Origin of the sequence: Haloferula sargassicola, assembly GCF_040362925.1 — a bacterium.
Taxonomy (GTDB): domain Bacteria; phylum Verrucomicrobiota; class Verrucomicrobiia; order Verrucomicrobiales; family Akkermansiaceae; genus Haloferula; species Haloferula sargassicola.
Window position 1 is genome coordinate 1 of record NZ_BAABRI010000028.1, and the last position, 57,671, is coordinate 57,671.

General features: G+C 62.9%; 42 protein-coding genes (1 of these 42 running past the window's edge). 29 read left to right on the forward strand and 13 right to left on the reverse strand.

The features are described from left to right. The first annotated feature begins 192 nt into the window (after positions 1-192). The 21 genes from ABXH26_RS18745 to ABXH26_RS18850 all read left to right on the forward strand — a co-directional run bounded on the left by ABXH26_RS18745 (position 193) and on the right by ABXH26_RS18850 (position 24,588). A complete protein-coding gene (locus ABXH26_RS18745; RefSeq protein WP_353568638.1) occupies positions 193-5,460 on the forward strand; it encodes an RHS repeat domain-containing protein in 5,268 nt (1,755 codons plus the stop codon). Between the two features lie 67 nt (positions 5,461-5,527). Further along, complete coding sequence (locus tag ABXH26_RS18750) at positions 5,528-8,047, forward strand: RHS repeat domain-containing protein (RefSeq protein ID WP_353568639.1); 2,520 nt, start codon at positions 5,528-5,530, stop codon at positions 8,045-8,047. Between the two features lie 28 nt (positions 8,048-8,075). Beyond that, entirely contained in the window at positions 8,076-8,540 is a 465-nt protein-coding gene (locus tag ABXH26_RS18755; protein WP_353568640.1) for a hypothetical protein, read from the forward strand. A gap of 234 nt (positions 8,541-8,774) precedes the next feature. After that, positions 8,775-11,111 (forward strand): RHS repeat-associated core domain-containing protein, encoded by a 2,337-nt coding sequence (locus tag ABXH26_RS18760; protein WP_353568641.1) that lies wholly within the window; start codon positions 8,775-8,777, stop codon positions 11,109-11,111. Continuing rightward, the gene (locus ABXH26_RS18765; RefSeq protein ID WP_353568642.1) at positions 11,108-11,608 is read left to right on the forward strand and encodes a hypothetical protein; all 501 of its coding nucleotides are present in this window, start codon (positions 11,108-11,110) and stop codon (positions 11,606-11,608) included. Before ABXH26_RS18760 ends, ABXH26_RS18765 begins: the two co-directional genes overlap by 4 nt. Positions 11,609-11,827: 219 nt before the next feature. Then, positions 11,828-12,166 carry a hypothetical protein gene (locus tag ABXH26_RS18770; RefSeq protein ID WP_353568643.1) on the forward strand — a complete coding sequence of 113 codons (339 nt, stop codon included), beginning with the start codon at positions 11,828-11,830 and terminating at the stop codon, positions 12,164-12,166. Positions 12,167-12,174: 8 nt separating this feature from the next. Next, a complete protein-coding gene (locus ABXH26_RS18775) occupies positions 12,175-12,861 on the forward strand; it encodes a transposase (protein ID WP_353568644.1) in 687 nt (228 codons plus the stop codon). Positions 12,862-13,730: 869 nt separating this feature from the next. Continuing rightward, positions 13,731-14,735 (forward strand): transposase, encoded by a 1,005-nt coding sequence (locus tag ABXH26_RS18780; RefSeq protein ID WP_353568645.1) that lies wholly within the window; start codon positions 13,731-13,733, stop codon positions 14,733-14,735. Between the two features lie 231 nt (positions 14,736-14,966). Next, a complete protein-coding gene (locus tag ABXH26_RS18785) occupies positions 14,967-15,338 on the forward strand; it encodes a hypothetical protein (RefSeq protein WP_353568646.1) in 372 nt (123 codons plus the stop codon). Between the two features lie 367 nt (positions 15,339-15,705). Beyond that, a complete protein-coding gene (locus ABXH26_RS18790; RefSeq protein WP_353568647.1) occupies positions 15,706-16,029 on the forward strand; it encodes a hypothetical protein in 324 nt (107 codons plus the stop codon). Between the two features lie 62 nt (positions 16,030-16,091). Further along, entirely contained in the window at positions 16,092-17,096 is a 1,005-nt protein-coding gene (locus ABXH26_RS18795; protein WP_353568648.1) for a transposase, read from the forward strand. A gap of 1,160 nt (positions 17,097-18,256) precedes the next feature. Further along, complete coding sequence (locus ABXH26_RS18805; protein WP_353568649.1) at positions 18,257-20,503, forward strand: RHS repeat-associated core domain-containing protein; 2,247 nt, start codon at positions 18,257-18,259, stop codon at positions 20,501-20,503. Between the two features lie 5 nt (positions 20,504-20,508). After that, on the forward strand, positions 20,509-20,913 hold the full coding sequence (locus ABXH26_RS18810; RefSeq protein ID WP_353568650.1) for a hypothetical protein: 405 nt from the start codon (positions 20,509-20,511) through the stop codon (positions 20,911-20,913). A gap of 167 nt (positions 20,914-21,080) precedes the next feature. Then, positions 21,081-21,638 (forward strand): hypothetical protein, encoded by a 558-nt coding sequence (locus tag ABXH26_RS18815; protein ID WP_353568651.1) that lies wholly within the window; start codon positions 21,081-21,083, stop codon positions 21,636-21,638. Next, positions 21,635-22,051 carry a tyrosine-type recombinase/integrase gene (locus ABXH26_RS18820; RefSeq protein ID WP_353568652.1) on the forward strand — a complete coding sequence of 139 codons (417 nt, stop codon included), beginning with the start codon at positions 21,635-21,637 and terminating at the stop codon, positions 22,049-22,051. Before ABXH26_RS18815 ends, ABXH26_RS18820 begins: the two co-directional genes overlap by 4 nt. Positions 22,052-22,060: 9 nt before the next feature. Next, positions 22,061-22,231: a hypothetical protein gene (locus ABXH26_RS18825; RefSeq protein ID WP_353568653.1), complete on the forward strand. Its 171-nt coding sequence runs from the start codon at positions 22,061-22,063 to the stop codon at positions 22,229-22,231. A 127-nt stretch (positions 22,232-22,358) separates the two neighbouring features. Then, positions 22,359-22,532: a hypothetical protein gene (locus ABXH26_RS18830; RefSeq protein WP_353568654.1), complete on the forward strand. Its 174-nt coding sequence runs from the start codon at positions 22,359-22,361 to the stop codon at positions 22,530-22,532. 42 nt (positions 22,533-22,574) lie between these two features. Continuing rightward, positions 22,575-22,754: a hypothetical protein gene (locus ABXH26_RS18835; RefSeq protein ID WP_353568655.1), complete on the forward strand. Its 180-nt coding sequence runs from the start codon at positions 22,575-22,577 to the stop codon at positions 22,752-22,754. A gap of 57 nt (positions 22,755-22,811) precedes the next feature. Beyond that, positions 22,812-23,603, forward strand: coding sequence for an RHS repeat domain-containing protein (locus tag ABXH26_RS18840; RefSeq protein WP_353568656.1), 792 nt, complete (start codon positions 22,812-22,814; stop codon positions 23,601-23,603). A gap of 141 nt (positions 23,604-23,744) precedes the next feature. Further along, complete coding sequence (locus ABXH26_RS18845; protein ID WP_353568657.1) at positions 23,745-24,371, forward strand: OmpA family protein; 627 nt, start codon at positions 23,745-23,747, stop codon at positions 24,369-24,371. Between the two features lie 37 nt (positions 24,372-24,408). Further along, positions 24,409-24,588: a hypothetical protein gene (locus ABXH26_RS18850; protein WP_353568658.1), complete on the forward strand. Its 180-nt coding sequence runs from the start codon at positions 24,409-24,411 to the stop codon at positions 24,586-24,588. 316 nt (positions 24,589-24,904) lie between these two features. On the opposite strand, the gene ABXH26_RS18855 is transcribed toward ABXH26_RS18850, so the two are convergent. Continuing rightward, entirely contained in the window at positions 24,905-25,096 is a 192-nt protein-coding gene (locus ABXH26_RS18855; RefSeq protein ID WP_353568659.1) for a hypothetical protein, read from the reverse strand. A 240-nt stretch (positions 25,097-25,336) separates the two neighbouring features. Between ABXH26_RS18855 and ABXH26_RS18860 the strand changes: the two genes are divergently transcribed. Next, entirely contained in the window at positions 25,337-25,939 is a 603-nt protein-coding gene (locus ABXH26_RS18860) for a PEP-CTERM sorting domain-containing protein (RefSeq protein WP_353568660.1), read from the forward strand. Positions 25,940-25,972: 33 nt separating this feature from the next. After that, the gene (locus tag ABXH26_RS18865) at positions 25,973-28,588 is read left to right on the forward strand and encodes an alkaline phosphatase family protein (RefSeq protein ID WP_353568661.1); all 2,616 of its coding nucleotides are present in this window, start codon (positions 25,973-25,975) and stop codon (positions 28,586-28,588) included. Positions 28,589-28,708: 120 nt separating this feature from the next. Here the strand turns inward: ABXH26_RS18865 and ABXH26_RS18870 are convergent, their stop codons facing one another. The 4 genes from ABXH26_RS18870 to hemL all read right to left on the reverse strand — a co-directional run bounded on the left by ABXH26_RS18870 (position 28,709) and on the right by hemL (position 41,338). Next, positions 28,709-29,887, reverse strand: coding sequence for a Gfo/Idh/MocA family protein (locus tag ABXH26_RS18870; RefSeq protein ID WP_353568662.1), 1,179 nt, complete (start codon positions 29,885-29,887; stop codon positions 28,709-28,711). A 330-nt stretch (positions 29,888-30,217) separates the two neighbouring features. Then, positions 30,218-34,402 carry a hypothetical protein gene (locus ABXH26_RS18875; RefSeq protein ID WP_353568663.1) on the reverse strand — a complete coding sequence of 1,395 codons (4,185 nt, stop codon included), beginning with the start codon at positions 34,400-34,402 and terminating at the stop codon, positions 30,218-30,220. A 23-nt stretch (positions 34,403-34,425) separates the two neighbouring features. Further along, positions 34,426-39,801 (reverse strand): LamG-like jellyroll fold domain-containing protein, encoded by a 5,376-nt coding sequence (locus ABXH26_RS18880; protein ID WP_353568664.1) that lies wholly within the window; start codon positions 39,799-39,801, stop codon positions 34,426-34,428. A 220-nt stretch (positions 39,802-40,021) separates the two neighbouring features. Further along, positions 40,022-41,338, reverse strand: a complete 1,317-nt coding sequence (hemL, locus tag ABXH26_RS18885; protein WP_353568665.1) for a glutamate-1-semialdehyde 2,1-aminomutase — start codon at positions 41,336-41,338, stop codon at positions 40,022-40,024. An 89-nt stretch (positions 41,339-41,427) separates the two neighbouring features. Between hemL and ABXH26_RS18890 the strand changes: the two genes are divergently transcribed. Next, the gene (locus ABXH26_RS18890) at positions 41,428-43,608 is read left to right on the forward strand and encodes a S9 family peptidase (protein WP_353568666.1); all 2,181 of its coding nucleotides are present in this window, start codon (positions 41,428-41,430) and stop codon (positions 43,606-43,608) included. A 97-nt stretch (positions 43,609-43,705) separates the two neighbouring features. Further along, positions 43,706-44,422: a hypothetical protein gene (locus tag ABXH26_RS18895; RefSeq protein WP_353568667.1), complete on the forward strand. Its 717-nt coding sequence runs from the start codon at positions 43,706-43,708 to the stop codon at positions 44,420-44,422. 186 nt (positions 44,423-44,608) lie between these two features. Here the strand turns inward: ABXH26_RS18895 and ABXH26_RS18900 are convergent, their stop codons facing one another. Beyond that, positions 44,609-45,259 (reverse strand): hypothetical protein, encoded by a 651-nt coding sequence (locus ABXH26_RS18900; protein WP_353568668.1) that lies wholly within the window; start codon positions 45,257-45,259, stop codon positions 44,609-44,611. Positions 45,260-45,523: 264 nt separating this feature from the next. On the opposite strand from ABXH26_RS18900, the gene ABXH26_RS18905 reads away from it, so the two are divergent. From ABXH26_RS18905 to ABXH26_RS18915, 3 genes are read left to right on the forward strand one after another with little or no spacing between them, the layout of a single operon-like run. Next, on the forward strand, positions 45,524-46,282 hold the full coding sequence (locus tag ABXH26_RS18905) for a DUF1194 domain-containing protein (protein ID WP_353568669.1): 759 nt from the start codon (positions 45,524-45,526) through the stop codon (positions 46,280-46,282). Between the two features lie 18 nt (positions 46,283-46,300). Next, positions 46,301-47,059: a hypothetical protein gene (locus ABXH26_RS18910; protein WP_353568670.1), complete on the forward strand. Its 759-nt coding sequence runs from the start codon at positions 46,301-46,303 to the stop codon at positions 47,057-47,059. 49 nt (positions 47,060-47,108) lie between these two features. Then, the gene (locus tag ABXH26_RS18915) at positions 47,109-49,013 is read left to right on the forward strand and encodes a RecQ family ATP-dependent DNA helicase (RefSeq protein ID WP_353568671.1); all 1,905 of its coding nucleotides are present in this window, start codon (positions 47,109-47,111) and stop codon (positions 49,011-49,013) included. A 1-nt stretch (position 49,014) separates the two neighbouring features. Here the strand turns inward: ABXH26_RS18915 and ABXH26_RS18920 are convergent, their stop codons facing one another. The 7 genes from ABXH26_RS18920 to ABXH26_RS18950 all read right to left on the reverse strand — a co-directional run bounded on the left by ABXH26_RS18920 (position 49,015) and on the right by ABXH26_RS18950 (position 56,962). Beyond that, a complete protein-coding gene (locus ABXH26_RS18920; RefSeq protein WP_353568672.1) occupies positions 49,015-49,914 on the reverse strand; it encodes a hypothetical protein in 900 nt (299 codons plus the stop codon). A gap of 21 nt (positions 49,915-49,935) precedes the next feature. Then, positions 49,936-50,148, reverse strand: a complete 213-nt coding sequence (locus ABXH26_RS18925) for a DUF4266 domain-containing protein (RefSeq protein ID WP_353568673.1) — start codon at positions 50,146-50,148, stop codon at positions 49,936-49,938. Positions 50,149-50,151: 3 nt separating this feature from the next. Beyond that, positions 50,152-50,631, reverse strand: coding sequence for a TlpA disulfide reductase family protein (locus ABXH26_RS18930; protein WP_353568674.1), 480 nt, complete (start codon positions 50,629-50,631; stop codon positions 50,152-50,154). Further along, a complete protein-coding gene (locus tag ABXH26_RS18935) occupies positions 50,615-51,565 on the reverse strand; it encodes an FAD:protein FMN transferase (RefSeq protein ID WP_353568675.1) in 951 nt (316 codons plus the stop codon). Before ABXH26_RS18935 ends, ABXH26_RS18930 begins: the two co-directional genes overlap by 17 nt. Before the next feature lie 21 nt (positions 51,566-51,586). Next, complete coding sequence (locus ABXH26_RS18940) at positions 51,587-52,750, reverse strand: DUF3570 domain-containing protein (protein WP_353568676.1); 1,164 nt, start codon at positions 52,748-52,750, stop codon at positions 51,587-51,589. Between the two features lie 99 nt (positions 52,751-52,849). Further along, positions 52,850-54,283: a hypothetical protein gene (locus ABXH26_RS18945; protein ID WP_353568677.1), complete on the reverse strand. Its 1,434-nt coding sequence runs from the start codon at positions 54,281-54,283 to the stop codon at positions 52,850-52,852. Positions 54,284-54,385: 102 nt separating this feature from the next. Further along, positions 54,386-56,962, reverse strand: coding sequence for a choice-of-anchor tandem repeat GloVer-containing protein (locus tag ABXH26_RS18950; RefSeq protein WP_353568678.1), 2,577 nt, complete (start codon positions 56,960-56,962; stop codon positions 54,386-54,388). Positions 56,963-57,178: 216 nt separating this feature from the next. Between ABXH26_RS18950 and ABXH26_RS18955 the strand changes: the two genes are divergently transcribed. Continuing rightward, a protein-coding gene (locus ABXH26_RS18955) for a hypothetical protein (protein ID WP_353568679.1) crosses the window boundary here: on the forward strand, positions 57,179-57,671 show its beginning. It continues 944 nt past the right edge of the window; only the first 493 of its 1,437 coding nucleotides appear in the window; its start codon is at positions 57,179-57,181; its stop codon lies off the right edge, out of view.

Sequence of the window (57,671 nt, forward strand, 5' to 3'; positions counted from 1 at the left end):
GTCAAGAGCACCTGGAACAGCGGCCAGACGCTCACCGCGCTCTACATCAACAATGGCTCCGGCTGGAATGCGGCGTCACCCGCCACGGACCCGCTCCAGCTTCCGGTCGCGCTTTCCAACACCAACGGCGACGACCTCGGCACCCGCCTGCTCGATCTCAACGGCGACGGCCTCGTCGACATCATCAAGGACATGTCCTACGGAGGGCTCAACAGCGATACCGCGGTGCATCTCGGCACCGGCACCGGCTGGGACCTCGTCTGCAACGCGCCCGGAGATCCGTGGTATCTCGATGCGAATTTCGTCACCTTCACCAAGTACGACGAGGAGAACATCAACCCCGGCGCGCTGGTCGACCTGAACGCCGACGGGCTCGTCGATTTCGCCCGTCCGCGCGTCGGCGAGAACGACGTCTATCTCAACACCGGCGGCGGGTGGAACTACCTCGACATCGCCGACAGCGTGGACCCCGAGATGCGCGAGGGCGCGCCGCTGCCGATGTACCGCAATTCGACCGGCCAGGCCTATGGCAAGGTCATCGGCCGCTTCGCCGACCTCAACGGTGACGGAGTCGTCGATTTCGTCACCGATGCCGACACGACCCGCCCCCGCGTCTTCCTCAACCTCCGCGGCCCGGAGGTCATCGAGTCGATCACCGACGGCTTCGGCAAGACCTTGGGCATCGAATACGCCCGCTTGAACGATCCCGCCCCGCTGTTCAACTCGGACAAGCCGGCTTATACGCCGTACGATCCGGCCACCGATCCTCTCCTTCCTGAGAGTCAGGTGCCCGTCAACGGCGCGGGCTACGTCGTATCCCGGCTCCTCGAATCCAACGGTTTGGGGGGCATTAAATGCTCCCGCCGCCACTACGGAGACCTGCGGTTTGATAGGGAGAGCCAGACTTCGCTGGGCTTCGGCTGGATCGAGGTTTACGATGAGCTGCTTCCGAGCGGTGAAGCGGAACCAATCTGTCGCGGGTACACCCGCACCGACTTCATGCGGGAATTCCCCTTCACGGGCAGTCCCCTGACGACCCGTACCTACGCCGTCATCCCGCAAGATTTCGGTGAGCATTTCGCGGATTGGAATTGGCCCAATCCGTTCACAGCGACATCGTCGGGCGTCAAGCTCGTCGGACTTGAGGTAAATACCTATGCCGAGCTCGGCAGCGGTCCGCCCTCCATTGAATCCGGCCCCATTTCAATTCGACGTCCCGTGCAAGTGTGCGCTGTCACGGAAAAATTCGACATTGACGACGCCCACACCCTTCTGTCCCAGACGACGACCGCCCAGCCCGCCATTGATGCCTATGGGTTCGTGACCCAGTCAATCGTCACCGCCCTTGATGGTTCTTCCTCCCTCACTTCCAGTGCCTTCACCCACGATGTTTCCAACGGGAAATGGCACCTTGGCCGGCTTTCCTCCACCACGGTCACGAAATCGGCCCCCGGAAAGTCCACTCTCTCAAAAACAAGCACTTTCACCTATGATCCCGACAGCGGCCTGCTCGCCTCGGAAACGGTAGAACCGGGTCACCCCCTTTCCTCCACCACCACCTACACTCACGACGATTTTGGGAACGTTCTGACCACTGCCGTCACTGCCAGCGGTCAGACCCGTTCCAGCTCGGTTGGCTACGATCCCCAAGGACGGTTTGTCACCAGCGAGACCAATCCCTTGGGGACCGTTTATCAGCACTATTCTCCGGCACAGGCGTTGCTCCTGGCTACCACCGACCTCGACGGCCGCGTCACCACCTTTACCTACGATGCATTCGGTACCCAGATCGCCACGAATCATCCGAGCGGAACCCGCTCCGCGGAGATCACCCGTTTCGCTTCCAACGCCGATCTGCCTCCAGAGATCGCCAGTAAACTGGCCGACAACCACATCCAAATTCAGTGGGCCCGAATCGCCGAAGAATCAGGGAAACCTCCAAGCATCGTCTGGTTTGATGCGGTAGGTCGCGAGGTTCTCACCCGCAGCACTGTCATGGTGTCCCTCCCTGCCGGATCCACGGTTCCGTCCTTTGGCCAACAGTATGCTTACAAACTCTACGATTCCCGCGGCCGTGTAAGCAAAGAGTCACAACCCTTCCTGGTCGGGGATCCGACCTATGAAACGGAGTATCTCTATGACTTCCTCGATCGCAAGATCGCCACCCAAGACCCCGATGGCACCCGCAGCGGGATCACTAGTATGGATCGGATCGGAGGGAATGATCCGATGGTAATAACCGTGGCCCAGAACCCCAAAGGGATCACTTCGGTCCGCCTAGAGGACCAGCATGGAAGGCTCCGCTGGTCAGGGGATGCCTCCGGACAATACACCGAGTTCATCTATGATGTGGAGGGCCGGGTCGTTAATGTTGAAATCGATGGCGTCTCTCAGCTCTCCAACACCTACGACCTCCTCGACAACAAAACCGCGGTGTGGGATATCAGCGCCGGTCAAACCACCAGCACCTTCAACGGCTTCGGCGAGGTTCTCTCGATCACCAATGCTCTGGGTCAGACGACAAGCACTCTTTACGATTCCCTTGGCAGGGTCACCTCGGTGGCTAAACCCGAAGGCGCCTTCAACTATCAATATAAAACCAACAGTCCAGGGAAAGGCAGCCTGAGTCAAATCAGTGGCCCCGGTGGATACGCCGAGTATTACACCTACAGCTCCCAGAATCACGACTACGGTCTCTTGATCCAGAAGCAGAGCAGGCTCAACAGTTCCGATAGCCTCACCACTACGAATACTTCATACAACGCACTGGGCCTGCCCGTGCTGGCCGTGGACGCAGGTGGTACCATCGTCCGCCAGACCTACGACAGCGTTTACGGCACCTTCTCTCTTCGGTCCGATCTGGTTTCCACCCCCTACACCGGGGCGCATGAAACCCTGCTTTCGGAATTCGGAGGTGTCGTCACCGAAGGCACCCTGATTAAAACCACCGAAAAGCTCGGACACGATGTGGTCCGCCAAACGTGGGTTAATGCCGACAATGGCTATCTCCGGAAGATCCTGACAACCCGTCTTGGGAAAACTCTCCAGTATCATACCTATGAATGGGATGTCCATGGAAATCTCATCACCCGGAAGGATCATAATCCGTCCTTTCCTCTTAAGACCGAGTCGTTCACTTACGACGACTTGGATCGACTGACCGGTTCGAGCCTCACGGTTGGAGCGAACGCTCCGGTCAATCGCTCATATGAATACGATGCCAAAGGCAACCTGACCCGCAAGGGCGACGAAACCTCGGCCACGGCCGGGGCTACCCACACCTACTCCAACTATCGGGTCACATCCGCCACGCTCAAGGGAAAGCAACGCAATCAGATCTACGATGCTGCCGGGCGGGTAACATCCATGGCGTATTTGGGTACCACCGTGAAGGGGACGAGTCTTCAATGGACTTCTTTCAATCAACTCAAGCGGGCTGAAAAGACCTCCGCAGCTGCCCTCGTAACCTTCGGCCAGACGACCGATCTGGCCCCCGAGATCCAGGGTGTGTCCCCCTGGACGAAATTCACCGTCTCGACCACCATTGCCGAGTTCGACTTTGATGCCGGTGGCAACCGTGCTGAACAAACTCTCACCCGGATCTTCGCCAACAACCACTCGGCCAAGGTCACCACCCGCTACCTTGGATCCTACGAGCACGAGGTGCACGAATCCACCAACCCCACGGGCATCGGCTATGGCATCGATGCTGAGATTCACCGGCACCGCCTTGGATCGGCCATGCTCACCCGCGAAGTGCGCAACGCATCCTCCTCGGGACCTCTTACCGTGACCCGGCTGGCCGTCATTCTCACCGATCACATCGGCAGCACCGACTGCATCATTCAGGCGGATTGGAATGGCACCACCGGGGCATGGAAAGTGTCGAATGGGGAACCTCAGGCCGAGCGTCAGTCCTTCGATGCCTGGGGCGAGCGTCGCAATGGATCTTCTTGGTCGGATCTCAAGACCTCTTGGCTGGGATCCCAATACACCAGCGCCGCCAGTGAAAACCGCGGCTTCACCGGACACGAGATGCTCGACGACTTCGGCCTGGTCCACATGAACGGCCGGATCTACGACCCCGAACTTGGCCGTTTCCTCAGCCCGGACCCCTACGTCCAGGTCCCCGAATTCAGCCAGAACTTCAACCGCTACAGCTACGTCCTCAATAATCCGTTGAGCGCTACGGACCCAAGCGGCCATTCATGGCTGAAGGATAATTGGATTACCATCGTCGTCTTGGTCGTGGTAGCGATTGTCACGTACGGAGTGGGAACTGCCTTCGTCGGTGCAGCTGCGGGAACAACAGGTACCGTATTTGCGACGGCAGGGACTGCCGCGACTGCTACGGCTGCGGCAACGGCCGGGAGTCTCACCCTTACAGGGATGGCGACAGTAGGCGCCATTGCCGGGTTTGTGGGAGGGGCTCTCAGCACTGCCCTAGCGGGTGGGAGTGTTTCTGATATTTTACGGGCTGGGCTTGTCGGAGCCATTCAAGGGGCGATTACGGCAGGAGTGTTGCACGGTTTGGTAGATGGAATTGGCTTCGACAGCAAATTGCTCAACGTAGTTGGTCACGGAGTCGTCGGGGGGGGCGCGAACGAGGCAATGGGGGGAAAGTTCAGTGATGGATTTCTGGCTGCCGCCGCCGCCGCGGCCGTCTCCGTATCGGGGATCTGTGAGAGAATGAAACTTGGCGAGCCGGGAGGACCTAAAGATTCACCTCTGAAAGTGGCAGGCCGTACCGCGGTTGCAGGAGTGGTCGGAGGTACGGCTTCCGCGATTGGCGGCGGAAAATTCGCAAACGGAGCCTACACCGCCGCGTTCCAGCATTTGTTGACTGAGGGCCCAAGACGACTCGCAAGCTCAATCGCAATAGGCCTCCGCAAAGGCATCGGTGCTGTCGGCAACTTCCTTGGAGGAGATGCTTTTGATGGTCCCCAAAGTTTGAGCTCCAAATTCAAAAGGACTTTTATTAATGGGATTTGGAATTCCCTTTCAGGAGCCAGTCTCAGCGCAAGACTTGCGCAGGCCGAATTATATCACAATGGAACTCATTATCTTGGTATGGGTGATATTTTTCAAATATTATCAGAAGAGCTATTTGGGATAACAAGACATTCATTTGGTCTTGCTGAGGCTCTGAACGCAAAAGGAGGAGGCGATCTAATTGCTCACAGTCAAGGTTCTAGTGTGGCTAGGGGGGCCTTTGCTCTGCTTCCTGAAGGGATTAGGAATAACATAAACTATCAAGGATTTGGTCCGCAATCTGTAATTCTGTCCAGTGATTATGGTTTAAATAGCGCAATTAATCATATTAATATTCTGGATCCCGTTCCGTTTTTGAGTCCTAGAAATTGGATTAACATACCAAGAGGATTGGCTTCTGGCGAGGTGATCCTGCATTTTGGTGGAGGAACACACCCATTCAGTAATTACAACGGATACGTTCAGTAGTTGTTTATGAAATCAAAATTAGCATCAACATGCCTTCCGGTAGCAGTTTTTTTCTGTGGATGCGCCAATGATTTTGAAATGGGGTCGTGATTTTGAAATGGGGTCGGTCCTCGCATTTCGCAATTGGCGCCCGATTTTCGACAGGATAACCCAGTGGCATGGCTCGGAAGCCGCGGGATCAGGAAGCTGGCGCCATTCACGAAGCATGACCGCCCTTCGGACCTTTCAGGACCTCGTCCACGGGACGGATCCAGGCACGCAAACGTCGGGCTTTGAGGTCACGATCTGGCACTACGATTCGTATCGGGGCTGGTTGATCGACAAGGAATACCCGGATGGGCCGGATTTCGGCAGCGATCGTGACCCGGGACCCAGCTACACCTACACGGCAGGCGGACGCTTGAAAACCCGCACCTGGGCTCGCGGGGACCATACGCGCTACGACTATGACGATGGACTCCTGGTGGGCGTGCGTCACTTCAACGGCTCAGGAAGCGACCACGGCGACAACACGGGCAATGACGCCAATACGCCGGACAGCGTCTTCGAATACAATAGTTTCGGGCAGCTTTCGGAGGCCCGCACCGTGCGCGTCTTGTATGGCACCGAGAGACTCTATACAAAATCAGTTTATGTTTATCATCCCACCAGCCGGGGAGTCGATTCGGAAACCATCACCATCGATCCCGACGGCTCGGGGGGCATCAATGAGGTCACCCGCGTGCTGGACCGCAGCCAGGACAGTTATCGGCGAAATACCGGCTACAATTTTGGTACCAGCCAAAGTCAGGAGGCTCTGGTCAGCTACACCTACGGAAACGACGGCCGCCTCGACACCGCCACCGCCGCCCACGCGGGAGCGACGCGGACCTTTGGCTACCACTACGAAAACCTCTCCGACCATCTCATCGACAAGATCTCCGTCATGTCCAGCGGATCGACCGTGCTCTTCGACGCCGACCGGACCTGGGAAGCCGACCGGGACCTGCTTTCGAAAATTGACAATACCACGGGAAGTTCGGTATCCGCGTTTGATTACGGCTTGAATGCGATCGGACAACGGAGCGGGGTGGAGCGATCCGGCAGCGCCTTCGGCACGGCCACCGACTACGACTGGTTCTACGACCGGAAGGGCCAGGTCGCGGCGCAGGACCAGGACGGCGGCACCGCGCAGGACTTCGGCTACCTCTACGACGACATCGGCAACCGCAAGCGCTCGTCCAGGAACGGTACCGATCCCGCCACTGCCACCGGCTCGGACCTGGCGGTCTTGAGGTCCGCCGGGGCCGGGAGTGCCGAGGGGGCGAACGCCCTCAACCAGCCGGTGCGCCTCGAGCTCTACGGCGCCAGCCCTGTCAACAACACCTACGACAAGGACGGCAACCAGCAGGCCGGGCGTTTCCCCAACGGCAACACCGGCAGCCGGTCTTGGGATGGCGAAAACCAGATTTTTCAGGAAACCAACGGCGGACAGACCTGGAAATACCTCTACGACCACGCCGGCCGGCGGGTGGGGAAATGGAAAGGCTCCGGAGGTCTCGCCACCGGCACGGCCTATTTTTACGATGCCTGGAACGTCGTCGCCGAACTGGATCTGGCCGGCAATGCCTACACCCTTTCCCGGACCTACACTTGGGGAACCGACCTGAGCGGTCGCTTCCAGGGAGCTGGCGGAGTGGGAGGACTGCTTGCGGTTGAGATCGAAACCGGTGCCGACGCCGGGGTCTATTACCCGGCTTACGATGGAAACGGGAACATCAGCGAGTATCTGAACGGAAGCGGAACGGTTGTGGCGCACTACGAGTATGATCCCTTCGGTGGCGAGGCAGTGTCACCGACAGGAAGTAAGGCGGCCCTGTTCAGCCACCGCTTTTCGACCAAGCCGCTGGATCCCGAGACCGGGTTGTACTATTACGGCTACCGGTATTACCACCCCTACCTCGGAAGGTGGATCTCCAGGGACCCCATCGGGGAGCGGGGAGGGCTGAATCTGTACGGGTTCGTCGGGAACGACGGGGTGAACAGGTGGGATTATCTGGGATTAGACTGGGCGGAGTATACCGGTGAATATGTAACAATTTATGAAGGCAATCCTCCGAATCGGGGAAAGGTCATCAAAAAATGTCCTGCGGCTTCGGGGCTTCCGGGGCACCAGCGACCCTCGGAACAGAAGAATAAGGATGAAGGTCCGGCGCCAGAGGGGGATTACAACGTTGATTTAAGGCCGGACGGCAACAGAACCGCTAAGGCGAGCAAGGAGACAGGACAGCTAAAAATGGCAGAAGGCGGCGGCGTTGAAAAAATCCCTGATTCTACGACGACGACAGATGGCATAACTTACAACTACCCGGGGTGGGGAAAGAATCGAGCGTTGTTAGAACCGGAGAAAGGGACAAACACACATGGGCGCTCAAGTATTTATGTGCATGATTCACAGAAAGGTTTTTCTCATGGATGCATAGAATGCAAGGATCTCATGGATCACATCCGCAAGATTCAGGAGCAGAAAAAACAAAAGGATTTTCCGGTCAAAGTAAATTACACAGACGCGACGACGGCCGGCGCAACCAAACCCGCATCTCCATAACTAAATTCTCGGCTTGACGGGCTAACTCATGATTACGAAGGCGATTCATTCACTTGAGGTATGTTGGCTGTGCCTCTTTTTACTCTTGCCGCACTCTTTCGGAGAAGATCCTCCGGATGAAAAGCAATTGTCGGCCATTCAGTTCACGCAATCGATTGACAAGGAAGGAGGATATACCTTCGAGATCGAGAATGCTAGCGACTCGGCAATCGCTGGGAATATTTCTCTCGAAGCTAGGGATCCAAATGGCGGGAAATGGATGGAAGTGTATTCGGACGTGTTCGAAGAAACGCTGCGAAAAGCAGCGGTTGTTTACACTGTGCCAAGACGAGCAAAAATCGTGTCGTCCTGTAATTTGAGAAGAGCGAGCCTGTTAATTGATAATCTCAGTGTTGAGGTTAGATTGGGATTTTCAATCGTTGGCGGGAATACCGTTTACAGTTCTCCTAAGTTAGTCAATATGCGTGATGTGCGTGCAGAGGATAAGCGGTGACTGGATGAGTCTGGGGTCTGACTGGATGAGTCTGGGGTCTGACTGGATGAGTCTGGGGTCTGACTGGATGAGTCTGGGGTCGGTCCTAGTCTGGGGTCGGTCCTCGCATTTCGCAATTCCTTGAGTCTGGGGTCGGTCCTCGCATTTCGCAATTGGCGCCCGATTTTCGACAGGATAACCCAGTGGCATGGCTCGGAAGCCGCGGGATCAGGAAGCTGGCGCCATTCACGAAGCATGACCGCCCTTCGGACCTTTCAGGACCTCGCCCACGGGACGGATCCAGGCACGCAAACGACGGGCTTTGAGGTCACGATCTGGCACTACGATTCGTATCGGGGCTGGTTGATCGACAAGGAATACCCGGATGGGCCGGATTTCGGCAGCGATCGTGACCCGGGGCCCAGCTACACCTACACGGCAGGCGGACGCTTGAAAACCCGCACCTGGGCTCGCGGGGACCATACGCGCTACGACTATGACGATGGACTCCTGGTGGGCGTGCGTCACTTCAACGGCTCAGGAAGCGACCACGGCGACAACACGGGCAATGACGCCAATACGCCTGATAAGGTTTTCGCCTACGACAGCTACGGTCGGCTTGCCGAGGCCCGCACCGTGCGGGTCCAGTACGGCACCGAGCGGCTCTACACCCGGTCGGTCTACGCCTACGATCCGTCCACGCTGGCGCTTGATACGGAAACCATCACGATCGATCCCGATGGCTCGAGCGGCATCCATGCCATCACCCGCGTGCTCGATCGCAGCCAGGACGCGTACCTTCGAAACACCGGCTACGACTTCGGCAACGGTGAAGCGCAGATCGGCTACACCTACGGAAACGACGGCCGCCTCGCCACCGCCACCGCCGCCCACGCGGGAGCGACGCGGACCTTTGGCTACCACTACGAAAACCTCTCCAACCATCTCATCGACAAGATTTCCGTCATGTCCGGCGGATCGACCGTGCTCTTCGACGCCGACCGGACCTGGGAAGCCGACCGGGACCTGCTTTCGAAAATTGACAATACCACGGGAAGTTCGGTATCCGCGTTTGATTACGGCTTGAATGCGATCGGACAACGGAGCGGGGTGGAGCGATCCGGCAGCGCCTTCGGCACGGCCACCGACTACGACTGGTTCTACGACCGGAAGGGCCAGGTCGTCGCGCAGGACCAGGACGGCGGCACCGCGCAGGACTTCGGCTACCTCTACGACGACATCGGCAACCGCAAGCGCTCGTCCAGGAACGGGGTAAATCCCGCGACAGCTACGGGTCCGGATCTGGCGGTCTTGCGTTCTGCTGGAACTGCGAGCGCGCCCGAGGGTGCGAACGCCCTCAACCAGCCGGTCCGCCTGGAGCTTTACGGCGCCAGCGCGGTCAACAACACCTACGACAAGGACGGCAACCAGCAGGCCGGGCGTTTCCCCAACGGCAACACCGGCAGCCGGTCTTGGGATGGCGAAAACCAGATTCTTCAGGAAAGTAACGGCGGACAGACCTGGAAGTATCTCTACGACTACGCCGGCCGGCGAGTGGCGAAATGGAAAGGCTCCGGAGGTCTCGCCACCGGCACAGCCTATTTCTATGATGAATGGAACGTCGTTGCCGAACTGGATCTGGCCGGCAATGCCTACACTCTATCACGCACCTACACCTGGGGAGCGGACCTGAGCGGCAGCTTCCAGGGAGCCGGCGGAGTGGGAGGCCTGCTCGCGGTTGAGATCGAAACCGGTGCCGACGCCGGGGTCTATTACCCGGCTTACGATGGAAACGGGAACATCAGCGAGTATCTGAACGGAAGTGGGACGGTCGTGGCGCACTATGAGTATGACCCCTTCGGCGGCGAGGCAGTGTCACCGACAGGAAGCAAGGCGGCCCTGTTCAGCCACCGCTTTTCGACCAAGCCGCTGGATCCCGAGACCGGTTTGTATTATTACGGCTACCGCTACTATGATCCAGTGACGGGAAGGTGGCAATCTAGGGATCCAATCGGGGAGCGGGGCGGGGTGAACCTGTATGGTTTCGTTGGAAACGGCGGAATTAACCGGGTTGATATTTTAGGCTTGTATGACTTCCAGCCAATATATCAACAGATCGAAGAGGGAGGCAAGGAAGCAGCTGAGGAAACGAGGAGAGAATTAGAAAAAAGGCAAAAAGCATTCGATGAGTTGTCAGATAAAGTCGGCAAAGACCGACCGGTTGAAGGAGTAGAGTTTGCCGGAAGAGTATGTCGGCATTGTGAAAATCGTAAATACACTTATTACCGGACTCAAAAAATTTCTTTTGCAAAGGGCATTAGTGGCTCGGTGAGTCCTGCAGAAGCTCCCCCATGCAAAGAAGGGGATATAACCGTTGGTATTTTCCATAGCCACCCAAATACTCCTGGAGGCACTGCTGTTCCCTACTTATCGGGATTCAAGCCTGGTGAAGATAAATATTTCGCGCTAAACGGAACTGAATTGGGTAACGGTGTTCCGCCTATGACGCCAATTGGGGCCACTACTCAAGATGGCAGTAATACCCAAATATACAATCCTCACACGGGAGAGACTTTCGATATGCCAAAATGAAAAAATACATCCCCATAAAATTATGTTTCGTTCCTTTTTTTTTGTCAATGGCGTCTCTATTAATTGCTGGAGATGATCCATTTACGACAGACACAAGAAGCCCGGGTCAGCCAGTGGCATGGGAGGATCTAATTGTTCATGGAATCAAGTATGATAAAAAAAACATATACATAGATGGTTTTTTTTGCGTCAAGGATACAGGAGATGGCGAATTCTCATATTTTATATATTCTGATTTAGAATCTCTGAAAAATGACCGCCCATTTAAATATATTAAACTCGATAAAGCGGGTTTCGATTCTGAGTTTTTTCGAAAAAAAACAAATGGCAGAACGCGTCTTAAGTTAAATGGTGCGTATGTGTGGGCAATGGGGGAATTCGTCCGATGCGCACGCTCAGAAGAGTCTTGCGTGGGGAAGATCGTGCCACCGTGTTCGCTACAGTTTCAAAATGAGAATGGCGTAGTCCGTGTAATTCATGTGCCGTTACCCAAATAATAGAATAATCATAACGACAGGACACACCTTCAGTTGGGAGAGGTCGAGGTTGGGGGCGGTCCTCGCATTTGCCTATCAGTATGGGGAGTATCGAGTCTGGGGTCTATCAGTCTGGGGTCGGTCCTCGCATTTCGCAATTGGCGCCCGATTTTCGACGGGATAACCCAGTGGCATGGCTCGGAAGCCGCGGGATCAGGAAGCTGGCGCAATTCACGAAGCATGACCGCCCTTCGGACCTTTCAGGACCTCGTCCACGGGACGGATCCAGGCACGCAAACGACGGGCTTTGAGGCCACGATCTGGCACTACGATTCGTATCGGGGCTGGTTGATCGACAAGGAATACCCGGATGGGCCGGATTTCGGCAGCGATCGTGACCCGGGACCCAGCTACACCTACACGGCAGGCGGGCGCTTGAAAACCCGTACCTGGGCTCGCGGGGACCATACGCGCTACGACTATGACGATGGACTCCTGGTGGGCGTGCGTCACTTCAACGGCTCAGTTTGGGGTCGGTCCTCGCATTTCGCAATTGACGGGACATCGTGGTCCCGGTAGGACCAGGCATGGCTCGCAAACCCCGCTACCAGGCAGCCGGAGCCATCTATCACGTGATGGCTCGTGGAGAGGGCGGCAAGGACGTTTTTGAGGAGGACGTCGATCGCAAGGTATGGCTGGAGCGTCTGGGGGAAGCTTGTGGGCGCTTTGGCTGGCGGGTCCATGCCTGGGTCCAGATGGGCAACCATTTCCATCTGCTGCTGGAAACTCCGCAGCCGAATCTGGTGGCCGGGATGAAGTGGTTCATGGGGGTGTACTCGCAGTGGTGGAACATCCGCCGCAAGCGCCGGGGCCATGTCTTTCAAGGCCGCTACAAGGCCGTGGTGGTCAGTGGCGAGGGCAAGGGGCGTTATTTCCGCATCGTGGCCGACTACATCCACCTCAATCCGGTGCGCAGCGGCTGGGTGGGAGGCACGACGGAGCGCAAGGTGGTGGGTTGGCGTTGGAGCAGCCTGCCTCAGTATGCGGGGCGCAAGGGTTGCGAGTGGGTGGAGACACGGAGGGTTCTGCGGGCCTTCGAGCTTGAGGAGGGCGGACTGGCGTATCTGATGCGGACCCGGACTGGGGTATCGAATGCGTGGGTGGCGGAGCGGCTTTCGATGGGCCATCCGGGCGGGGTGAGCCGCGCGGTGCGCAAGATGAAGGAATCCCGGTCGCTCATCCGGCGAGCGGAGGGCCTCTTGATGGAGAAGTGAAGATCAAATGCGAAATGCGAGGACCGACCCCAGGAATAAATCAAAGCTGTTTGGAAATAAAGTTACTCGAACAGAGGGGCTGCTCAATAAAGCCGGACGAAGCGTGAAAATTGGATGGTCGAATACCCCGAACAATGGCGGCGGAATGGTATTTCGATTTGGCCTTGGGCGCAATGCTGTGAGGCCGAACACATCTCGCTTTCATTTCGATGTTCCCGGAACTTTTGTCCCAAACCAGACGGCTAATCCTATCATGAGGGGTTATCAATGACCTTTAGATATGAATAACGTGGTTGAAGTTAGTCCTAAAATCGAGAGAGTCATTCAAGGTCTTAAAGATGGATTGAGGGCGGTAGATGCGAAGAGTGACGAAAAAATTGAGCTGAGTGTGGTTTCAGCGGGGGTGGGGTATTGTATTCTGGGTCTTAGATGTCACGGCCGGGTACGCCCCTCTTTCCAAATTGATCTTACTGAAAATGGGGGGGATGTTTCCTTGGTGGACGGGTTTGAACTTTATTCGGAAAGTTGGAGTGACACCGGTTCGAGCCATTTTGTGGAAAGGTTAATTGAACTTCTTACGAGTGAATTGATCTATCGAGTTCGGTGGTGCGGTGCGTTTAGGAAGATTGATCTTGTGCGGAAGGGAGTAAGATTTAGGCGATACTCAGCTTGGGGCTATTGGGTTGGTAGAAGTCAATCATGGGAAGAGCCTCCAGTGTTGTCGTTGGGTCCAAACGCGAATTTGCCGGTGCCCAATGATGAAAGCTCCGCTCCATGAAGTCAGGCTCCGCGCCGGTAAACATATCAGTTTGGGGTCGGTCCTCGCATTTCGCAATTGACGGGGCATCGTTGTCCCGGTAGGACCAGGCATGGCTCGCAAACCCCGCTACCAGGCAGCCGGAGCCATCTATCACGTGATGGCTCGTGGGGAGGGCGGCAAGGACGTTTTTGAGGAGGACGTCGATCGCAAGGTATGGCTGGAGCGTCTGGGGGAAGCTTGTGGGCGCTTTGGCTGGCGGATCCATGCCTGGGTGCAGATGGGCAACCATTTCCATCTCCTGCTGGAAACTCCGGAGGCGAATCTGGTGGCCGGGATGAAGTGGTTCATGGGGGTGTACTCGCAGTGGTGGAACATCCGCCGCAAGCGCCGGGGCCATGTCTTTCAGGGCCGCTACAAGGCCGTGGTGGTCAGTGGCGAGGGCAAGGGGCATTATTTCCGCATCGTGGCCGACTACATCCACCTCAATCCGGTGCGCAGCGGCTGGGTGGGAGGCACGACGGAGCGCAAGGTGGTGGGTTGGCGTTGGAGCAGCCTGCCTCAGTATGCGGGGCGCAAGGGTTGCGAGTGGGTGGAGACACGGAGGGTTCTGCGGGCCTTCGAACTCGAGGAGGGCGGACGTGGGCGGCGATCCTACGTCGGCTACATCGAGAAGCGGGGCAAGGATCATGCGGGAACTCTGAGTGATGAATCGCTCAAGGAACTGAGGCGGGGGTGGTGTCTGGGTGAACCGGAATTCCGGGATCGCGTGATCGAGGGGCTCGGCGCGGCGATTCGGCGGGCGCGAGGGAAGGGCAGCGTGGCAGGTTCGGAGGTCCGGGCCCACGATGAGGCGGAGGCGGAGCGCATGGTGAAACAGGCGCTGGGCAGGTTGGGGGTGGAGGATTCGGAGAGTGGGCTGGCGGGATGGGGCCGCCTGACCACCGAGAAGGCGCTGGTGGCGTATCTGGTGCGGACCCGGACCGGGGTATCGAATGCCTGGGTGGCGGAGCGGCTTTCGATGGGCCATCCGGGCGGGGTGAGCCGCGCGGTGCGCAAGATGAAGGAATCGCGGTCGCTCATCCGGCAAGCGGAGTTCCTCTTGATGGAGAGGTGAAGATCAAATGCGAAATGCGAGGACCGACCCCAAGGGCATATCGCTCGGTTGTGTTACCTGTTACAACGGGTCGAGCGACGGTCGAATCGGAACCTACAATAGAATGGCGGCTGCTGTTTCTTCTTCGCGGCTGGTTTCCGTTCCATATTGGCCTGACCGACCGATGGGCCCACAGGTAAGTGTTTACGGAACTATAAGCGTGAAATGAAGGCTCGAATATTTCTTCTGAGCGTGATCTGTGCGCTGGTGGCGGGAATGCTTTTTCATGATTTCATTCTCGTCGAGGCGGCGGTTGTGAACTCGTCGATTCGAGCTGGATTGTTGAGTGGGGATGAGGAAGGTGAGTTCACAGAAAAATTGATACGAAGGGCGCAATCCTCTTCAGCTGATGTCGGGAGTGCAATTTTGAGTGAGTGTTACATTAGTGCGTCCCATAAAATTGAGGCAAGATCAGTGGGATTTATGGAGTTTGACATATCGAAGGATGGATTGAGAACGGCTTTTGCTGGATATTCAAATTACCATCATGCGGATGTAGGATTTGAGGCTGAGAGGGAGAGGGCTATTAAGCTGATGAGAGCACTTTCAAGTAATGAAAATTGAAGGGCGTCTTCCCGGTCCCCGGCGATGAAAGCTCCGCTCCACGAAGTCAGGCTCCGCGCCGCCAAACATCCCGCTGGCGTGCCGTCACGTTGGCAGCTTGTCCTGCGGGGTCGTGTGACGTTCGCGGTGTAATGCGGAGTGTCTCCGTTGCGCTCGTGCCTCGCTCCACTTGCCCCATCCAGGTTCCTCCCCGAAGGGGACCCCTCCTGGATCCCCCGCCACTCCGCATTACCGCGCAATCACAAGCACCCTCTAAAGTCTGGGGTCGGTCCTCGCATTTCGCAATTGGCGCCCGATTTTCGACGGGATAACCCAGTGGCATGGCTCGGAAGCCGCGGGATCAGGAAGCTGGCGCAATTCACGAAGCATGACCGCCCTTCGGACCTTTCAGGACCTCGTCCACGGGACGGATCCAGGCACGCAAACGACGGGCTTTGAGGCCACGATCTGGCACTACGATTCGTATCGGGGCTGGTTGATCGACAAGGAATACCCGGATGGGCCGGATTTCGGCAGCGATCGTGACCCGGGACCCAGCTACACCTACACGGCAGGCGGACGCTTGAAAACCCGCACCTGGGCTCGCGGGGACCATACGCGCTACGACTATGACGATGGACTCCTGGTGGGCGTGCGTCACTTCAACGGCTCTGAGTTTGGGGTCGGTCCTCGCATTTCGCAATGGCTCTGAGTTTGGGGTCGGTCCTCGCATTTCGCAATTGACGGGACATCGTGGTCCCGGTAGGATCAGGCATGGCTCGCAAACCCCGCTACCAGGCAGCTGGAGCCATCTATCACGTGATGGCTCGTGGGGAGGGCGGCAAGGACGTTTTTGAGGAGGACGTCGATCGCAAGGTATGGCTGGAGCGTCTGGGGGAAGCTTGTGGGCGCTTTGGCTGGCGGGTCCATGCCTGGGTGCAGATGGGCAACCATTTCCATCTGCTGCTGGAAACTCCGGAGCCGAATCTGGTGGCCGGGATGAAGTGGTTCATGGGGGTGTACTCGCAGTGGTGGAACATCCGCCGCAAGCGCCGGGGCCACGTCTTTCAGGGCCGCTACAAGGCCGTGGTGGTCAGTGGCGAGGGCAAGGGGCGTTATATCCGCATCGTGGCCGACTACATCCACCTCAATCCGGTGCGCAGCGGCTGGGTGGGGGGCACGACGGGGCGCAAGGTGGTGGGTTGGCGTTGGAGCAGCCTGCCTCAGTATGCGGGGCGCAAGGGTTGCGCGTGGGTGGAGACAGGGAGGGTTCTGCGGGCTTTCGAACTCGAGGAAGGCGGACGTGGGCGGCGATCCTACGTCGGCTACATCGAAAAGCGGGGCAAGGATCGTGCGGGAACTCTGAGTGATGAATCGCTCAAGGAACTGAGGCGGGGGTGGTGTCTGGGTGAACCGGAATTCCGGGACCGCGTGATCGAGGGGCTCGGCGCGGCGATTCGGCGGGCGCGAGGGAAGGGCAGCGTGGCAGGTTCGGAGGTCCGAGCCCACGATGAGGCGGAGGCGGAGCGCATGGTGAAACAGGCGCTGGGCAGGTTGGGGGTGGAGGATTCGGAGAGTGGGCTGGCGGGATGGGGCCGGCTCACCACCGAGAAGGCGCTGGTGGCGTATCTGGTGCGGACCCGGACCGGGGTATCGAATGCGTGGGTGGCGGAGCGGCTTTCGATGGGCCATCCGGGCGGGGTGAGCCGCGCGGTGCGCAAGATGAAGGAATCCCGGTCGCTCATCCGGCGTGCGGAGGGCCTCTTGATGGAGAAGTGAAGACCAAATGCGAAATGCGAGGACCGACCCCAAGGACGGTGAAGACCAAATGCGAAATGCGAGGACCGACCCCAAGGACGCCTACGCCAACGGCGGGCGGGATGTTACGATCACGCGGCCCGACACCAGCACGGTGGTGACGACGCGCTTCGCCGATGGCCAAATGAAGTCGGTGAGTGGCAGCGGAGCGCATCCCGTCAGCTATGATTACGGCACGAATTCGGAGGGAATGGTCCAGCTGGCCCCGGATCTCTACGAAGGAATCACTTCGGTTTTCACCAAGATCACCCGCCCGACGACCGCCTCTCCCTCGGGGGAATGGCAAAAGACCTATCAGGACGCTCTCGGACGCACGATTCGGAAAGAGTTCAACAGCGACTTGGACGGAGATTCCAAGCCCGATGCCGAACGTCTTTCTTACTACCCCGCCCAAGCCGCCGCCGGCAGCCGGGGGAAATTGCAGCAACGCTCGGATGCGGATGGCGTCACGGCGACCTACACCTACAACGCTGAGGGCGACCTCAGCGGCATGACCGAGCAAATGCCCGCTTCCCAGAGCCGGGTGAGTGTCTACGCCCACGATGTCGTCAACGATGGCGACCTCGGGGTGTGTCGCCGCGTGACCACCACGGTCAACGGCGTGGGAACTTCGGTGAGGCTCGAGGCAGGCGATGGCTACGGCAGCCGCGAAAGCTCTCTCGGTCGCACCACGACCCAGGTGCGTTCCATTTCCGATGCCTCGGGCGATGCCGCCATCCTGGTGATCCATCCCGACAACACCCGGACGCTGACGACGATCGAGGGCAACCTGCGGGCCTCGGTGGCAACTCTGGACAGCACCGGATCCGAGATCCACTCTACGAGCTATCTCTACGATGCGCTGCGCCGTCCCATCGCAATGACGGATTCCCGCACCGGAACGGTATCCTTCACCCAGACCTCCGGCGGAGTTCCCGTGGCGCACGACGATCCGAACGCCCTGCCCGCCTACACCGAGTCCGGCAACCTCCTTTGCCAACGCGACTCCGGCGGCAGAGCCAACCCGGTATGCCTACGATGTCATGGGCCGCAGAATCTCCGTGGACGCTCCCGACACCACCCTCGCCGGCGGAGCGACTTCCGCCAACATCACCCGCACCTCCTACCATCCGACCGGAGAGGTGAAAGCCCAGTGGGGCGACCAAACCTACGCCACTTACCGTGTCCACGACGAACAAGGCCGGATGACCGAGCTGCGCACCTATCGCAGCCTGGCCCACGGCACCGAACCCACCTTGTCCACCACGAGCTTCGACACGACCACCTGGAGCTACCATCCCCAGCGGGGTTTCCTGACGGCCAAGCGCGACGCCGCCGCCAAAGGCGCGGACTACACCTACACCGCCGGCGGCCGCCTCAAAACCCGGACCTGGGCGAGGGGAGTGGTCACCACCTACGGCTACGACGCCGGCTTGCTCGTCAGCACCGATTACAGTGACAGCACACCGGACGTCACGATCACCTACGACACCTTCGGCCGACAGCATACCGTCACCCAGACGAACCAATCGACCCTCACCTCCACCTACGATCCCTCCACCTTCGCGGTGGATACCGAAACGATCGCCTACGATCTCGATCACGACGGCAGCGCGGATTTCACCCGCACGCTCGACCGCCAACCGACCGACGCCGGTCGGGACACCGGTTGGGAGCTTAAGAACGGTTCGACAGTCGAAAACGAAAGCACCTACGGCTACCACCCGACCACCGGCCGATTCGACCAAGTGGACGGAGGCTCCATGGGAACCTTCGATTACACCTACGTGACGGGAAGCCTGCACCTCCTTGATGGAATCGCCGGACCGGTGGCCACCACAAAAAACACCTGGGAACCTACGCGGGACGTGCTCCAGAAGAAGGAAAACAAGGTTGGCACCACGACCGTTTCTTTCTATGAGTATGTCGTGAATGCCTTGGGTCAGCGGGAAGGGCAGATTCTTGACGGGACCATCCTGGGTGGCAGCGACGGCGCATTTTCCTACCGCTACAATGCCAATGGCGAAATCGCTGAAATGAAGCGTGGGGCGGATCCGGCCTACCCGGCGATCGGGGGGATCAGCCACGATTGGGACTACGACTACGATGCGATCGGCAACCGCGAATCATATGATTTGACCACACTATCGGCCTCCAGCTCCGTCAGCTACACGCCGAACGCGCTCAACCAATACGAGGCGATCGACAGCCTGAGCCCGGTGTACGATCTGGACGGCAATGCCACCTCCTACCCCGTCCCGGTGGCACCCACCACCAATGCCACGATGGTTTGGGACGCTGAGAACCGGCTGGTTTCCCTGACGGTCTCGGGAACGACGACGACCTACCTCTACGACGCCCAGTCGCGCCGCATCGCGAAGAAGACCGGGTCTACCTCGACCCTGACCGTCTATGATGGCTGGAACCCCGTGGCCGATTATCAGCAGAGTGGAACCGGAGCCCCCGCCCTGAGCCGCCGCTATCAGTGGGGTCTGGATCTGAGCGGGAGCCTGCAAGGAGCGGGCGGAGTGGGCGGCCTGCTGGCCGTGAAGATCGGTAGTGCCTTGCACTACCCGCAGTACGATGGGAACGGCAACGTGACCGAGTATCTGAGCAGCAGCGGAGCCGCGTCGGCGAGCTTCATGTATGACGCTTATGGGAACACGATCCGGGACACGGACACTCCGGGGACGTTCGACATCCGTTTCAGCACGAAGCGTCAGGACGCCGAAAGCGAACTGTATTACTACGGCTACCGCTACTACGATCCGGTGACGGGAAGGTGGCCATCTAGGGATCCAATCGGGGAGCGAGGCGGGATGAACCTCTACGGGTTTGTCGGGAACAATGGTGTGAATTGGGTGGATACTTTAGGTGCGAGTCCGTATTCCGGTGTCCACCCAACATATAATCCAGATATCTGGAACGATGATCCAAGTTCGAATAACTGCTACACATACGCTTGTGATCGGAAGCTTCCTCCTGGAACTCCGGGATCAGATCAGCAACCAGGAACGGAAAGCGGCACTAGGGACAAGGATCTTGATTGCGGATCCATTAAGAGAAAAGCAAAAGCCGATGGATTGACAGAAGCAAAAGGCGATCCTCCTTGTTGCCCTAAAGGATATCATAAAGTTAAGCTTTTTACCGGTGATGACGTGCATGTTCCTGAAGGAGGTTTCGAGCTTCCTGATGGGAGTGTTATTCCAGAAACACCAGGAATGGGTTCCGACTATCATTGGTATAGGGAGGACGATAATGGACAATGGTCAAACAAGCATGGAGGGCTTCCTGTCGGACCGCAGTTGGATGAGGATGAAGTTGTCGCAGATGCGGAAAGTTGGGGCTACGATACACCATGCGGGACAATGTGTGCTCCTGATTTCTGATGCAAATGAAGGCGCTGCTTATTTTAGTCCTGATTTTGGTTGGCCTGAAACCAGGCTTCTGTGATGACAACAAAAACGAAATAGGAGCAATGCCTTATGTTCTTCTGTTTGCGTGGGAAAATGCTGATGGATCTCTGGTGTTTTCTATGGTGCCAAATGTCAGGAGCTCTCAGTGGAGTAAATCGGAAGTTCTAAAGCATGGGCAGCGTTTCAAATCACTTGAAGATATTTCAAAGGGTCTTCGCGACCTGGAAGTTCGGCAGCTTGTGTTGAGAGAACCCTCCGAGTTGCTTGGGGATGAAAACGTTAAATTCGTAGTTCCAAAGAACGAAATAATTGAGAAACTCAAGAAGGCTTGTCTGGAGAACGACGTAAAATACGTGATGTCGAACGATAAAGGTCCAAAATAGAAGGCGGTTTTCGGAAGGGGAATAAGCCGAAGGGGAATAAGCCTGTGCGTGTGCGGAGAAATGGGGTCGGTCCTCGCATTTCGCAATTGGCGTGCGATTTTCGACGGGATACCCAGTCGCATGGCTCGGAAGCCGCGGGATCAGGAAGCTGGCGCCATTCACGAAGCATGACCGCCCTTCGGACCTTTCAGGACCTCGCCCACGGGACGGATCCAGCATGGTTCGGTCCTTGCATTTCGCAATTTGGTTCCGATGCCTCGGGCGATGCCGCCATCCTGGTGATCCATCCCGACAACACCCGGACGCTGACGACGATCGAGGGCAACCTGCGGGCCTCGGTGGCAACTCTGGACAGCACCGGATCCGAGATTCACTCCACGAGCTATCTCTACGATGCGCTGCGCCGTCCCATCGCAATGACGGATTCCCGCACCGGAACGGTATCCTTCACCCAGACCTCCGGCGGAGTTCCCCTGGCGCACGACGATCCGAACGCCCTGCCCGCCTACACCGAGTCCGGCAACCTCCTTTGCCAACGCGACTCCGGCGGCAGAGCCACCCGGTATGCCTACGATGTCATGTGCTGTGGGCGCACGAGCGTGAACTACGGCAACCGTCGGAAGTATCGAAACCGATCCTCGAAAGCTACCAGCGGCACCTCTGGCGCTGGCGCAAGAAGCCAACGGCAAGGCAAGCGGCCGAGGGCTCGCAGGGCAAGCCATTGAGCGTCTCCACCCAGCGCGGCCGGCCGGGCACGCTCAAGGACTACTTTTCGTGGCTCACCAAACAGAACGCCATCCCCGCCAACCCCGCCTCCGAACTCGAAATGCCGCGCCCCGAGAGACGATTGTCCAAGGAACCGCTCGGCCTGCACCAGGTCGAAGCCGTCATCGCGGCGCCCGACATCGACCGCGCCGGAAGCTGCCATCTGCTGCGCCACACCTGCGCCACGCACATGCTCAAGGGCGGGGCCGACATCCGGTTCATCCAGCAGCAGCTCGGTCACGAGAAGCTCGAGACGACCGCCATTTACACCCAAGTGGGCATCGAGCAGCTCAAGGACGTGCACCGCCGCACCCATCCCGTCGAGAAGCGCCGCCGGGAAAACGGAGAGGACAAACCGCTCGTAACCCCGTAGAATCCCGGCATGACCACCGCACTTGAGATTGAAAAGGCCATCGAGCGCCTGCCCGAACCCGAACAGCGCAAGCTCGCCGAGTGGTTCGAGGACCACCGCTTGATTGTAGCCAGCTCGGCTTCGCTTTCCTCGATCTACGATGAGGAGGACGGCGGGGAGAGCCAGCTTACCGGCGAATGAACCGCGGGGAGATCTGGCTCGCCGACCTCGGCTATGTCGGCAAGGTCCGCCCCGTGCTGATCCTGAGCGTCCCGCCCGGCGATGAGGACCGGGCGCTTGTCACGTATGTCATCCGCACCACGAGCGTGTGCGGCACGGCTTACGAGGTTGCGCACAAGGCGAGGGGAATGAAACCGGAGCGTTCGACGCCCAGGGACTCGGCAGCACCGACTGGAGCCACTTCATCCGCAGGCTCGGAACGATCGATGCCGCCACGCTCGCGACCATCGAGGAGCGGGTGAGGGCATGGCTGGCCCTCTGAAAACCTTTAGCCGCCGGAAGCCGCTACATGTTTGCCCTGTAGATGGGCTACTTCGTTCCAGAAGCCGTACTGGGAAAACCCGACTTCACCGCGGGAGATCGCGTCTGGGGATTTTTTGCTGAAGGTGTTTCGGTTCGCTTAGTGAGCCATCCTGCAGCCCTTGAAACGCAACGGGAAGACTACAATGACCGGCAAAAACCCGTGTCGGGTATCCCTTTTTGATTAGGGTTTCGCATTTCGCAATTTGGTTCCAATGCCTCGGGCGATGCCGCCATCCTGGTGATCCATCCCGACAACACCCGGACGCTGACGACGATCGAGGGCAACCTGCGGGCCTCGGTGGCAACTCTGGACAGCACCGGATCCGAGATCCACTCCACGAGCTATCTCTACGATGCGCTGCGCCGTCCCATCGCAATGACGGATTCCCGCACCGGAACGGTATCCTTCACCCAGACCTCCGGCGGAGTTCCCGTGGCGCATGACGATCCGAACGCCCTGCCCGCCTACACCGAGTCCGGCAACCTGCTCTGCCAACGCGACTCCGGCGGCAGAGCCACCCGGTATGCCTACGATGTCATGGGCCGCAGGGTCTCCGTGGACGCTCCCGACACCACCCTTGCCGGCGGAGCGACTTCCGCCAACGTCACCCGCACCTCCTACCATCCGACAGGAGAGGTGAAAGCGGAGTGGGGCGACCAAACCTACGCCACTTACCGTCTTTACGACGAACAAGGCCGGATGACCGAGCTGCGCACCTACCGCAGCCTGGCCCACGGCACCGAACCCACCTCGGCGAGTCCGGGCTACGACACGACGGCTTGGAGCTACCATCCCCAGCGGGGTTTCCTCACCGCCAAGCGCGACGCCGCCGCCAAGGGCGCGGATTACACCTACACCGCCGGGGACGGCTCGAAACCCCAACCTGGGCGGAGGCCCCGATCTCGGGAAAGATCGGCTGCGCAAGACCCCCGAAAAGATGCAAAGTCCACCGCCTCCGCCATTTGCAGCGTGCATCCCGCCCGGGGGCCAACGCTGGGGGTCAGGCCAAGGCCGTCAAATGCCCCCTAACTTCAGGCATCACGTGCGTGGTATGCCGCTTGCGAATACCGTGGACCTATGAAAATCGCGAGTCCATGGCCCTTGCTGGCCTTATTTTTCGTTCCCCTCACTGGCCCGATGACGGCCCAAGTGGAAGGGGTGCCCCCGCCCGTGACGACGGTTCCGACGGTGGAAAAAACCGTCACGGAAACCATCGATTCCGAAGGCCGCCGGACCGTGGTCGAGGAAGTGACGGAAACCATCCCCGGACCCGGCGTCGTCCCTCCGCCGGTCGTGCTCGATCCGGTGGTGGTCGAAAGACAGCTCACGATGGAACCGCGCATCATCGAAGCTCCCACGGAGCCTGCCGGCGAGCCCCTCCCGCCGGACGCGCGCGTCTACAACCTCGAAACCAACACCGTGATCGTGAAAGGTCGCGAGCACCCGTTCGTCACCCTTCCCGTGCTTTTCGAGAAAGAGACGGCCCGCCTGCTGGACGCCGAATCCCGCGCCACCCTCGATATCACCGCGGCCGCCATCCTCAACGTCCTGCAAGCGAGTCCTTCGGCAGTGTTCGATATCGAAGGCCACACCAGCACCGATGGCGACACGGACTTCAACCTCAAGCTTTCCGGCGATCGGGCCCAACGCGTGCTCGACGAACTGACCACCCGCTACCGCGTCCCGGGCTCGGCGCTGACAGCCCATGGCTATGGCGAAAGCTTTCCCAACCATCCCAACGGAAACGAGTCTGACATGATGCTCGACCGCCGCGTGCTGGTGGTCCGGACCCAATGAACGAATCTCCCGGCAAAACCAAGAACACCAAAACACGATGAAAACGACCCTCGCTCTCGCGCTCCTCACCGCCGTGCTCCTGCCCAGTTGCGTGACCGTCGACCCCGAACCTGCGGAAACCACCACCGCCACCGCGACCCGGACCACCACCACGGCGACCGATCCGTGGACCGGCACCACGACCCGAAAGACGACGACCACCACCACGGAGTACTGATCTCCGAGCCTGGAGCCGCGGTGGTGGAAAGCGAGCCACCGCGGCAGTTCCTCGCCGCCCGGCGGTTAAGCGTTTTTCGGTCCTATCAACCGGCCAAGCCCGGCGCGTGCCTCCACATCGCCGGGTGCGTGGGTTCGCAGCTGCTCTCTTCTGCGGCTTTTCGAGCCAGTCTTTCCGACTCAATCCTGCAGGACACTTTCATAGGACCCGAAAACGAGCTTGCCCTGATGCCCCTTGTTCCACTCGCAATGGAACCGAAGCCAAATTTGGCGCCGCGCCCCGCGGCAAAAAGCTGCCTGCGGAAAAGGGGAAGACCTTAATCGGGGTCGCGTGTTCCGGACCCCGCCTCGAAAGAGCCGTCAGTCCGCCCGGCAAGCCGGTTGACCTCCGCGAGGGCACGCGCCTCGGCCAGTTCTTCGGGCAAGCCCTCGTCCTGCATGTAGGCCATTTTGAGTTTCTCCGCCGTCTCGCGGTCTTCGAAGGAAAGATCGTCATATAGATTTTTCATGGATCGGAAGTGGGGTCTGCCAAGAGCTCAGCAGTCCCCGTTCCTTCGATTTCATGGGGATTCCAGCCCTATCGAACGATCCCGACGTTGCAATTTCCACTCCGCGTGCGTGCGAATCATCCTGTTTCGTTCTTCCCTCAGGACGTCACCGTTTTCCCCCTTGACCGCTCTCCGCGGGATCTAGAAGGTTCGCGAGACTCGATGATCAAGCTCTTAACACACTGAACACGCTTCACTCCCATGATTCCAACCCTTAACAAACCCGCTCCCCGCGGCCGCCTGGGAGCTTATCTGACCGCCGGCATCGGGGCGGGGTGTCTCGCAGGCCGGGCAGATGCAGCGCTGCACGTGACCTTCTACGGGATGGGTTCGCAGAACCCGGGCAGCATTCCCCCCACGCCGGAAGGCATCGCGGTGGGGCTTTCCTTTTATGCCGGGAACTACTATGCCGTGGACAGCAGCGATGCGATCGCCGCGTTCAGCACTCTGGGGATGAACTATTTCACCTCGGGAACGGATCTGGCGGGCTTCAATAGTTTCGGCTACGGCCAGTATCTCAAAGAGACCACGGTCATCAATGGAGCGACCCTCAACTCCGACCAGAATTACGCCAACATCTCGTTTAATGGGAATGACGGTACTTATGAGGCGGTCGCCCAATTCTTCTTCGACGGCACCGGCAACGGTTATCTCGTCGCGATGGCCCGCAACGACGACAACGCGCCTTTGTCGATTTCCGCCGGCAAGGCCGCGATCGACGCCGTACCGGAGCCCTCGGGCCTGGCCCTGCTCGCCCTGGGCGCCGGCGGACTGATCACGCGCCGCCGTCGCGGCACGAAATGACCCGGCTTCGCGGAGCCTTCACGAGCTGATCCCATGGCGCGCAAGCGACTGTTGCTGGTCGGCTGGGATTCCGCGGACTGGCAGATCATCCATCCGCTGCTGGATGCCGGACGCATGCCCGGACTGCAGCGGATCGTCGACGCCGGGGTTTCGGGAAATCTGGCCACGCTGGAGCCCCAGCTCTCGCCGATGCTGTGGACCACCATCGCCACCGGCAAGATGGCCTATCATCACGGTGTGCACGGATTCACCGAGGTCGACCCGGCGGGTTCGAGGGTCGTACCGGTTTCCGCGGCCACGCGGCAGTGCGCCACTGTCTGGGAAATCCTGGAGCACGCAGGGCTGAAGTCGCATGTCGTCGGCTGGTTCGCCACTCATGGGGAGCGCGGCGGAAAAGGCGGGATCGTATCAAACCTTTTCCCCCATCTCGGCTGGCCGTCCTCCGGCCCCGAAGACTGGCCTCCCCCGCCTCCCGGCACCTACTGGCCGGAAAGCCTGGGCAAAGACCTCGACCCGCTGCGCGTGAGCCCGGCGGAGATTACGGAGGATATCCTGCGGGCCTTCGTTCCGCGGGCTCCGGAGATCGACCAATCCACCGACCGGCGCCTTCATTTCCTCGCGGAGAGGCTGGCGGAAGCCTATTCCATCCAATCGGCTGCCACCTATCTGATGGAAACCGCACCGGACTGGGATTTCATGGCGGTGTATTTCCGCGCGATGGACGAGATATCCCATGCTTTCATGCCTTTTCATCCCCCCAGGATGCAGGGCGTGCCGGAGTGCGATTTCGAGATCTATCAGGATGTCGTCGCCGCGACCTATCAGGCGCACGACATGATGCTCCAACGGCTCATGCACCTGGCGGGACCGGACGCCACCGTGATGGTGGTTTCCGACCACGGGTTTCACAGCGACCACCTGCGACCCCGTTTCACGCCGCGCGTGCCTGCCGGCATCACCGTCTGGCACCGCGCCCAAGGGATCTTCGCGGCCAGCGGCCCGGAGTGGGCGCGGGACCAACTCGTCCACGGAGCCCGGCTGCTCGACATCGCCCCGACCATTCTCCACCACTTCGGCCTTCCGGTGGGGTCCGACATGGAAGGCAGGGTGCTCGCGGAAGTCTTTGCCGATCCGGCCGCCGTCCGGTGGAAACCGACCTGGGAGATCGCCGAGGTGGCGCGCCGTCATCCGCGGCTGCCGAAAGCGGCCGACGACGCCCTCCTCCAGCAGTTTGTGGCTCTGGGGTACATCGACGAGGTGTCCGACGATGCCGCTGGGCTGGCCGCCACTGAGCGCGAAAACCGGTGGAACCTCGCGCGGGCCTGCCTGTATGGAGGAAAGCTGGAGATGGCGCTGGAGCTGCTGGAGAAATGCCTCGCCGCAGCGCCCGAGCGGGCCGACTACGCCCAGCTTCTCGCCCGCACGCAATTGAAGCTCGGCCTGGTCGAGGAAGCGGAGGAAACGCTCCACCATTGCCTGCAGACCCTGGGCCCCGGCATCGCCGCCCATCTGCTGCTGGCCGGGATCGCCATTTCCCGCGGGAATCCCCGTGAAGCGCTGGAATCCCTTTCGAAGGTCGCGGAACAGGAGCCGCGGAACGTCGATCTTCTCCGCGGCATGGGCGAGGCTTGTCTCGCGCTGCGTCGCTGGACGGAGGCCGAGGAAATCGCCCGCCGTATCCGGGAGATCGATCCCGGCGACTCGACCGCCTGTTTCCTGCTCGCGCGGTGCATGCTGCGCCAAGGTCGGCCGGATGATGCGATGGAGGCCGCACTGGAAGCCATCGGTCTCCAGTATGGCAACCCCCAGGCTCACTTCCTCCTCGGAATCGCGCTTGTCCGGCTTGGCGAGCCCGCGTCGGCCGAAACCGCGCTGCTCCGCTGCCTGACGCTCGATCCCTCGCACCGTCCGGCCGCGCGCCATCTGACCCGCGTGCAGCGCCTCCTCGGCCGGCCGGACGCCGAGGCGCTGGAGCGGGAAGCCCGCGCCCGCCGGGTGGCCGAGACCGCCGCCTTCGAACTCCGCCGGCAACGGCTCCGCCAAAGACCCAAACTCCCACTGGCACCAGCCCAAAGCTCTTCCAAGGCATTCACCCTCGTGTCCGGGCTTCCCCGCTCCGGCACGTCCCTGATGATGCAGATCCTCCGCGCGGCGGGCGTGCCGATCATGCACGACGACCGGCGGCCGGCGGACGAAGACAATCCGGAAGGCTACTGGGAATGGGAGGGCATCCGTTCCCTGCGCAAAAAACCCGCCTTGATCGAGCAGGCCGAGGGCAAGGTGGTGAAAGTGATTTCCGCCTTGCTCCCGAGCCTGCCGCCGGAACACCGCTACCGCATCCTTTTCATGCGGCGGCCGGTGGAGGAAGTGGTCGCCTCCCAAACGAAGATGCTCGCCCGGCAACGCCCTGACGCCCCGGCGGACGACGAGGATCTCGTCACCCTCCAGACCCGCCACCTCGCCGGCGTGCTGAAACGCCTGCGGGGGAATCCCCGCATCGAACTACTGGAAATCCAGTATCATTCCCTGATCCACGATCCCCTGCCGGAGCTTCGACGGATCCTCGATTTCGTCGGCGCGCCTGCGGAGGCGGATCCTGTTTCTCTCGTCCGGATCATCCGCCCCGGCCTGCATCGCAACCGATCGTAGGAGTTCCCGCCTCGCGGCGTCATCGAGGGCACCCCGGCAGCGGCGGGCCCAAAAAATCCTGCCGCGGGAAACCCCACGGCAGGAAAGATGACGAAACCGTTGATGACGAGGCGTTACCTATCAACTCACCGGCTGCCAGGCACCATCGGCCTCGTCCGACTTGAGGCAGGCATCAATGAAGGCCAGACCTTTGCGCCCGTCGTCGATGTTCGCATACCTCGAACCATCGCATTCCCAGGCTTCGCCCGCCTTGTAGGCGCGCACGGTTTTTTCGAACTCGCGGTGAAGCCGGGCGAAGGCATCGTGGAAGCCCTCGCCGTGCCCTGCCGGAATGGTCGGCTCGCCGAGCAGCCAGTCCGGCACGTCGCCGAGGAAACCGTCGTTCGCCGCCACCGCGCCGCGCCAGTAGGTGCGGTCGGGCTGGCCTTGGAGCAGGATGGTGACTTTCTCCGGCTCCTCCTGGCGCCACTTCATGGCACCCTTGGTTCCGGCCACCATGATGCCGAGGTCGTTGAGGTGGCCGATGCACACCTGCGACGCGCGCACGAGGCACTTGCCGCCATTGGAAAGCTCGCCGTAGACCGTGAAATGATCGTCGATCGGTCGGCCGGGCACGAATTTCTCCAAACGGGCCGACACGCGATCGATTTCCAAGCCGGTGACGAAGCGCAGTTGCATCATGGCGTGTGTGCCGATGTCTCCGCCGCAGCCGCTGCCGCCGGCTTTTTTCGGGTCGGTCCGCCATTCGGCCTGCATCTGGCCGGCATCCTCGAGTTTGTCGGCCAGCCATCCCTGGATGTAGTAGGAATCGACCCAGCGCACCTCGCCCAGCAAGCCGCTGGTCACGACGTGACGCATGAACCAACTCGTCCAGTGACCCAGATACGTGTGGGCGACGGCGAAGGGCACGTTCTTCTCCTTCGCCTTGGCGACCAACTGGTCCGCCAGCTCGAGATTCGTGGTCAGGGGCTTTTCGCAAAGCACCGGGATGCCCAGCTCGAGAGCCTTCATGGCGGGATCGAAGTGGACGAAATTCGGCGTGACGATCAGCACGTAGTCCAGCTTCTCGTCTTCCGGCAGGTTCGCCTGGTCGGCAAACATCTCGTCGTAGGACGTGTAGCCTTTCACCGGATAGGGCCATTGGTTGGCCTCGTTCATCGCGATTTCCGGGTTCGGGTGCAGGGCCACGGAGGTCACGCGCCGGGTTCCGTCAAAGTGGATCGCTTTCTGGTGCGGGTTGGCGATGAAGGCGCCGCCGCCGCCACCGATCATTCCGACCTTCAAAGGTTGGTTGGACATAAGTTTCTGGTTCTGGATTCGAATCTGGGCCGTGCACCCTCACCCCTCGCAAGGCGTCGGACTCCGGATGAGGCAGACGGGAAAAGCGGCGGGTCGGGAGGATTTACAGCGGAATCCGGAGAGGATTTTCATCCGTCTCCGTATTTCCGCGGCCTTGGTAACGCCCCCCCGATCCCCGGGCAAGGTCGAAGCAGGAGCGCCCTCACCGGAACCACCCCGATCGCTCCCTTGAGCCGCGGAGCACCGGACTTCGTCTCCAAGCGGACAAAGATAACATGTTTCAAGTTGAGTCGATGGCCGGCGTGGAAGTAAGTAAATGCTCCTAGTTGATCAACGGGGCACGGCGCGGTGTTCGATGTAGAGTTCGATGTCGTCGATTTCATCGATGACCAGCCGGGTGCCGGGGTTGACGCCGTTGCTGGGGTGGAGGACGAGGATCCACGATGAGGTGGCGACGGAACGTTCGGAGAAATCGAGAACCTTGTCCGGCACGCTTACCCCCTCCAGCGAGAAGCGGCTGCGATCGGGCAGGATCTTCAGGACTTCGACCGACGAGGCGGTGAGGCCCTCGCTGAAGCTCCAGCCGCTGGGCAGCGGGCTGCCGAGCGGACGCGTGACGAAGCGGTAGAAGCGGTTCGGGAAGGAGGTGAACTCGCCGACCACGCGGTCGGGGCGCGAAACACCGAGTGGCTGGCCGGGCACTTCATTGCGAATGACGCTGGTGCCGAGGTAGCCAAGGTCGCCGAGCAGGGTGTTCGCTCCATCGTTGCCGGTGGCCAGGTTCTGATGCGGGCCGCGGATGAAGATCCGCAACGAGTCGAGGCGGTCGAGGTAGAAGTCGGGGTTGAAAAAGGTCGACTGGTAACCGCCGAGGCCACCGTTCGCGGCGGTGTCGTAGCCGGTCTGGCGGAGGGTGTCGAAGTGCAGCGTGATGTCGTCGGCTCCGTTGTTGTCGAAGTCCTCGAGCGAGCGTTTCAACTCGTAGCGGAAGGCGGTGATGGCATCGACGTTCTCGATCCGGCCGGTGGCCGGGTTTTCCACGTCGTAGAACAGCGGGGCATTGGTGGTGTCGTCCAGCTGGTCGTAGCCGAAGTAGTCCTCCCGCAGGGAAAACCAGTCGTCCTTGTCCTGGGCGGCGCGTCCGATGCCGACGATGGTTTCCCAGTGGGCGAGGCCGTCGAAGAAATCCTTCAGCTCCTCGGCGTTGCGGAGCTTGAAGAGGTCGGCGGTCTGCCACGCGCGGCCGTTGGGCGAATCGTTGAGCGGCAGGTTGAAGGGCGTGTTCCACTTGTACTCATTGGCGCGGGCGGCGAAGAAGAGCCACTTGCGGGCGTTGCGGAAGGCGATGTGAGCGCGCTCGGTGGCGTTGAGCGCGCGCAGCCGGTGGGTGGGATCGGCGAACCAGCGGTTGGCGAGCTGGCCGTCGACGGCTTGAAGCCGCCGTTCGAGGTCGGCCTTTTCCCCGATCAGGCTGGTGAGCCGCCCGGCCTCCTGGCGGAGCAGGATGGCGGCCTCCTGCGAGTCGATGAGCAGGGTGTTCATCTCCAGCAGCATGGTCTTCACCAGCGCGTCGGAGTTGTTGGCGAGGATCTCGTCGTCGGCTTGGCGAATGCGGGCTTCCTGGGTGGCGGCGAGCTTTTCCTTGGAGGCCTGGAGGTCGGCCTTGCCGAGTTCGCTCCCGGCCTGGACCACCGCGTTCACCACACCGACGCCGAGGACGAGCTTGGTGAGTTTTTCCGGCTCCACCATTTCACTGATGGCGTTCATCGCCTGCTGAGCGGCCTCGATGCGGCCGATCTCCTCGGTCATGGAAGCCTGGCGGTTGCCGAAGTCGATGATCGCGTCCTGCAGCTGTGCATTGATGCCGGCCTCCTTCCTGCGGCGCTGGCGCTCGTACTCGACCTTCTTGCCCAGGTTCGAGATTTCCGCGTTGTTGTGGAGGATGCGCTGGCGGGCGACCTCGATCGAGCGGACCTGCTGCCAGATCTCCGAGCCCTCGTTGTCCTGCGGGTTCTGGTAGTTCGGGGTCGGCGGGTGGGTGTAGGGAACGCCGACGATCTCGGTGAGGCGGGGGATGATCGCCGAGGTGGAGTTTTCCACGAGGAGGGAAAACTCGGCTTCGAGGGCATCCTGGGTGTTGCCGTAGTTGTTGATGGCGGTGATCGCCTGGGTGAGGCGGTCGCGGGCGAGGGTGAGCGGGCCGGTGGCGCCGTTGAGGATGGCCTCGAAGTTGTCGTAGGAGTCGAACTGGCCGCCCTGGCTGCGGATCAGCATCAGGAAATCGGGCTCGTAGCCGAGGATGTTGATGGTGCCGTTGAGGTTTTGCTGGAAGGCGCTGAGGTCGCTGAGAGCGGTGTCGATGGCGCCGGACAGCTGATCGAGGCCGAGCGAATCGCGCAGCGAGGGCGCGAGCGCGGCGGGATCGAAGAGCGAGTCGATGAGGTTGCGCTGTTCGAAAACGAGTCGCTGGCTGCCGCCGATCAGGTCGCGGACGGTGTCGGCATCGCCGGGGGCATCGCGACAGGTGAGCAGGTAGGCGAGGTCGGAGGCGGTCTCGGCATACTGCAGCAGCAGGTCGTGGATCAGCACGAGGTCCTTGTAGCCGGGCAGCAGCTCGGTGGAGTCGATCGGTGAAACGAGCGCGCGGCCCGGCACGTGGCGGGCGAACAGGACGCGGCCGGCCGGGTTGCCGGAGATGGGGGGCACGCCGAGCGGGTCCTGGAGAAGTTCGAGATAAACGTTGAGCCCCGCACCGGCGTCGTCGAGCGCGCTCTGAAGGACGCTGATTTCGGAGTCGATGAAATGGCCGGAGTTATCGAGCAGGCGGTCTTCATCGAGATCGACGACCGCGTTTTTCGAGAGGATCAACTGGGCGGCGGCGCGGCCGTAGGCGAGGTCGAGGAGGTTCATTTCCAATCCCCGCGCGGTGCTGCCGGTGGCGGAGGGATAGGCGAAGCGGGCAAGCGCCTCGGCCTCGTCGGCACGGGCGCGGTGGGCCGGCGAGTAGAGCGTGCCCATGTCTCCGTGGCGGTTGATGAACTGGCCCGGGCTGCTTTCCTCATAGAGCAGATGAAGGAAGGCGAAGGCGGCGTCCTGCGGCGCGTTCGGGTCGGCGTCGTCGTAGTTGATGAGCGGACCGACCCGGGGGAGGACTTCCCGGGATTCGGCTGAGATCACCGCGACGAGGGGGGAATAGCTGGTGGTGAGATCCAGCTCGGCTTCGAATTTGAAGATGATGGAGGAACCATCGGTATCGATGGACTCCACCCGGGCAAGGTGGTTGAGAGGATCCGAAAAGACCGGGGCGGCGAAGCCGGAGGGAGGCTCGGCCTGGGCCACGATCGGGCCGAAGGTGAACTTCGAGTGCCAGCCGCCGCCCTCGAAGCGGAGGAGTTCTCCGAGGGTCATCGTACTTCCCCCGTCGGGATTTCCGGAGCAGGCGAAAAGATCGCCCGACTGGGACAGGACGCGGCCGGAGTAGGAGCTGGTGGTCTTGTGGATGCTGGCGGGATTTCCCGGAAAGGAGGTGATCGTGGCCTGCTGCTGCCAGGAGTCTCCGACCCGCTCGATAGGGAAGGTGTGGCCAAAATCGTTTTCCGAATAATCATAGGAGGCGAGCAGACGCGGACCGGAGAAAGCCATCGAGCGACCGAAATTGTGACCGTAGGTTGCGCTGCCGTTCGGCTCGTCGAACATCGCCTCGCGGATCCACGAATCCGTCAGGGGATCGAGCCGGTAGAAATACAGCACGCCGCTGTCACGGCCGCTCAGGTTTCCGCGCTGGGCGGCGATGCAGGCATGGGGGCCCTCCATGGCCACGCTGGCACCGAAATACGCCTGGGTGTTGGTATCGATCGGCAGCACCTTCTGTTTTTCCCCCCACAGGCCGCTGGCCTCGCGCTTGAAGAAGTAGGCCGCGCCGTTCGGGTAGGTGTTGGCGAGTTCGTTGTTCTTGAGCGAGCCGAAGAGGACCCAATCGCCCGAAATGGCGACCGCGGGGCCGGTCCATTGGTCCGGCGCGATGCCTGCGGGCACGAGCTTCTGGTGGAACTCGTAGCGACCGGTGATCGGGTGGCGGAGATAAACATAGGCCCCGCTTGCCACAGCCGTGGCCGGATCGTCCTGTTGTTCGTCATTGGAGCCGATCACGAGGATCGAGCCATCGGGAGATACATCGAGCGACTCGCCGAAACGCATCCAGCCGGTGACTTCCGTCGGCCTCAGCGTTTGGACCAAGGACCACTCATCTCCCGAGCGGCGGTAAACGAAGACCTCGCCCGGCTTGTCGGCTCCGAAGTCGGCCTGGACGGGGGCGCTGACGAAGGCGGTATCCCCGGAAACCGCGACCGCATGGCCGTATTCGTAGTCGAAAGCGTTGTCTTCGGTGATGTGCGCCGGCCTCGGCAGGAACCGGGCGGCGAGCGGGGGCTCGCCAGGATCAAGATCGAGCGCCTCGTCGAGGGTGGGTCGGGCGGCCAGCGGAAGGACGGTCAGGAAAAAAAGCAGCGCTTTCATGGCGGAGCAGCGTTCGAGGTTCATCACGGGCCGGTGGTCTGAAGTTCGATGTCGGTCGAGGGCGGCGGCGGCGGCCTGAGCTGGAGGTTGAAGGTCGCGTCGAGCGTGGCGCCGGTGCCGTTCGGCGGGGCGAGTCCGATGGTGGCGCTGCCGGAAATGGACGACGCCGTGACCGACTCGTTGCCCTGCCCATCGGTCGCGGAAAGCACGAGCTGGCTGATCGTGGCAGGGGCGGCGGTGATCTGGCTGAGGTTGCGGGTCAGCGGGATGTTGCCGCTGGTGCAGGAGAACACGGTCGTGCCGAAGCTGGCGGTGACCGGGAAGGTGCCCTGCGGGATCAGGCTGGAGGCATTCGCCGCGTGGAGCTGCTGGAGGGTGGTGGTGCCGTCGGTCAGGGATTCGAGGGTGAAATTGAGCTGCTCGTCCTGCGTGCCGAGCGTGCCTTCCCAGATCTGGTCGTCGTCCGCCACCAACACGGTGAAGCGGTTGTTGAGGCCCGGGATCAGCCCGCCGTTGGAGAGCAGGGTGACGGTGTAGCGCGCGGAGGGGCCGGCGATGAGGTCATTGACGAAGGTCAGCGGGATCGCGGCGGAGCTGGCATTTTCCACGGCGATCGCGAGGGTCATCGAGGGCAACGGTCCGACGCCGGGGATCGGGGTGCTGCCGGAAATACGGTAACTGACGTAGCCGGTGAAGGGCGCGGTGAAGACGATGTTCTGATAGATCGTGCGGCCCTCGCCGATGGTCAGTGTGCTGCCGCCGGGAAGGTCGAGATCGGCGAGCGGGGTGACGACCTCCGCGCCGGCCGAGTCCGCCGCGATCCGGAAGAAGCGCCGCGAGCCGCCGGAGGTCAGTGTGGCGCTGAAACGGTTGCCGCCCAGCGGGGTGATCACCGCGCCGGTTTCGGTGGTGAAGCCGTCGAGGGTGTCGCTCGACTGCAGGCGGTGGTTGGTGGCCGCGCCCTGGACGCCGAAGGTCAGGGTGATGGCTCCATTTTCCGCACGGAGGAAGGACTCGGTGGTGAGGAGGGCGGTGTCGGGGAACGAGCCGTCGTCGTTCGGGTTCGAGCCGGCGTTCACCTCGGCGTGGTCGGAGTAGGTGTCGTTGTCGGAGTCGGCGACCGCGGGGTTGGTATGGAGCGCGGCCTCCTGGGCGTCGGTCAGGCCGTCGCCGTCGCTGTCGAGGATGACCGGCTTCGAGGCGGGATCGTTCGGATCGGTGCCGGCGAGGATTTCGGCGAAGTCGTCGAAGCCGTCGTCGTCCGAGTCGGCGAGCGCGGGGTTGGTGTTGAGCTCGGTTTCCTGGGCGTCGGTCAGGCCATCGGCATCGATGTCCGGCGAGGTGGTGTCGGGGAAAACGGTGGCGTCGAGGGGCGCGGGGTCGGCGTTGTCGTTGAAGCCATCGCCATCGGAATCCGCGAGCCGCGGGTCGGAGCCTTGGGCGAGTTCGATGTCGTCGTCGAGGCCGTCGCCGTCGCTGTCGGCCGCGTTCGGATTCGTGCGCAGGACCGCTTCCTGCGTGTCGGGAATGCCGTCGCCATCGGTGTCGGGGTTTTCATCCGAGGAGGTGAAGGCGGCTTCCTCGATCTGGTTGAGCCCGTCGCCATCGCGATCGACGATGGCGGTGGCTCCGAGGTAGCTGAAGCGGTAGAGGTTCTCGATTTCCGCATCGGACAGCGTGCGCTTCCAGATGGCGAACTCGTCGAGGCAGCCGCTGAACCCGCCGGCGACCACCGGTCCATCCGCGGTGTGGTGGGCACCGATGGCGAGCGTGTCGATGCCATCGATCGGAACGGTGAAGCGGATGGTCTGGGTGTCGATGAGCAGCCCATCGACGAAGAGTTTCGTGACGCCGGGGCTGAAGGTCAGCGCGACATGATGCCATGAGCCGTCGAAGAAGCTGTCGGGGAGAAGATAGGTCGGCCGAGTGGAACTCTGGGCGAAGTTCACGAACTCCAATTTGGGCGTGGAGGTGGGGTTGACGATCCGCAGGGCGAGGCTGTCGCCCGGCACGCCGGAAATCGAAAACAGGGTGCCGGCGGCGCGGCCGTCGCCGGCCGTCACCGCCTTCAGCCACACGCTCACCGTGGCGTGATCGAGCCCTGCCAGGGCCGGGATGGGCGAGGCCTTGGCATAGACGGAAGGGCCGGTGAAATAATTGTCGGCAGGCATCTGGAGGCCCTGCCCGGCTACCGCGGGCGCGGCGGGGGAGAGCGTGCCATTGACCTCCCCGATGAGCGGTTTGTCGCCGGGGGCGAGGGATTTCTCGCGCAGGAACTGCGTGCCATCGGCACCCGACTCGAAGGGAAGATAGAAGACCAGCCCGCTGAGATCCGGCTCGGTGGGGGCCGCGGTCGAACCCAGCTGCGCCTGCTTCCAATTCATCACCCGGCCGGTGGGGGCGGACAGGCCGGAGCCGAAGATGACCTCGCTGGAGGTGAGCGAAGCGTGGCTGACATCGGCGAGGTCGAGCTGGCCCATCGGGATGTCATCGACCCACCAGTCGAACAGCGTCGACTGCGGCTGCCCGACGCAGCGGATGGTGTGATACTCCGAGGCGGAGCCCGCGGGCAGGGTGATGCCGCTGCCGGACTCCGAAGCGATCGTGAGGCTGTCGTCGATGTTCCGCGTGAGGAAAAAACCGACGCGGGCGCCCGGATGGGTGCCGACGTCCCAGCCGGGGTTGTCGGCGGCGATGAAGTTCCAGCCGAGAAAGCCGCCCCCGCCGACCGCGCGGAAGGTGGAGAGGTATTTCCATCCCGTGTCGTGCATCTGGCGCAGGTGGTCCCGGGTGAGCGCCTTGCGGTAGATGGGGTTGTCGGAGCTGGTGGAGGTGAGCTGGTCGTGGGTCTGCCAGGCGGCCTCAAAGCCGTTGATGACCATGCCGGCGTTGCTGCCGCTGTCGATCGAGCCGTTGTTCGGGGAAACGTCCGAGCCGACCACGGTCTCGCTGGCGATCCAGCCCTGCGAGCGCGGGTCGGGGTTCGACCTACGGGAGTCATAGTGGATGGAAAACGCCGGCACCGGCGGGGGAGGAGCGACGTTTTCCCCGAGGATCTCGATTTCCGCGAACTCGAGGTAACCCGCCTCGTGGGCGATCGGCTGGCCGAGGCCGCCGGAACCGGACAGGTCGGGGTCCGGCGTGCGGGTGACGCGGACGATGCGGGCGGGGATGTCGGAGTCGAACTGGTAGCTCAGCGTGTCCGGCCCGTTCGGCGCGGTGTAGCCGGTGTTTTCCGGGTTCAGCAGCACGGAGCTATCGAAGACGTTGCCCTCCGCATCGCGCAGCTCGATGGTGATGTCGCGGAAGCGCGACGAGCAGCAGGTGCCGGTGAGCGGGAACTGGATGTTGGTGAGCACGACGCGCTCGATCAGGGCGTCCTGCGGCAGCTCGACCTCGATCCACGGGTTCGGCTCGTCGACGGTCGGCAGCGCGGCGTTGCGATTGAGTGCGGCGCGGCTGCCATCGATCAGCACGCCGGCATCGGTGCGGTCGGGCAGGGCGACCGGTGAGGCGTGCGACATGCGCGTGATCCCGGTCGGCGCGAGGTTGGTCGCGGCGCTGCCAGCGGTGTCCGGCGTGGGGCCTTCGTTGAAAAGCTGGGCGACCTGCGTTTCCGAGAGCACGGTGCGATAGATGCGGGCTTCGTCGATGCTGCCGGTGAAGTAGATGGACGAAGGCGCTCCCGCCGGGTGGCGCATGCCGAGATAGACGGTGCTCAGGCCGTTGGGGTAGGTCATCACGCTGCCTTGGATGGTGCTGCCGTAGAGCGTCCCGTTGCGGTAGATCTTGATCGAGTTGTCGGCGGCGTAGGTGATGACGATCATCACCTGGTCGGGCGAACTCAGCGTTTCCGCGGGGCCTCCGTTGCTGGCCGGCGTGCGGAGGAAACCATTGCTGCCGTTCATCCACTGGCGGGTCGTCCTTTCGCCGAACACGATGCCATCGAAGACCTCGGTTCCGCTCGTTGGATCGACCGTGGTCAGCACGCCGCCGCCGGCCTGGTTGAGGCTGGAGGGGGAAACCCATGCGACGAGGCTGCGCTCCTTCAGCGTGAGGCCGAGCGGGCGCTGCGAGGCGGCGTAGGCTTCGATTCCATCGAGCAAAAGCCGGCCGTTGCGGAGTTGCGCGCCGTGGAGGGAGAGGTCGAGCGAGCCGACCGAGTCCTTCAGGTCGCCATCGAAGGTCCAGCGGTGGATCTCATCGCCGGGCACCGGCTCGGGGGCCTCGTAGGCACCGAGGTCGACGGTGGCCACCAGGTTCGAGTCGCCATCTGCGACCCGCGGATTTCCGGCGAGGTCGGTGAGCTGGGAGGTGAAGCTGTTGTTTCCCCGGTCGATGGCGGGAGAGCCGGGGCTCAAACTCAGGTCACCGTAGTCGTTGTCGGCCGGCGTTTTCCAGTCGCCGTCCGTGCTGAACGGGATGCTCGCGAAAAGCGGCGAGCTGACGAGGAGGGTGAAGCTGCCGTCGACCGACGAGCCCTGGACGAGGTTGTTGCCCGATCCGGCGGCGGGGCTGCGGGCGTTCCAGGCGAAGGGAGTGTTTCCCCAGAAGATGCAGTTCCGGTAGAGCACGGTGGTGCCGCCGTCGTTGTAGAGCGCGCCGTCACCACTGCCGCCCTTGTTGTGGGCAAAGGTGCAGTGGGTGAGGGTGGGCGTGCTGTTGAAGGCGCGGATCGCGCCGCCGATGATGCCGTCGTTTCCGACAAACGCGCAGTCGGTGAGGGTGGGCGAGGCGCCGTTGGTGAGGTAGATCGCGCCGCCGGAGCCGCCGGCGATGTCGGCCACGTTGCCTTGGAAAAGGCATTGCCGCATGATGAACTGCGAGCCCCCGTTGGCGTGGATGGCGCCGCCGTAGCGGGCACGGTTTTCCAGGAAACGGAGATTTCCGAGGGTGGGTGAGCGGTCGCCGATGCTGATGGCCCCACCGCGGTCGGTGGGGGTGGTGGCCCCGTCGGCATTGCCGCCGGTGAGGGTGAAGCCGGAGAGAAACGACGAGGTGCCGGAGCTGAGGGCATCGACCAGCACGTAGCTGTTGCCGGCGCGGGTGCCGTCGCCGTCGATGTCGCCGGAAAGAACGGTGCCGTTGGTCAACGGGTCGAGGTTGCGGGCGTTGGCCGTGCCATCGCCGCCGCCGCTCGGGAAACCGCCGAGGATCTGCACGCCGGGCGGGAGCACGAAACGGTCGCTGCGGGCGGTGCCCGGCTTGTAGGTGCCTTCGGCGACCCAGATCGAGTCACCGGATGAGGAGGCGGAAATGGCGGCCTGGAGGTCGGTCATCGCCGCGGCCCAGGTCAGGCCGTCACCGGGGGTGGCGACCGAGGCATCGACGTGGAAGACGGCCGCACTGGCAGGCCCGGCCATCAGGGCCGCACCGACGGAAAGAAGGATCCTTTTCATGGTGGAAACGGGTTGGCAGAGGGTCCCGGAACCGTGCCTGAGGAACCCGTCAACGACGGGAGCGGCCGCTCTCGGAATCCGATGACCACCAATTTTCATCGTGTTCCGCCAGGGAAGATTCTGTCGAGCACCTTCGCGTAACTACGCATTTGCTAATCAAAAGCAAAATACGCAAATTTGTTAGAGTGCGAGCGATGCTGCGCGGAACGGGTGACGGCCCTCAGATCCTTCCGAGCACCTCGCCGAACACGCCCAGCGTGTCGTCCAGATCCGCCTCGGTGTGGGCGAGGGAGAGGAAGCCGGTTTCGTAGGGGCTGGGGGCGAGGTAGATGCCTTTTTCCAGGCAGCCCCAGAAGAACTTTTTGAAGAACTCGAGGTCCTGCTTCATGACGTCGGAGACGTTGACGATCTCGCGGTCGGTGAAGAAGAGACAGAACATGGAGCCGACGCGGTTGAGGCGGTGGGGGACGCCCTTTTCTTCCAAGAGGGCGCGGAGGCCGGTTTCGAAATGTTGGCCGAGTTGGTCGAGGCGGTCATAGCCGTTGGGGGACTCGGCGGCTGAAGCCAGCGCTCCGTTTCCGGCGAGCTGTTTCAACTGCGCGAGGCCGGCGGCCATGGCGAGGGGGTTGCCGCTGAGGGTGCCGGCTTGGTAAACGGGGCCGAGGGGGGCGAGGAGGTCCATGACGTCGGCGCGACCGCCGAAGGCGCCGACGGGGAGGCCGCCGCCGATGACCTTGCCGAAGCAGCTGAGGTCGGGGGTGATGCCCTCAAGCCCCTGGACGCCGGCTTTGCCGAGGCGGAAGCCGGTCATGACTTCGTCGAAGATGAGCAGGGCACCGAACTTCTTGGTGATGCGGGTGAGCAGGTCGAGATAGCCGGGTCTCGGCAAAACGAAGCCGGCGTTGGCGGGGTAGGACTCGACGATGATGGCGGCGATGAGTTCGCCCTTTTCCTCGAACAGCGAGGTGAGGGCCTCGGGGTCGTTGTAGGGGAGGACGAGGGTGTTTTTCGCGAAATCGGCGGGGACGCCGGCGGAGTCGGGCTCGCCGTAGGTCAGCGCGCCGGAGCCGGCGGCGACGAGCAGGGAATCACTATGACCATGGTAGCAGCCGTCGAACTTGACGATCAGGTCGCGCTTGGTGAAGCCGCGGGCGAGGCGGATGGCGGACATGGTGGACTCGGTGCCGGAGTTGGTCATGCGGACCTTCTCGCAGGACGGCACCCACTCGGTGATGGTGCGGGCCATCTCGACCTCGAAGGGGTTCGGAATGCCGAAGGAGACGCCGTTTTTCGCGACCTCGTGGATGGTGTTGGTGACGACGGTGGGGGCGTGGCCGAGGATGTTCGGGCCCCAGGAGCCGATGTAGTCGATGTAGGTTTTGCCATCGATGTCCTCGATCCGGCTGCCCTTGGCGCGGCGGACGAAGAAGGGCTCGCCGCCGACGTTGCGGAAGGCGCGGACGGGCGAGTTGACGCCGCCGGGGATGAGTTCCTTGGCGGTGGCGAAGAGTTTCTGCGAAAGCGGACCGACGGACATGGACGAAGGATGACCATCGGACTTCGAACGTCCAACATCGAACATGGAGGCGTGACAGATCGGCGGTGGCAGCCACGTTTTGGGGCGGCATGAAACGTTTCCCGATCGGGGTGGTGGGATGTCTGATACTGGCCGCGTCCATGGCCGGGGCCAAGCAGGGTGGATTGGAGGATTTCGAGAAGCTGACGGGGCAATGGTATGGCGTTTCCCAGACCGAGGTGCCGGACACCACCGTGCGGGTGGCCTTTTCCCCGGACGACCGGTTGCTGGTCCACGAGCAGACCTTGCCCGAGGGCAGGCGACTGGTGGTCAGGGAGTCGGAAACCGGAGAGATCAAGCGGACGGTCGATCCCGGGACAGGCTGGAGCGGATTCCGCCTGGAGCAAGGCGGCCAGCTGGTGCTGGAAACCGGGGAGGGGGACCGCCGCTGGGAGGATGGGGGTTGGAGCGAGCCGGCGCCGGGGCGGCCCCGGCCTTCCGCGCGGCCGGGGCGGCACGAGTGCAGGGAGGGGCGTCCCCGGGGATCGTGGCGGTCGCCTGACGGCCGGTTCGAGGTCCGCGTGAAGGATGGCGACCTGATGCTCGGCGAGCGCGGGGCGAAAGAGGACCGGCTGCTGGCGGCGGACGACAATCAGGGCGTCTTCCGCGATCCGCCGCTGTGGGCGCCGGATGGATCGCGCTTCGCGATCTGGAAAACGCACGACGTCCCCGAGCGGCAGGTTCATTACATCGACTCCGCGCCGGACGGGCAGCTCCAGCCGAAGCATTTCACGCAGGACTATCCGAAGCCGGGCGACGAGATCGACACGCGGGCACCGTGGGTGTTCTTCACGGACGGCCGCGAGCCGGTGGCGCCGGACTTTTCGCTGATCGAGAATCCTTTCGAGTGCCGCGCGCTGGCCTGGCGGCAGGACTCGCGGCGGTTGACCTATGAATTCATCCAGCGCGGCTTCGGCAAGCATCGCGTCATCGAGGTCGATAGCGAGGCGGGCCGCCAGCGCGTCCTGGTCGGCGAGGAGAGCGGGACTTTCGTGTTCGTCTACGGCAATTCCTTCCGCCACGACCTGGACGACGGCCGGGAGATCCTGTGGATGTCCGAGCGGGATGGCTGGAAGCACCTCTATCTTCTCGACGGTCGGGATGGATCGGTGAAACGGAAGCTCACGGACGGCGGGTGGATCGTCCGCGAGGTGGTCGAGGTGGATGAGGAAAAGCGCGAGGTGCTGCTGAAGGTGTCGGGCCGCGAGCCGGACCAGGATCCGTATTTCATCCACTTCGCCCGGGTCTCGATCGATACCGGGGAAATGGTGGCGCTGACTTCGTCGAACGGCACGCACGATCGCTTCGAGCGTTCGCCGGGAGGGAGCTACTACACCTGCCGTTGGTCGCGGGTGGACCACGCGCCGGTGACCGAGCTGCACCGGTGGTCGGACGGCGCAAGGGTGGCGGTGCTGGCGGAGGCGGATGACTCGAAGCTGCGCGCCACCGGCTGGCCGCTGCCCGAGCCCTTCGTGGCGAAGGATCGGGAGGGAAAGTTCGACATCTGGGGGATCATTCTCCGGCCGCCGGATTTCGATCCGGCGAAGAAGTATCCGGTGGTCGAGAACATCTACGCCGGGCCTCAGGACTCCTTCGTGCCGAAGGCCTGGCAGCCATGGATCGCGCCGATGCACGAGGTCGCGGTGCACGGCTTCATCCTGGTCAAGATCGACGGCCGGGGCACCGCCAACCGTTGCCGCGAGTTCCATCATTTCTGCTACAAGAACCTCAAGGACGCGGGGTTTCCCGACCGCATCGCCTGGATCAGGGCGGCGGCGGAAAAGGAGCCGGCCATGGACCTGGCGAGGGTTGGAATCTTCGGCGGCTCGGCCGGCGGCCAGAGCGCGCTCGGAGCGCTGCTTTTCCATGGCGACTTCTATCGCGCCGCGGTGGCCGACTGCGGCTGCCACGACAACCGGATGGACAAGATCTGGTGGAACGAGCAGTGGATGGACTGGCCGGTCGGTCCGGAATATGCGGAAAACTCGAACGTGACCCACGCTGCCAACCTGCAGGGCGCGCTGATGCTCACCGTCGGCGAGCTGGACACCAACGTCGACCCGTCCTCGACCTATCAAGTCATCGACGCGCTGATCGCGGCTGACAAGGACTTCGATTTTCTGCCCATGACCGGCCGGAACCACGGCTCCGGTGAAACCCGCTATGGCCAACGGCGGCGGGTCGATTTCTTCCAGCGCCACCTCGGGGGACCGCAGGCGCCGGTGCGGTGATGGGGGCGGCGGCAGTTTGGATTGAATGAACCGCGCCTCCGGTGCGTCCCACGCCGAAACGCTCCCTCCCGGCCGGGAGAAGTGCTATCTTGTCGCCATGAAACGCCGCCTTGTCCTCATCCTGACCCTGCTGCTGGCGTCCGCCACCCTGCCCGCGCAGGCGAAGCGCTCGCTGTTGGATTCCGATCCGGACGTCGTCTACCTCGCCGAGCATCTCGACCAGCCGCTCAAGCTTTGGATCGTCAAGTCGGCCCCCATTTTCAGCGACAAGGATGGCCAGCGCCGCCTCGGCACCGTGCTGCCCGACCAGCAGGTGGAAATCCAGGCCATCACCGGACGCGCCTACCGGGTGAGCGCGCAGACCGGCGGCAACAAGACGGTCGGCTGGGTCGGCAGCGGTGCCTTCGCCTCGAAGAAGGATCCGGATTTCGAAAAACACCTCGCCCAGTTCTACGAGCGCCAGCTGGAGGTCGCCAAGCTCATCGCCGAGAAGCGCCCGGCCATCGGCATGACCATGGACGAGGTATCCAAGGCCCTCGGCGAGCCGACCAAGACCACCGTCCGCCAGACCGCCGAGGGACGCTCGGGCACCTGGGAATTCATCGATTATGAGGAGGTGAAGCACTACACCTACTCCCGCGATCCCTACTCCGGAAACGTCTTCCGCCAGCTCTCCCACATCACGCGCGAGGAAAAAGGCCGCACCAACATCGAGTTCGAGAACGAGATCGTGACGGCCATCGAAAAAAGCGAAAACAACGATGGCACCGGACGTGTCCGGATCGTGGTCCCGCCGCTCTTCTTCCGGTGGTGAAAAGTCAGCGGGAAACGGTGAGCCGGTAGAAGGTCGGCGAGTTCCGGACTTCGGAAGGGGAAACCCCGTTTCCGGTCAGGATGGAGGCGCGCGGGAAAAGCGGGCGAGCTGCCGAGCTGCATGCCGGCACGGTGGGGATGAGGGATGCATTCCGGCGGCAGGCCAGCCTGCCGTTTGCTGTGCGGCTCAGTCGTTCGCCGCGACTGCGCGGGAGGCCCGGATTACTTTCACCGGGATCGGTTTGGCCGCATCCTCGAGCATCCGGCGGCGCGCCAGCAGCCCGAAGCGGGCATGCGTCGGCGGCACCCAGTCATCCGCGGCACTGACCCGTTCGCTCGGAGTCAGAAGGGCGGGAGTGATCTTGGTCAGCTCATCGAGCATCGCCTCCCGCTCCGCCGCCGTGAAGGTGTGGAAGAGCGGCTCCTTGAAGCCGACAATGAGGTTGCCCTCGCTGGTCAGTTCGGGAAGGAATCGCGCCTCCGGATCATTGTTCGCCCTCAGGATGCGCTCGGCCTCGGCGATGGGATCGGTCACGGGCTCCTGCAGCACCACGCAGGTGCCGTGGCGGAAAATCACGAAGCTGCGGGTCTCCGTGACGTGGCTCGAACAGAAGCGGATCAAGCCATCGGCCGGGGCCACCTGGCGGGCCACCTCGTCAGCTCGGGTCGAAACCAAGGTCGGGCGATTTTTTTCAAACTCCTGCGGAGCCCGGCTGCCCGCCGCGGGCACCGCCACCGTCCGCAGCGTCGGTGCGGCGGGCTTGATGTAGACCGCGGCTGCGAGGCCGAAAGCCCCGGAAAGCAGGACGCCGAAGGCGAGCGCCACACGGGTGCTCATGAAGCTCTGCTGGGAACGTCGTGGATCGATCATGGAAAATTTATTAAATTTATCTTGAATGCTTTGCAATTCTAAATTTTTATCCGTTTCGTCACGAAGCTCGATGTCCCCCAGGCAGGCTTTGCGACGCCGCCCCCGGTGCCCCCAGCACCTCCACACACACCCCTACCCCAACTCCCCATGAACCCCGCCAATGGTCTGAATTGGCGCTCAAGGTGCGCACGCCCTTGCCGACTCTTTGCAGCCCCCCTGCTTGCTGCTGCATTGTTCGGGCTCCCCTCCAGGTCCCAAGCCGAAAGCGTAGATTCCGAACTGCTCCTCCTGGTCGATGTCTCCAAGGACGGACTGAAGAAAAACGACTTCGACACCCTCATGTCGGGGTATGCCAGTGCCTTCACCAGTAGCTCGGTGATCGATGCGATTGCTTCCGGCGCCGCCGGACGCATCGCCATCTCGCTGATGTTCTTCGGAGGCAGCCCGTCCCAATCCCTGGGCATCCCGTGGATGTCCATCAGCAACGAGGCCGAGGCGCAGATGTTCGCCGGCCAGCTGACCTCCCTGGCCCGCCCTTCGAACGGAAACTACACCTTCGCCGACGCCATGGGTGCCGGCATCCCTTCGTTTGGGACCGAAACGGGCGCCGCCGGCAATGGCTTCGAGTCGCCCGTGCAGATGGTTCAGGTCGGCGCCGTCAGCCGTCCCAACGGCTCCACCAAGGCGGATGAGGCAGCCTCGCAGCAGGCCCTCGCCTCCGGAATCGACCTGATCAGCGCGGTGGTTCTCGGGAAAAAGGCCGACGCGATCGAGTCCTACTACAGGGATAGTATCGTGGGCGGGACGGTCGGTCTGATCAGCGGGTCGGTGGTTTCGACGGACCTGTCTTCGCGCTTCACGCTGACCATGGAGGAACAGCTGAGCGGCCATCTCGGAGCAGCCGCCGCGGTGCCCGAATCCTCCGCCGTGCTGCTTTTCGCCTCCTCCCTCGGGGTGCTGCTGATGCTGCGCCGGCGCACCTCTCATTGACACCCACCCGAGCTTGCCATGAATCTGCATGACCATGAACTCGACTCGATCCGGCTGGAATGCCCGGAAGTCCCCGAGGATATCGTGCGCCGGGTGGGCCAGGAGGTGCTTTCCCAGAACTTCGACCCGGCGACCTGGGCCCGTGCCCTGACGGCCGTGAAGAACCGCAAGGACGAGGCGCTGGCGACCTATTCGAGGTTGCGCATCGTCCAGCTGATGGAGCGCCGCGAGCGGGAGCTCGACCGGCTGCGCAAGACCGAGTTCCGCCGGCTCAACCAGTGCCTCGGCGTGCGCACCGTGCGGGAGCTGCTGGATGGCATGAGCCGCGTCGGCCGCGGCAACCTCCCGCGGCCGAAAATCCCCTTCTTGTGGCTGGCGCTGCTGTTCGTCGGCTCCAGCGGATTCGCGGCGGCCGCGCTGCGGCTGCTGAACCTGACCTTCGAGGCCGAGTCGATCCTGCCGATCATCGCCGTATCCTTCGCCGGGGTGGTGACCCTGCTCATCCTGGCGGTCGGCCGCTTCAGCCCTTCGCACGTGGTCCACTGGCTGTGGGGCGAGGGCGTCACCGTCGCCTGCATGGTGGCCTGCGCGGGATCGCTGATGATGGGCACCAAGGTGATGCTGCGAACTCCCCGCCAGGTCCCGGGCCCGCAGGGTGGCACCTTGATTTCCGCCAGCTACCAGCAGCAGGTGGCGCCGGTCCGCGGGGTGATGGCGCCGTGTTTCGACCTGCCGGAAAAAACCGTCCTGGTGAGCTTCGACGAGGAGCAGGAATGACCGGCACCGTAGCTTGATGCCGCGGCGGCATTCGTTTCACGCTGCGGGCATGCCGGACCGCTTGTTGAAGGAAACATTCGGCCACGCGGGATTCCGCGGCGGCCAGCGCGAAGTGGTCGAGGGCCTGCTCGACGGCCGGTCGATGCTTGCCGTCTTTCCCACCGGCGGCGGCAAGTCGCTGTGCTATCAGCTGCCGGCCCTGATGATCGAGGGCGTGACGCTGGTTGTTTCCCCCCTGATCGCGCTGATGAAGGACCAGGTGGATGCCCTGCGGGCCAGAGGCGTCGGGGCCGCGCGGCTCGACTCATCGCTGAGCCAGGAGGAGTACGGCCAGGTGATGGACGGCCTGCGCGAGGGCACGGTGAAGCTGCTCTACGTGGCCCCGGAAAGGCTGGCCAACGAAGGCTTCCGCCAGCGCCTGAAGCGGATGAAGCTCGGCATGGTCGCCATCGATGAGGCCCACTGCATTTCCGAATGGGGCCACAACTTCCGGCCCGACTACCTGAAGCTGGCCAAGCTGTGCCGCGACCTGAAGGTGCCGCGCGTGCTGTGCCTCACAGCGACCGCCACGCCGTCCGTCTCCGCTGACATCCGGCGCGGGTTCGGCATCGCGGCGGCCGACCACGTGCAGCTTTCGTTCCACCGGAGAAACCTCGACCTCCGGGTCAGCCCGGTGCCGGCGGGGAAACGCAAGTCGCTGCTTCTGGAAAAGGTCCGCGCCACGGAAGGGCCGGTGGTCGTCTACGTGACGCTCCAGCACACGGCGGAGGACGTGGCCACCCATCTCAAGCGCCATGGCGAGGCCGCGCAGGCCTATCATGCCGGCCTGCCGCCGGAGTTCCGCGAGGAAGCCCAGGAGAAGTTCATGCGCGGCGAGCTGCGCGTGATCGTTGCCACCATCGCTTTCGGCATGGGCATCGACAAGGCCGACATCCGCGCCGTCTTCCACTACAACCTGCCAAAGTCGCTGGAAAACTACTCCCAGGAAACCGGCCGCGCGGGCCGTGATGGCGAGACCTCCATCTGCGAGATGCTGGCCTGCGGCGACGACCTCGTGACGCTCGAGAACTTCATTTTCGGCGACACGCCCACCCCCGAGGCGGTGCGCCACCTCGTCGATCACGTGCTGCGGCTCGGCGGGGATTTCGACGTGTCGGTTTACGAACTCTCGACCGTGAACGACATCCGTCCGCTGGTGGTCACGACCTTGATGACCTATCTCGAGCTCGAGGGCATCATCGAAGCCACCAAGCCGTTTTACGCGACCTATGCGGTGAAGCTGTTGCGCGACTTCGAAAGGGTTCTCGCCGGCTACGATGCCCGCCGTAAGTCATTCCTGCGGAAAATCTTCGCCGCAGCCAGGGAAGGGAGGAGCTGGTTGAACTTCGACATCGACCGGGTGGCGATGGAGACCGGCGAGAGCCGGGAGCGCATCGTGGCGGCCCTCGTGTTCCTCGAGGAGGCGGGGGATCTCGCCCTGAAAAAGTCCGGCGTGCGGCAGGGCTACCGGCTGCTGCAGACGGAAGTCCGCGTCCGTGACGTGGCCGACCGCCTGGACGAGCGCTTCCGGCACCGGGAGCGGGCCGACCTGGAACGGCTGCGGGAGGTGGTTTCGCTGGCGGAGTCGGAGGAGTGCCTCACCGCCTTCGTCACCGGACATTTCGGCGAAGCCATGGAACCCTGTGGTCACTGCGACCGGTGCCGTGGCAAATCGCCGGAAGTGCTGCCCCGATCGCCCGTCCCGCAAGTTTCCCAGGAGGACCTGGCGCTGATCCAAGCACTGCGCCGGGAAGGACATGCCGCGCTGAAGTCGCCGCGGCAGCTCGCCCGTTTCCTGTGCGGCATCAGCAGTCCTGCCGCGGGCCGCGCCCGGCTGACCCGCCATGACGCCTTCGGCCTGCTCGAGCAGGTGCCCTTCGAGCACGTGCTGGAGCTGACCGAAGGCCTGCTCTGAGTCAGAGTGAGGCCGCCAACCGGATGAAGCGTTGGCCGAGGTTTTTCGGGATCCGGATGCGGATCTCCGTGGCGGTGCGGGTCACCGGATAGGTCGGGTCCGAGGGGCCGATCGCGCTCCACCCGGTGCCTCCGAGGTCGCTGCTGGCCTCGAATCCCACGGTGGCGTCCGTCGCGCCGGGATTGAGCGGCAGGGAGTAAACGTAGTGGGTGGCGGGGGACGTCGGATCGTCTTCGACCTTGCCGGGCATCGAGCTCGGCGCGCGCGGGTCGAGATCGAGCACGTATTCCAGCGAGTTCGGAATGCCGTCGTGCTCCGGGTCGGCGTCGGGCCCGCTCACCGCGGGATCGGCGAGTTGGCCCGCGGTCCATCCCTGGGCTTCGCGCCAGCTGTCCCAGGGCGTGGCGGGGGTGGCCACGTTGACCACCAGATTGTAGGTGGTCTTGGCCTCCGAGCCGCCGCTGTGGTTGGGGTAGCGCCAGCCGATGATGGTCACCTGGTAGGTGCCGCCAGCGCTCGGAGACCCGGCCAAGTACTGATAGCCGCCCGCGGCGCGTGGATTGAAGGTGAAGGTCACGCCGGGGGGCAGCCCGGTGATGGTGTAGTCCTCGGCCGTCTCCGGGGAGGTGCGGAAGATCCAGTTGAAAGGCTCACCCGCCGTGGCGTCGGCCGGGTTCGTGAACCCGGTGGCCGGCTTGACCGTGGTCGAGGCACCCGACACCGCGTGGGTCGTCAGGAAATGGATGCCCAAGGGTGCGGCGAGCCGGAACAGCGAGGGGACCGACTCGGCGAGCACGCCGGCCTCCTTGAGCAAGGGGGCGCGCTGGGCGACGACGCTCAAGCCGCTGGCCAGGGTGTGGGTGCCGCGTTGGACGGCCTTGGTTTCGAGGAGTTTCTTCATGGAATCATGTGGGGATCGGGGTCAGTTGCAGCCACATCCTCCGCCGCCGACGCCCTTGCCTCCATGGGCGGCCTCGCGGCTGAAGTAGATGTGTTCCGACATCGCCGACCCGAGCGGATCGCGGCCGGGGCTCATCACCTCACGGGCGAGGTTGTCCCTTTCCCACGGCTGCACGCGGGCGCAGGCCGTGGCGAAAAAGGGCACGAGCAGCAGGAGCAGGCGGAGCGTCGACATGGGTCAAAGGGCGGCTTCGATGGCGGCTTCCAGCTCGGCGACGGACTTCCTGCCATGGAAGCCGCTCAGGATATGGATCACCTTGCCGTTGCGGCCCACCAGATAGGCGGTGGGCATGCCGGGCGGGCCGACCTTGGCCACCATCTTCTGCTGGAAATCAAAGCATACCGGGAAGCTGTGCGGCACCTTGGCGAGGAACCGGTTGGCGGCCTCGGCCTCGCGGTCGACGCCCACGCCCACAACCACCAGGCCCTTGCTACGGTATTTCTGGTAGATCTTTTCGTAGGCGGGCATGGCCTTCTTGCAGGGTCCGCACCAGGAGCCCCAGAAGTCGTAGAGGACGACCTTTCCCGAGGTGGCCGGGATCTCGCCGGAGACGCCGCAGCTTTTCGGGGAGGGAAAGGCCTGGCCCATGCCGATGCCGGCGCTGGCCGCCCCGGCGAGGGCGCAGGTGAGGAGGACGCATCTAGAGAGAAAGTGCATGATGATGGAATGATGGAGTGAGATGAAAGGAGCCGGCGGTTTGGATGATCCCCTCGACTCCGGGTTGCTGTCGCATGAGTTCGAGCCCGTCCCGGGATCCGAGGATGCAGGCGTTCCTGGAAAAAATGCCGGCCGTCAGGCAGTCGCGCGCCACGCAGGAGGCCGCGACCACGTCGCTCTCGGCCGGCCGGCCGGTGCGCGGATCGATGTGGTGGGAGTAGCGCACGCCACCGATGGTGCGGAAGCGGCGGCTGCCGCCGGAACCCGCCACCGCCTGGCCGTGCAGCCGCAGGCGGAAGGTCCCCCGGTCGGGCGTGTGCGGGTTTTCAATGGCCACGACCCAGAAGTCCGCCCCGGCGGGACTGCCGCAGGAGGCGATGTCGCGACCCAGGTCGATCAGCGCATTGCGGATCCCCAGGCGGAGGGCGATCGCCCTCACCTGATCGGCGGCGTATTCCTTGCCGAAACCGCCAAAATCCAGGGCCATGCCCGGCCGCGGCAGGAACACCCGGCCCGGCGAGTGCTCGACCTGCCGCCAGCCGACGAGTTCGAGCGTCCGGCGGATTTCCGCGGCGGTGGGCTCGCAGCCCTTTCCGGCCGCACGGTCCCAAAGTTGGGTCAAGGGCAGGGTGGTCGGATCCCCGATGCCGCCCGAAAGCTCGACCGTCTGCCGGCAGACTTCCAAGATCTCGTCCTGCTCCGGCGTGATCTCGACGGCCGCGATGCCGGCATGGCGGTTGATGCGGCTCAGCAGGCTGTCCGGACGGAATCGGGACCACGTTTCCTCGAACGCTTTCAGCCAGCCAAGGCACTCGCGGCGAAACTGCTTCGCCTGCTCGACCGATGCCGCCCGGAACTGCACCAGGCACGGGCTGCCCATGGCGCGGAAGCGCAACTTGAACAGGCCTTCGTTGAGATGCTTTTCCGCAATCATGAGCCGGATCAAAAGAACGTGTTAGAAATGCCACGAAGCCCCCGCGGAGACGACGGTGGCGTCCGGGAAAAAGGACGAGGGTGCCCGCGGATCGCGACCGTGCATGTCATAGATCTCGTATTGCAGGTCGAAGGACAGTCCCTCCACCGGCTCGTAGCGGAGCTGGACGCCGTAGGAGAGGGAATCGAGCGCCGCCAGCCGGTAGTCCGAGGAATAGTGCGGGCCCACGCCGTTGTTCCGGCCATGGCCGTCGATCGCCGTCCCGGTCAGCGAGGGGTGGTAGAACTCCGCCGCGGTCTGGCGGTAGTAGCGAAAAAAGGGGGACAGGGTCACCTGGTCGATGATCTCCTGGTTCCACCGTAGCTCGAAGGTGTGCGCCTCCAGGCTGTCGCTGGTGGCGTAGAACCGGTAACTCCCCTCGACCGCCGCATGAAGCGGTTCAAGGTAGCGGGTGACGCCGATCCTCGCAAGTCCGCGGCTCTGGTGCGACGGCCGGTTCTCGGGATGGCTGATCGTATCGACAAACGAAATCCCGGCGATGGTGAAGGTGTCCGTTTCCGAAATCCGGCGGTAGGGGTCGGACAAGTAGCCGTGGCTCTCGCCATAGCCGAGGTTGACGTCCACAAACGTATGTCGGTCGAAGATCTGGGTCAGCCCGAACGAAAGGTCGAAGCTGTCTTTCTCGCGGTCGTTGCGGATCGTGGTCCCCCCGTTGCTGAGGATCTTGTCTCCGTTGACGGACGCTCCCGCGGTGAGAACGGTGTTTTTCTCGAACAGCTCCACCATGCCTTTCATGGCGAGCCCGTCGGAAATGTAGTCGCTCTCTTTGCTATGCGAGAGTTCGAGGGCGAGCGACCAGTCGCCGAAGTCCTGCCCGGCCTCGACGACGATGGCGTCCCGCTCGTCGTCGATCTGCTGGTAGTCCCACAGGTTGGGATTGGCCGCGTCATAAGTCCCGATCGGAGTCGCGCCGGCGAGGGCGTCGTGGGCATATTGGATGCCGATGCTGAAGCCGGTGTCCGCGAGATGATCGAAGCGGAAATACTGGGCCTCGACGTCAATGCGGCCGTCTTCCTCGTGGTAGCTCTGGAAGCGGTAACGGACGTCGGTCTCCGCGGCGGCTCCCCGGCCGTGGAAGGCGAAAATCAGGGTGGGGAGGCAGAACGACCAGGTCGCGGTTCGCATGCTTTCGGGATAACGATCTATCCCGATGTGATCAATCGACTCATGGTAACCATTTGTTAGTATGTAACAACTTGGTTATGGGGTGGCTCTGCGGCCCCGTCATTCCGTGGCCGGAGACAGGCCGGAAAACAGCACTTCGCCGTTCTGGGAGATGGTGACGGGAGCGCCCGCCACGGGGAAGTCGAGGAGAAGGTCTCCGGGATGGATCGGAGCCACGCTGAACCGGAGGTAGCCGGCGGAGGTGCCGTCGGCGGAGGTCACGTGGATGGTGCCGCGGAAGGTTCCGTCCACGGTCAGCTGGTAGTCGCCTTCCGGCATGTGCTCGGCTTCGACTTCGAAATCCACGACGCCCGCGAGACCGAAAACGACTTCAACTTCACCCACCGCTTCGGCGGGCAGATGGCTTGCCTTGTCCATCAGCTTGGAAACCAGGATGCCTTCGTGATGGTGGTCCTCGCTTTCCGAGCCATCGTCGCCGGGGGCATCGGGGGGGCTTGGCACCACTCCCGTGAAGTAGATCGTGCCGTCCCTCGCGATGGCCACCGGCAGCCCGATGGGATCGAAGGGGAGCAGATACTCGTCCTCGTCGTCGGCGTCCGTTTCGAAGCGGGTTTCACCCTCGGTTTCGCTTGTCCCGTGCATCACGAGCGGGCCGAGCCGCTGGCCGTTGAACAAGACATCGTAGGTGCCGGCCGCGAGGTCCTCGCCCTCGACTTCGATCCGGATCTTGCCGGTGGCCATCCGTTTCAGCTCCAGGCGCACCCGGCTCCCGGCCGGGGCGGCGGGGGAGGAGGCCAGCATCTCGACGACCTTCATTTCATCCGGCTCGTCGTGGTGGTCGCCATCGTCCTCGTCGCGGTCGCCGTCGTTGTCGTCGTCGTCGTCGTCGCGGTTGGAAATGCCGTCCCCGTCGGCGTCGTCGTCATCGGCGTTGAGGATGCCATCCCCGTCGGTGTCGTCGTCGGTGTCACCGCTGTTGGCGAGGTTGTCGCCATCAATGTCGTCATCCACATCATCGGTGGCGGCGTCGCCATCGATGTCGGTTTCCATGAAGTCATCGTCGTCCAGCGAGTCGCCGTCGATGTCGTCCTCGCCCAGCGCGTTGTCGAGGCGGCCGTCGCCATCGATGTCCAGCTCCGAGGCCAGGTCATCCTCCCGGCGGTCGCCGTCGATGTCGGTCTCGGTCGGGTCATCGTCGGTCTTGGAGTCGCCATCGATGTCGGTTTCGCCAAGCGAGTCATCAGCCTGGCCATCGTCGTCGATGTCCTTTTCCGAGGGATTGTCGTTGTTGATGTGATCGCCGATGTACTGGCCGGCGAAGGGGCCGGTCTTGGCGATGCCGCCATCGATGTTGTCATCGAGGGCGTTCGGAATGCCGTCGTTATCGATGTCCGGATCGACGATGTTCGGGATCCCATCGCCATCCAGGTCATTGGCTTCCGAGGCCTTTGCGACGGAGAATCCGGTAGCCAGGCACGCGGCCACGATCCAGCGGAGGCCCGCCGTTGGGATCGTGAAGGTCCTGCGTTTCATGGTGCCGGGAAAGTGTCGCGTCGGAGGTTTGGCGCTCACGGATAGGTGTAGGGATGAGGGGCGGTGACGGGCAAAATGAATGGCGTAACGGGATGGAAAGGATCACGGATCGACCCGCAGGCGCAGGAAACGGCGGGGGGCGGAGGGAGGGGACAAGGTGTCGCGGATCCGCACCGCCTTGAGGCTTGGCGTGGCGGCATCTCCGGAAACATAGCCCGGCCCGGTGTAGGGCAGCCCGCTCGAGGTGGAGGCGAGCGTTTCCCAAGGCCCCTCAAGGTCGCTGGTCGCCTCCACGGAAACCGCCACATCCGTGCGGGCGGGATCGCGCGCCAGGGTGACCTCCAGCGCGCCGGAAACCAGGGCCGCGGCCGGGAGGGCGTCGGGCACGGCCGGATCGAGGCCGAGCGCGTATTCCACGAGGTTGGGCAGTGAGTCGCCGTCGGGGTCGCCGGTGTCCGGTGCCTGCGCGTCGCCGAGCTGGGCCAGCTTCCAAGCCGTGCGTGGCGCGGGCGGCACGATTCTCACGACCTGCCCGCCACCGCCCGGTCCGCCGGCGGGCAGCGTGCAGAGCAGCGAGCGATCCGGCAGCAGGGCGAGGCCGCCGGTGTGAGCGAGAGCCGATTCATCTTCGGCCGCGCCGGCGGCTCCGGTATCGGCCACGATTTCCAGGCCGAGAAGTGGATGGAAACGGAACACCGCGCCGCCGGCGGTGAGACCGAAAATGAAGCCTTCGTCGCTGGCGAGCAAGGGGCCGAGGGGCTCCTCGGAGCTGGCGGGATCGAAGGAGGCTGCCGTTTCCCACTGGTCGGTGGCGGGATCGATGCGGATCAGCGCGCCGGCTCCGGAATCGCCTCCGCTACGGCAGCTGCCGTAGATCATCCCGTCGGCCGCCAGGACCAGGCCGCCCCCGGGCGAATTCGGCCCGGTGGAGGTGAATGAGGCGAGCTGGGTGTAGGCTCCCAGCGCGTTGATCTTGAAGACCACGCCCAGATTCGAGGAGCCGCCGAGGGCGGTCGTGCCGTAGAGCGACTGGTTCGGCGCCAGCACCAGCGGTCCGCGCGGGTCGCGCCCGGGTGTCGAGCCAGTGGTGCCGGTGAAAGACAGGACCCGCAGCCGCGAGCCGGTGGTGGACAGCCGGTAGAGCGTGCCGCGCACCGAGCTGCCGCCCTCGCGCGCCATCCCGAACAACGCCCCGGTCAAGGGCACCAGCGGGCCCTCCGCCAGCGATCCGCCGGCGGTGTCGAAATCGGCCAGCGCCGCCGGGCCGCTGAGTGGATCGTAAACGAAGGCGCTGCCGCGGTCGAAGAGCCCGCCACGGGCGCAGATGCCGTAGAACACGCCGTTCAACGAGCTCAGCGCGCCATCCGGCGTGTCGCCGATCGCGGGATCGAGCGCGTGGCTGGTCAGCTCCCCCGTGTCCGGATCGATCGCGGCGATGGTGCCGCCTCCGAGGTCGCCGCCGCGGGCCAGCGGAAACAGCCAGCGGCCCGTGCCGTCCGCCACCGGGGCGCCGGATGGCAGGAAGCCGGAGCCCGGGGACAACACCGCCTCGACCGCAAACGCCCCGCCGCTCGACAGGGTGAACGCGACCCCCAGCTGGCCCGGACCTCCCGCGCTGGTGGTGCCGTGGAAAAGCCCGCCCGCATCCTCGACCAGCCCCGCCCGCGGGACCGCGCCATCGTTTCCCGAGAACTGGTGGAGCGGCGTGTGGATCCCGCCGGGCGTGAGCCGGAACAACACTCCGAAGCCCGCAGTGCCACCGGCTGCGCAGGTGCCGTAGAGGTTCGCATCCGCACCCTCGACCAGCCGGCCGGCCGGCTGCGAGCCGGTGGGGTCGGCAAAGTGGTGGAGCACGCCATGCACCGGGACGGCCGCGGTGGTGAGCTTGAAGGCGGTGCCGAAGCCGGCGCTTCCTCCATACTCGGTGGTGCCGACCAGCACCCCGGAGCTGTGCAGCCGCAGCCCGGCGGCCGGGTTCGCGCCGGGGTGGGCGCCCGCGTTTCCGGAAAAGGAAAACAAGGGCGTGAAAGTGCCGCCCGGCGTGATCCGGAAGGCTGTTCCCAGCGATGAAGAGCCGCCGCTACGGCAAACCCCGTAGAAGCTTCCGCCGGCGAATTCCAACGGCCCGCAGGGATCGGATCCATCGGTGCCGGTAAAGCTGTGGAGCGTCGTCAGCGTGCCGCCCGGCGTGAGCTTGAAAAGAGTGCCGTGACCGTTCGCCCCGCCCGCGCGGGTCACGCCGTAGAAGTTTCCGTCCCCGTGCCACGCCAGCTCCGCCGGCACCGAGCCGTTGCCCCCCGCGAAGTTGAACAAGGTCGCCAGCGTGCCCGTCGCGGGATCGAACCGGAACACCGCGCCGAAGCCGCCCGCGCCGCCGCCATCGGTCGTGCCATACAGCGCGCCATCGCCGCCGACCACCATTCCCGCGGCCGGCGCGGATCCTCCGGCTGCGCCGAAATGATGAATCGTCAGCACCTTTCCCGACTCCACCCGGAACAAGGTCCCCACACCCGCCGCGCCTCCCGAAGAGCTGGTTCCATACAGCCCGCCATCCGCACCCCGCACGAGCGGCGCGGTCGGGTTGGCGCCCGGCTTGGTGAAGGTCTGCAGCACCGTCGTGGTCCACGGCATCGCGGCCGCCTGGCAGATCGCAAGGCAGGCGGGAAGGAGCCGGGACAACAAGCACATGGGCGACGGGGGGCGACTGTGGGCGATCGATCGCCCGCCGTCCAGACAGGGGAAATCGCGTTTCCGCGCACGCGCCGGCACCCATGCGATCCCTCTTGAAACGAGATCTCGGTTGCAACAGGCGGATTCACGCGAAGCCGTTACCGATCGGTTACGCATGAGGGATTGCCGAGTGGCGGATGGCGCACCTAGCTTGCCTTCCGGCCGATGAAGTTGCCTAGGAACGGTTCGCCGCTCGCCAACGCCTCACTTCTGGTGAGCGGCGTGGTGCTCGGTGCGGCCATGACTTGGTGGATTTCGCCCCGCGCCGGTCTTGGCAGCGCCTCACCTGCGGAGGCGGCAGGCCTCAGCCCGGTCTTCCGTGATCCCGCCCTGAACGCGCGGAGCGACGACTCGCCCGAAGCGCGCGCGTGGGATCCCAGCCGGCTGTCCGCGATGGACCGCGCCCGCCATTTCCGCGAAGCGGGAGCCGCCGCCGCGGAAACGGACCTGCCCCGCGCCTTGTCCGACTCCGAGGGGATTGCGTCGGTCAAGGATCGCGCCGATTACGTCCGCGGCCTTTACGGCAAATGGGCGGAGACCGATCCCGAGGGCGCGCTCAACCACGCCCAGGGCAGCCTGCCGGCCGGGCAGCTGCAGTCGGACGCCATCGGCATCGCCATCAACAAATGGGGCCAGGACAACCCGCGCGAGGCCTGGT

What these genes read in the sequence shown, in the direction of transcription:
- ABXH26_RS18745 (WP_353568638.1), top strand. Translation starts at nt 193, where the DNA reads ATGTCCTACGGAGGGCTCAACAGCGATACCGCGGTGCATCTCGGCACC.
- ABXH26_RS18750 (WP_353568639.1), top strand. Translation starts at nt 5,528, where the DNA reads ATGATTTTGAAATGGGGTCGTGATTTTGAAATGGGGTCGGTCCTCGCA.
- ABXH26_RS18755 (WP_353568640.1), top strand. Translation starts at nt 8,076, where the DNA reads ATGATTACGAAGGCGATTCATTCACTTGAGGTATGTTGGCTGTGCCTC.
- ABXH26_RS18760 (WP_353568641.1), top strand. Translation starts at nt 8,775, where the DNA reads ATGACCGCCCTTCGGACCTTTCAGGACCTCGCCCACGGGACGGATCCA.
- ABXH26_RS18765 (WP_353568642.1), top strand. Translation starts at nt 11,108, where the DNA reads ATGAAAAAATACATCCCCATAAAATTATGTTTCGTTCCTTTTTTTTTG.
- ABXH26_RS18770 (WP_353568643.1), top strand. Translation starts at nt 11,828, where the DNA reads ATGACCGCCCTTCGGACCTTTCAGGACCTCGTCCACGGGACGGATCCA.
- ABXH26_RS18775 (WP_353568644.1), top strand. Translation starts at nt 12,175, where the DNA reads ATGGCTCGCAAACCCCGCTACCAGGCAGCCGGAGCCATCTATCACGTG.
- ABXH26_RS18780 (WP_353568645.1), top strand. Translation starts at nt 13,731, where the DNA reads ATGGCTCGCAAACCCCGCTACCAGGCAGCCGGAGCCATCTATCACGTG.
- ABXH26_RS18790 (WP_353568647.1), top strand. Translation starts at nt 15,706, where the DNA reads ATGACCGCCCTTCGGACCTTTCAGGACCTCGTCCACGGGACGGATCCA.
- ABXH26_RS18795 (WP_353568648.1), top strand. Translation starts at nt 16,092, where the DNA reads ATGGCTCGCAAACCCCGCTACCAGGCAGCTGGAGCCATCTATCACGTG.
- ABXH26_RS18810 (WP_353568650.1), top strand. Translation starts at nt 20,509, where the DNA reads ATGAAGGCGCTGCTTATTTTAGTCCTGATTTTGGTTGGCCTGAAACCA.
- ABXH26_RS18815 (WP_353568651.1), top strand. Translation starts at nt 21,081, where the DNA reads ATGACCGCCCTTCGGACCTTTCAGGACCTCGCCCACGGGACGGATCCA.
- ABXH26_RS18825 (WP_353568653.1), top strand. Translation starts at nt 22,061, where the DNA reads ATGACCACCGCACTTGAGATTGAAAAGGCCATCGAGCGCCTGCCCGAA.
- ABXH26_RS18835 (WP_353568655.1), top strand. Translation starts at nt 22,575, where the DNA reads ATGGGCTACTTCGTTCCAGAAGCCGTACTGGGAAAACCCGACTTCACC.
- ABXH26_RS18850 (WP_353568658.1), top strand. Translation starts at nt 24,409, where the DNA reads ATGAAAACGACCCTCGCTCTCGCGCTCCTCACCGCCGTGCTCCTGCCC.
- ABXH26_RS18855 (WP_353568659.1), bottom strand. Translation starts at nt 25,096, where the DNA reads ATGAAAAATCTATATGACGATCTTTCCTTCGAAGACCGCGAGACGGCG.
- ABXH26_RS18860 (WP_353568660.1), top strand. Translation starts at nt 25,337, where the DNA reads ATGATTCCAACCCTTAACAAACCCGCTCCCCGCGGCCGCCTGGGAGCT.
- ABXH26_RS18865 (WP_353568661.1), top strand. Translation starts at nt 25,973, where the DNA reads ATGGCGCGCAAGCGACTGTTGCTGGTCGGCTGGGATTCCGCGGACTGG.
- ABXH26_RS18870 (WP_353568662.1), bottom strand. Translation starts at nt 29,887, where the DNA reads ATGTCCAACCAACCTTTGAAGGTCGGAATGATCGGTGGCGGCGGCGGC.
- ABXH26_RS18875 (WP_353568663.1), bottom strand. Translation starts at nt 34,402, where the DNA reads ATGAAAGCGCTGCTTTTTTTCCTGACCGTCCTTCCGCTGGCCGCCCGA.
- ABXH26_RS18880 (WP_353568664.1), bottom strand. Translation starts at nt 39,801, where the DNA reads ATGAAAAGGATCCTTCTTTCCGTCGGTGCGGCCCTGATGGCCGGGCCT.
- hemL (WP_353568665.1), bottom strand. Translation starts at nt 41,338, where the DNA reads ATGTCCGTCGGTCCGCTTTCGCAGAAACTCTTCGCCACCGCCAAGGAA.
- ABXH26_RS18890 (WP_353568666.1), top strand. Translation starts at nt 41,428, where the DNA reads ATGAAACGTTTCCCGATCGGGGTGGTGGGATGTCTGATACTGGCCGCG.
- ABXH26_RS18895 (WP_353568667.1), top strand. Translation starts at nt 43,706, where the DNA reads ATGAAACGCCGCCTTGTCCTCATCCTGACCCTGCTGCTGGCGTCCGCC.
- ABXH26_RS18900 (WP_353568668.1), bottom strand. Translation starts at nt 45,259, where the DNA reads ATGAGCACCCGTGTGGCGCTCGCCTTCGGCGTCCTGCTTTCCGGGGCT.
- ABXH26_RS18910 (WP_353568670.1), top strand. Translation starts at nt 46,301, where the DNA reads ATGAATCTGCATGACCATGAACTCGACTCGATCCGGCTGGAATGCCCG.
- ABXH26_RS18915 (WP_353568671.1), top strand. Translation starts at nt 47,109, where the DNA reads ATGCCGGACCGCTTGTTGAAGGAAACATTCGGCCACGCGGGATTCCGC.
- ABXH26_RS18920 (WP_353568672.1), bottom strand. Translation starts at nt 49,914, where the DNA reads ATGAAGAAACTCCTCGAAACCAAGGCCGTCCAACGCGGCACCCACACC.
- ABXH26_RS18925 (WP_353568673.1), bottom strand. Translation starts at nt 50,148, where the DNA reads ATGTCGACGCTCCGCCTGCTCCTGCTGCTCGTGCCCTTTTTCGCCACG.
- ABXH26_RS18930 (WP_353568674.1), bottom strand. Translation starts at nt 50,631, where the DNA reads ATGCACTTTCTCTCTAGATGCGTCCTCCTCACCTGCGCCCTCGCCGGG.
- ABXH26_RS18935 (WP_353568675.1), bottom strand. Translation starts at nt 51,565, where the DNA reads ATGATTGCGGAAAAGCATCTCAACGAAGGCCTGTTCAAGTTGCGCTTC.
- ABXH26_RS18940 (WP_353568676.1), bottom strand. Translation starts at nt 52,750, where the DNA reads ATGCGAACCGCGACCTGGTCGTTCTGCCTCCCCACCCTGATTTTCGCC.
- ABXH26_RS18945 (WP_353568677.1), bottom strand. Translation starts at nt 54,283, where the DNA reads ATGAAACGCAGGACCTTCACGATCCCAACGGCGGGCCTCCGCTGGATC.